The organism is Clostridium homopropionicum DSM 5847 (assembly GCF_001263795.1).
GTDB lineage: Bacteria > Bacillota > Clostridia > Clostridiales > Clostridiaceae > Clostridium_H > Clostridium_H homopropionicum.
The window spans coordinates 1-57,671 of record NZ_LHUR01000031.1 but is presented as its reverse complement, the minus strand read 5'-3'; the positions used below and the strand labels follow the sequence as shown (position 1 = coordinate 57,671).

Below are 57,671 nucleotides of genomic sequence, written 5' to 3'. Positions count from 1 at the left end.
ATGCAAAAAAGATAACTGAAATGGTAGCGGGTAAATTAGGTTTGAAGCCAGAAGAGGTTTTAGAGGCATCTACTGGGGTAATAGGAGTTTCTATTCCAATGGATGTTATGGAGAACGGAATAAACGAAATTACAGGATTAATTTCTGAAGATGGTGGAAAAGATGCTGCACAAGCAATAATGACTACAGATACTGTTTCTAAGGAAGTTACAGTGGAAATTAACCTTGGAGGAAAGAAGGTTACATTAAGTGGAGCTGCAAAAGGTTCAGGTATGATAAAGCCTAACATGGCAACTATGCTAAGCTTTGTAGTTACAGATGCTAACATAAGCAAGGAAATGCTTGATAAAGCATTAAAAAGCAGTATAAAGGATTCATATAATATGATTTCTGTAGATGGAGATGTAAGTACAAACGATATGGTTTTAGCTCTTGCAAATGGAACAGCAGAAAACCCATTAATTTCTGAGGAAAATGAAGACTATAAAATATTTAAGGAAGCTTTAGATTATGTTAACGTAGAACTTTCTAAGAAGATTTCAAGAGATGGAGAGGGAGCTACAAAATTAGTAGAGGTACAGGTAGTAAATGCAGTAACTGAAGAAAGTGCAAGACTATGTGCAATGTCTGTAGTATCTTCAAATCTTGTTAAGGCAGCTCTATTTGGAAGTGATCCTAACTGGGGAAGGGTTATATGTGCCATAGGTTATTCTGGAGGAGATTTTGATCCTAATAAGGTAGATCTAAGCTTTAAGAGTTCTAAGGGAGAAATGCTAGTATTTAAAGACGGAATGAATATAGAATTTGATGAAGTAAAGGCAAGCGATATTTTAAAAGAAGAATATATTATAATATATATTAATTTAAAAGATGGAGAATACAGTGCAAAAGCTTGGGGTTGTGATCTTACTTATAAATATGTAGAAATCAATGGAGAATATAGAACCTGATAATATAAAATCTAATGGTCTTGTGATCTTATTACAAAACCATTAGATTTTTTTACTGAGAATGATATTTTAGCAGCTCCTCCATTTCATTAGAATACATAGGCTTATTAAAGTAATAGCCTTGACCTTCATCGCAATTATTTATTTTTAAATACTGCAGCTGTTCTTTGGTTTCTATACCTTCTGCAATAATCTTAAAATCTAAATCGTGAGCTAGGGCTATTAGGGATTTTGTAATATGGCTTTCCTTTGAGTTTTCAGTTACCTTATCTATAAAAGATTTATCAATTTTAATTTTGTTAACAGGAAACATTTTTAAATAATTTAACGAAGAATAACCAGTACCAAAATCATCTAATGCAACAGAAATTCCAAGCTTTCTCATGCTAGCTAAAAGTTGACTTGTACGATGAGGGTTTTTCATGGACATGCTTTCTGTTACCTCCAGTTCTAGATATTTTGGAGATAGATTAGTTTTTTTTAGAATTTTAATGATTTTTCTTACTAGATTTTTACTTTCAAACTGTTTCGCTGAAAGATTAACAGCAATCTTTATAGGTCTATAGCCCTTATCTTGCCATAATTTATTCTGAATACAGGCTTTTTCGAAAACATATTCACTTATTGGAATAATTAGGCCTGTTTCTTCAGCAATAGGAATGAAATCCGCAGGAGAAATGACCCTATTATCAGGAGTCACCCATCTAACTAAGGCTTCCATTCCGTTAATGCTTTCAGTTTTTATATCATACTGTGGTTGATAAGCAATTTTAAAATGCTTATTTTTTACAGCATCCTGTAAATCTTGTTCTAATGTAAGCTTGCTTAAGTTTTGAATATATATCTGCTTATTATAAATTTTATAATTATTTTTTCTTATACTCTTTGCGTAGTGCATTGCTATGTCAGCATTTTGAATTAATTCCTCTGGAGTTTTTGAATCATCTGGGAAAATACTTGCACCAATGCTAACAGTAATATATAATTCATTTCCCCTAATGAAAATACTGGTGTTTAGTAATTTTCTTATGTTTATTATAAATTCCTGAATATCCTTTAATGAATTTATATTTGTTATAAGAAAGATAAATTCATCTCCACTCCATCTATAAAGCTTGTGAGAATTATTTAAAAATACCTTAAACCTTTCAGTAACCTTTTTTAATAATTCGTCTCCGAAAGAATGACCATGGGCTTCATTTATAGACTTAAAGTTATCTATATCAATAAATACTAGGGAAAATTTATCTTCCTCTAGCATAAGTTTTTTTAATTCTATATTTAGAGAGCTTCTATTTGGGAGGTCTGTAATAGTGTCGTAGAATGCTAACTTGTTTATATGTTCTTCCCACATTTTTCTCTTTGTTATGTCTGTATGTGATCCAGCCATTCGAATAGGAATTCCATTTTCATCCCAAATAGCCACTCCTGTATCTAATATCCATATGAAAGAACCATCTTTTTTCTTAATTCGATACTCACATTTGTATTTAGGAGTTTGTTGTTTTAGATATAAATCTAAAGCCCATTGAACTTTTTCTAAATCCTTATAATATATTAAATTTTGCCAAGAGTTATTGAGAAAAATAGTATCCTCTGTTGGATAATCTAAAAGTGTCATAAATTTTTTTGAATTATGATATTCTCCTTTTTTAATATCCCAATCCCAAATACCGTCGTTAGCACCTAATAAAGCTAACCTATACCTCTCCTCACTATTTTTTAGAAGCTCATCTTTAACTTCAATTTCTTTATTAAAACTATAATCCATGGAATCACCCCAAAAACATATATTGTAATATAATAAAATATAAATCTTAAATAAAAATGTGTATAAGAATTAATATAAGATTGTATTTAATCCTGTATTAAAACTTATTACTATGCTAAAATTAAGATTAGAAATAAAACTACTTATATAATATATGGTTGAAACGAGAAAGGATGAGTAATTTGGGAAATTTATTGAAAAATTTATCTCCAAATTTCGTGTTTAAGTATTTTGAAGAAATAAGTAATATACCCAGGGGATCAGGAAATGAAAAGGCTATAAGTGATTACCTATTAAACTTTGCAAAAGAAAACAACCTAGAGGTTATACAAGATGAAGCATTAAATATAATAATTAAAAAACCAGCTACTGTTGGTTATGAAAATGCTCCTACAGTAATTTTGCAAGGTCACATGGATATGGTATGCGAAAAAAATAATGATACAATTCATGACTTTGAAAAGGATCCTTTAAAGCTAGAAATAGATGGAGATTTTATTAAAGCAGCAGGAACAACTCTAGGGGCAGATAATGGAATAGCAGTAGCCTATTGCATGGCTATATTAGTTAACAATAATATAGAACATCCTGCATTAGAAGTTTTAATTACTACAGAAGAAGAAACTGGAATGGGTGGAGCTACTGGCGTAAAAGCAGAGAACTTATCAGGAAAAATCTTAATTAATATAGATTCTGAGGAAGAAGGAGAACTGCTATCTTCTTGTGCGGGTGGAATAAGAAATAAAGTAAGCCTTACAGTGGAACTTGAAAATAGAAAAGAAGGATTTATATCTTTTAAAATTATAATTAAAGGTCTTAAGGGCGGACATTCTGGAATGGATATCGATAAAGAAAGAGGGAACTCAAATAAATTAATGGGCCGCTTATTATACGAAATTAACCAAAAGATGGAGATGTTTATTTCTGAAATTAATGGAGGAGCTAAAAGTAACGCTATTCCAAGAGAAGCCGAGGCAATTATTTTAATTAAAGAGGAAAATAAAAATCAATTAAGTATGATTGTAGAAGAATTTGATAGAATCTTTAGAAATGAACTTAGAGCTTCAGACCCAGGAGTAAAAGCTGTATTGGAGGATGCAAATAAAAAGGGTTGCAGAACCTTCTCAAGAGCCCTAACAGATAAGATTATCCACTTACTGGTTTTGATGCCTCAAGGAATTAAAACTATGAGCATGGATATTCCTGGGCTGGTTCAAAGCTCTACTAATCTAGGGGTAGTAACTACTAAAGAAGATGAAATTACCTTTGATAGTGCTATAAGAAGTTCAATTACCAGCCTAAAAGAAAGCATAGTAAAAGAAATTCAGGACTTATCAAAACTTGTTGAAGCAGTAATGACCGTAGATTCTGATTATCCTGCTTGGGAGTACAAAGCTAACTCTCCTATAAGAGATATATTTTCTAGGGTTTATAAGGATATGTATTGTGTAGAACCAAAAATTACTGCAATTCATGCAGGACTTGAATGTGGTATATTAAAAGATATACTTGGAGATTTAGATATGATTTCCTTTGGACCAAACATGTTTGATGTGCATACACCAGATGAAAGACTTAGCATTTCATCAACTGAAAGGATGTATAACTATTTACTTGAAGTTTTAAGAAATATTAAATAGAGAAGGTGCCAGGCACCGGAGAAAGGAGAAATTAAAAGAGTTTTCTCCTTTCTCCGGTGCCTGGCACCATTATATACTATTTCAAAACTATATTATTAGAGTATAACTTTACTTCATTTAAGAATTTTACTTCAAAAGTATATTTGAATTTAGGATTAGCTACTTCTATAAAGCTAGAAATCCATGCTCTGCGAAGTTCATAGAAAACTTGTGCATCGCCATTTACAGCATCCCAATAGTCTTTATGAAGATCTTTTACAGTTCTCCATTCTAATATATCTTCTTCATTTATGCAAATGCTATTTGCACTGTCGCAAGGCATTCCTTCTAATATATAGTTATTTAAAGCGTTGAATAATTCAAAAGGAGTAGCTACATTGTATTTTTCAGATGCTTCTTTTCCACAAGCTTTTCCTTGAGATATATAACTTTCTTTTATTTTTTCTAATGCATTATCACCGAGTTCATTTAAGATATTTGTAATTAAAAATGCATGTCTAATTTCTGCAATCTTTATTCTGTTTTGAAGCCATCCATGTATGTTGCTTACATCAATAATTTCTTCTAGGGGAGCATCTCCTAAAGGTTTTTCAAAGCTAGAATCTAATACGTATAATATGTTACTAATATTCATGTTAGGATCAGCCTTAAAATCATTTATTAGGTCCTTTTCAAGATTTTCATATAGTTTTATTTTATTAAATAACCAGGAATGTATTGGAGCTAAAAATTTACTCATATTAAACACCTCTTTTATAAATTTATAATAGCAGTTTATAGTAGTATTATCTTATAAACCTTCATTAATACAAGGATTGGTACCTTATGTATAGTAGTTTATAAGAAAAACTCTAAAAAAACGGTAACTTAAGTTACGAGTCTAGCATATTTTATAAAAAAGTTGCGTTGTAAGCTTTATAAAATATATAAACTATTTTATACTAATATAAATAAAACATTTAAGGAGAAGTACAATGGTAAGTAAACAATCAATGATTTTCATGATAGTGACTGTTATCATCTGTTTTGTATTTCCAGTTGCATTAGCTGTTTATTTTCGAAAAAAAGAGAAAATATCTATTTTAGCTTTGGCAATGGGTGCATCAGTTTTTGTCATTTCACAAATGTCTTTAAGGCTTCCTTTAATAAACTATTTAAATGGTAGTGAAATATTTGTAAGCTTAATAAAATCAAATAAAATAATCTACATTGCTTTTCTAGCTATAACAGCTGGAATTTTTGAAGAGGGTGGAAGATACTTAGGATACAAATATTTCATGAAAAATAAGCTAAATTGGAAGAATGGAATTGCCTTTGGTATAGGACATGCTGGTATTGAAGCCATGGTATTAGTAGGGGCACCCATGATAAACAATATATTGTTTAGCTCAATAATTAATTTAGGAAGTTTCAATTTAGTTATGGATAAAATGCCTCAGGCACAAGCTATTGCTCTAAAGGATAGCTTAATAAATACCTCATCTTATATGTTCTTACTGGGAGGTCTCGAAAGAATATTTGTAATAGTATTTCAAATAGCACTTGCAATTATAGTTCTTGAAGGGATACTAAAGAACAATAAAAAATATTTAATAGATGCTATATTAATACATACTTTAGTTGATTATTTAGCAGGATTTAATCCAAACGTATTTATAACAGAAGGAATTATGCTTGCAGTTGCTGTAGTTAGCTTTAGATTTTTACGTAAGTCCAAGGGAAGATTTAAGGAAATGGAAGTGTACCAGGATAATAAAAATCTTATCAATGAATAGCATAATAAAGAAACCTCCTTAGATTAAGTTCTAAAGAGGTTTTTTATAATTATTTAAGCTTTACTAATAATTCTCCAGATTTAACTTGTTGTCCTTCTTTAACTATTATAGATTCAACTGTTCCGCTAGCAGAAGCAGTGATGTTTGTTTCCATTTTCATAGCTTCAATTACTATTAAGCTGTCGTTTTCCTTAACTTCATCGCCTTCCTTAACTAGTACTTTTAGAACTGTTCCAGGAATGCTTGCTCCAACTTCCAAAGCATTGTCAGGGTCAGCCATTTGTGTAGCAGTTCCTTGATTTACTGAAGCAGCAGCAGTTTTATCTTTTATTTTTATTTCACGTCTATTTCCGTTTACTTCAAAATTAAGAGTTCTGCAGCCTTCATTATCTAATTTGCTAATTTCAAGAAGTTTAACAATCATTGTTTTTCCTTCTGAGATTTCAATTTCAGCAGTTTCTCCTTCTGCAAGACCATGGAAGAAAACATCGCTTCCCATTCTGCTTAGGTCGCCATTTTCCTTAACGTATTTCAAGTAAGCTTGGTATACATCTGGATAAAGAGCGTAGCTTAAAATTTCTTTTCTAGTTGGTTCAATATCGAAGTATTTTCTTAAGCCATTTGCAATAAAGTCAAAGTCTTCTGGAGGAAGAAGTTCTCCAGGTCTACAAGTGATAGGTTCTTCTCCTTTTAATACAATCTTTTGAAGTTCTTCAGGGAAGCCGCCTTCAGGTTGACCCATCATACCTTTGAAATAAGATACTACTGAATCAGGGAAGGCCATATCTCTTGCTTTTTCCACTATATTTTCTTGAGTTAAGTTGTTTTGAACCATGAATATTGCAAGGTCTCCAACCATCTTAGAAGAAGGAGTAACTTTAACTATATCTCCAACCATAGTATTAACTTCTTTATAAGTTTCCTTAACTTCGTCAAATCTGTGACCTAAGCCAAAGCTTTCAACTTGTGGTTTAAGGTTAGAATATTGACCTCCAGGAATCTCATATTTATAGATTTCAGCAGAACCAGATTTTAATCCTGATTCGAATTTTTCGTAAACAGGTCTTACTGCAGCCCAGTAATCAGAAAGCATTTGAATTCCGTCTAAATCTATTCCAGTAGCCCTCTTAGTATTTTCAAGAGCAGCAACTACTGAGTTTAATGCAGGTTGGCTTGTAAGTCCTGACATACTGTTAAGAGCTGTATCAACAATATCAACTCCAGCCTCAGCTGCCATTATAACAGTTGCAACACCATTTCCAGTAGTGTCGTGAGTATGAAGGTGAATTGGAATAGATATTTCTTGTTTTAATGCTTTAATTAATTTATAAGCAGCATAAGGTTTTAGAAGAGCAGACATATCTTTAATTCCTAGTATATGAGCTCCCATTTTTTCTATTTCTTTTGCTTTCTTTACATAGTATTCTAATGAATATTTATCTCTAGTAGAGTCTAATATATCTCCTGTATAACATACGCAGGCTTCTGCAACTTTATCATTTTTAAGAACTTGATCTAATGCAACCTCAATACCCTTTAGCCAGTTTAAAGAGTCGAATATTCTAAATACATCAATTCCTGATTGAGCAGATTCATCTATAAACTCTCTGATTACATTATCAGGGTAATTTTTATATCCAACTGCATTTGCTCCTCTTATAAGCATTTGGAATAGTACATTAGGTATTTTCTTTCTTAGCTCTGTAAGACGGGTCCAAGGGGATTCCTTTAAGAATCTGTAAGCAACGTCAAAGGTTGCGCCTCCCCACATTTCAAGAGAAAATAAATCCTTCTCAAGAGCAGAAGTAGCTTCAGCAATCTTAAGCATATCAATAGTTCTTACTCGTGTAGCCATTAGAGATTGATGAGCATCTCTCATTGTAGTATCAGTAAGAAGTAGTTTTTGTTGTTCTTTAATCCAAGCTACAAGTCCTTCAGGGCCATTTTGATCAAGGATAGTTTTTGTTCCAGTTAAGTTTTCAGGTACAACTACCTTTGGAATTACAGGAACATCAAAGTCCTTTTTAACTCCGTGAGTTTCATTTACTACTTTATCAGCTATAAACTTAAGAATGTTAGATTCTCTATCAGGTTTAATTGCAATCTCTAATAATTCCCCATGTTCTTCGATAAATCCTGTTGTACAATTACCTTCAGCAAAAACTGGGTGATTTAAAACATTTATTAAGAAGCCAACATTGGTTTTAACACCAGATATTTTTAATTCCTTCATTGAACGTAGAGCTTTTCTAATAGCATCGTCGAAGGTTCTTGCCCAAGTAATAGTTTTAACAAGCAAGCTATCGTAATATGGGCTGATCACAGCACCAGTAAATCCATTTCCACCGTCAAGTCTTACACCAAAACCAGAACCTGTTCTATAAACATCTATTTTACCAGTGTCAGGAGCAAAATTATTTGCAGGATCTTCTGTTGTTATTCTACATTGGATAGCAAAACCTCTTGGCTTAACATCATCTTGAGAATTTATTCCTATTTCTGGACAAGATAGAGGGTAACCCATAGCAACTAGTATTTGGCTTTGAACTATATCAATACCAGTAGTCATTTCAGTTACAGTGTGCTCAACTTGGATTCTTGGATTCATTTCTATAAAATAGTGATTTCCGTGCATATCTACAAGGAACTCTAATGTACCAGCACTTCTGTAATTTACAGATTTAGCTATTTTTAATGCATCTGCACATATTGCTTCTCTTTTCTCTTCAGATAGAGAAAATGCAGGAGCATATTCAATTACCTTTTGATGACGTCTTTGAATTGAGCAATCTCTTTCATATAAATGTACAATATTTCCGTTTTTATCTCCAAGAACTTGAACTTCTATATGTTTTGGTTTTTCTAAGTATTTTTCTATAAATATATCATCTATACCAAAAGCTTTTTTAGCTTCGTTTTTTGCGCTTCTAAATGAAGAAATTAATTCATTTTCACTTCTAACAATTCTCATACCACGTCCACCGCCACCAGCAGCAGCTTTTAACATGATAGGATATCCACAACTTCTTGCAAATTCAAAAGCTTCTTCTTCAGAAGAAACAGGCTTTTCAACTCCAGGAATAGTAGGAACACCAACGCTTTGAGCAACAATTTTAGATTTGATTTTGTCCCCAAGCTTTTCCATCATGTCTCCAGTTGGTCCTATAAACTCAATACCAGCTTCTTCGCATTTTCTTGCGAATTCTGGATTTTCTGAAAGGAAACCATATCCAGGGTGAATAGCATCCACACCTTTTTTAAGAGCAAGATGAATTATTTCATCAATATTTAGGTATGCTTCTATAGGTCCAAGATTTTTACCTATTAAATAAGCTTCATCAGCCTTTGTTCTAAAAAGAGCATACTTATCCTCTTCAGAATATATAGCTACTGTTCTGATGCCTAGCTCATTACAAGCTCTAAATATTCTTATAGCAATTTCACCCCTGTTTGCTACAAGCACTCTTTTGAATTTTCTTAACATAACGTTCCATCCCCCTTAAAACACATAAATACAAAATGTAATCGTTGCAATATTTATACTTGATAGTATGCAAAAATTAAGAACAAAACTATTATACATTAGATAAAATAATATTGCAATTGCATATTGAAAAAAATTCACTTGCAAATTTCTAAAATATTCACATAGAAATTTTATGAAATTTAATACAAAATTTAAAAAATAAATAGAATTACTAGTGATTAATTTTTAAATACTGATATAATATAATCTATATGATAATGAAGCATTTATTTTAAATATTTTTATAGTATATTGATTAAAGATAATTGGTGTAAAGAAAGGTGTTATAATTGTGGACAACAAAGTAATATTGTTAATAATTCAAGCTTTAAGCTATGAAATTGCCACCTCTAAAATGAATTATATGAATGAACTAGTGGACAAGGGTGAAGCTAGATTCTACGAATTGGACATAGAAAAAGCATCCTTATTAAAGCCTTTATATGAGGATGTATTTGAAGGCACTGACCTTTTTGTCAATGCAATGATAAACAATCAAGTCATTAGAAGGCAGAGTGCTAAAAATATTTTTCAGATAACTAGAGATAATGGTTTAAAAACAGGGGCAGCTGCCTATTACTGGTTCGGTGAAGCTTATAATGAGGAAAAATTAAAGTGGCAAGAGCATAAAGAAAAAATTGATGAAGCATCAAATATACAATATGCTACTTACTATGGAAACTATTCTTATAGAGATTCTGATGTTTTCACAGATTCTGAATATATAAGGAAGAAATATAATCCTAATCTTTTGTTGGTTCATTCTATGGGAATAGAGCATGTGTCTTTAAAATACGGAGAAGATACTCAAGAATTTCGAGAAAAAGTATTTGAGCTAGATAATATTTTAGAGCTTATGATTCCTATTTGGATAGAAGGGGGCTATCAAGTAATAGTCACCACTGAAAAGAGAATAAGTTCTTCTAATAGTATAAAGGATAATGATAAAGTAGTGCCGGTTTGGACAGTAGGAAAAAAAATTAACAAGGACAACTATGAAAGTAGTATAAAAAATACAGGCATATCAGCTACTATTTATGAGGTTCTTGGTATAAAGAAACCTGAGAGGTTTATAAATTCAAATATTTTTTAGAATAAATTAGAATAAATAACTATAATAAAGGTTTTTAATAGTGCAATACTACTAAAAACCTTTTTAGATTACTTTTGAAATCTATTCTTGCGTGTTATTTTTAGCTTCAGCAGTTCCTATATCTTCAGAAGAAACCTCTTCAAATTCTACAGAGTCTATTTTTGAATTAGTTTTTATATCTTCAATCTTATCCTTTAGTTCTTTAAGTTTGCTATTTAGAGCAGTTATTTCATTACAGTTTTCTACTAATTCTGGATCAATATAATGACCGCTTGCATGTTTTTCAAATATTTTTTTACCAATATCTGAATATAATTCTTTGATTTTTGCTTCTTCAGAGTTGATTGAAAGGGTAAGTTTGGATATTTCAATTAGTTCACTAGATTTTTTTGCTAAAGCTGCAGAACCTTCTTTAGCAGAGTGTGCTACCGTGGAAGCGGTATCAATGGCAGTCTTTCTTATTTTAGAGAATGTATCTTTGAAATCCATAATAAAATCCCCCTATGATAAAAATTGTTAATAATGCTAACTTAATAATAGTTTATTTAGTAATTGCAGTCAATATGAGAAAAATCAATATGCTGAAATTTCCGATTATTTACGAAAAGTTAAATTTAATACTTTTGACTAATTTAGTATACGCCTCTATAATTATTATTAGAGACACTTCTTAGTGAAGGTATGATGTATAGAAAGGGTAGATACACTATGAACATAGCATTTTTTCTAACACCAAAAAAAGACGTTATATATGAAACTGTAAGAGCTACTATGAAGCAAGTAATGGATAAGATGGAGAAACATAAATATATGGCTATTCCAATTATAGATGAGAAGGGGAGATATGTAGGCACAATAACCCAGGGAGATTTACTTTGGAAGTTAAAAAGCACACCTAGCTTAAATTTTGATAATTTGGACAAGGTAACATTAAAAGAGATCCCAAGACAAATATACAATAAACCTGTCAATATACAAGCTGATATTGAAGATTTAATTTCATTAGCCGCAAAACAGAACTTTGTGCCTGTAATTGATGATGATCATGTTTTTATAGGTATGATTAAAAGAAGTGAGATAATTAATTATTACTATAAAATTGCATTTAAAATTGAAAACGTATAAACTTCGTAATGAATAATATTAAAATAGCTTTAAAAAGCACCAAAGCAAAGAGTAAGGATTTATCCTTACTCTTTGCTTAATAATAATTAATTAGGCTTCCATTTTATTTAGAATAAAATGGATCATGTTTATAAAATGAAATGGGGTTTAACGTTGTTATATATCTAACAAATTTCTAGTGTAGTCTAAATAAAGTTCTCTTAACACTTTAGCTTTATAGATTAAATAGCAATTCACCATAAGATGGCAATGGCCAGAATTCTGCATCAACTATAGTTTCAAGCTTATCAGCAACTTCTCTTAATTCACCCATTTTTTCAAATACATCGAATTTGTAAGAGTGAGCGATATCATAAGTCTCGCCTGTTAAGCCTTGAACTTTTTCTAATGAAACTTCTAATGCAGTTATTTTGCTCTTTAATGAAGCTGTTAATTCAGCTACTTCAGCAAGTAATTCTGTTTGAACTTTAGCATCTACTCCAGCAGCTTTAACAGCAGCTACAGATCCAGCTAAGCTAGTTTGGTACTTAATAACAGCAGGTAAAATTTGACGTTTTGCCATTATAAGTGCTGTTTCAGCTTCTATATTTATAATTGTAGAATAGTTTTCAAGATAAACTTCATAACGTGAATGCATTTCTGTTGGACTTAATACATTATGTTTTGCCATTAAAGCTATATTCTTTTCAGAAATTAAAGCCTTTATAGATTCAACTGTAGTTTTTATATTTGGAAGTCCTCTCTTTTCTGCTTCAACTACCCATTCATCTGAATAACCATTTCCGTTAAATATGATTTTCTTATGATTTTTAGCAATTTCAGTAAGAATAGCTTGAACTTCAGCATCTACATCTGATGCTTTTTCTAATCTATCTGCAACTTGAGAAAGTATTTCTGCAACAGCTGTGTTTAGAACAGAGTTAGCACCAGCAATATTACCTGAAGATGGTACCATTCTAAATTCAAATTTATTTCCTGTAAAAGCAAATGGTGATGTTCTGTTTCTGTCAGTAGCATCTTTTATAAGTACAGGAAGTGATAAAGCACCAAGAGATAGATTTCCACCTGATTTTGAAGAAGTAGCAGTTCCGTTTTCAAGTTGTTCTATTATATCTCCTAATTGTTCACCTAAGAATATAGATATAATTGCTGGAGGAGCTTCATTAGCACCTAAACGATGGTCGTTACCAGCATTAGAAGCAGAAAATCTTAGTAAATCTGAATATTCATCAACGGCTTTTATAACTGAAGTTAAGAATAATAAAAATTGAGTATTTTCATGTGGTGTTTCGCCCGGATCAAGAAGGTTGTGACCATCATCAGTGCTCATTGACCAGTTATTATGTTTACCAGATCCGTTTATGCCTGCAAAAGGTTTTTCGTGAAGTAGGCAAACTAAACCATGTCTTGCTGCAACTTTTTTCATAATATCCATTGTAAGTTGATTGTTATCTGTTGCAACATTTGTTGTACCAAATATTGGAGCTAATTCGAATTGTCCTGGAGCAACTTCATTATGTTTAGTTTTAGCTGGAACTCCAAGTTTCCAAAGTTCTTCGTCAAGTTCTTTCATGTAAGCGGAAACTCTTTCTTTTATTGTTCCAAAATAATGATCCTCAAGTTCTTGACCCTTTGGAGGTTTTGCACCAAATAAAGTTCTGCCAGTGAATATTAAATCTGGACGTTTATTAAATAATTCTTTATCAACTAAGAAGTATTCTTGTTCAGGTCCTACAGTTGTTACAACTTTTTTAACGGTAGTATTTCCAAGTGCTTTTAAAACACGAACAGCCTGTTTTGATAAAGCTTCCATAGAACGAAGAAGAGGAGTCTTTTTATCAAGTGCTTCACCTGTATATGAAGTAAAAGCTGTTGGTATATATAAAGAATCATCTTTTACAAAGGCAGGAGAAGTTATGTCCCATGCAGTATAACCTCTAGCTTCAAAAGTAGCTCTAATTCCACCGGAAGGGAAAGAAGATGCATCAGGTTCACCTTTTATTAATTCTTTTCCAGAAAACTCTAATATTGCTTTTCCATCTCCAGTTGGAGAGATAAAAGAATCATGTTTTTCTGCTGTAGTCTCAGTTAATGGCTGAAACCAGTGAGTAAAGTGAGTAGCTCCTTTTTCTAGTGCCCAATCCTTCATTACAGAAGCTATTACATCTGCTGAATCTAAATCAAGAGCAAGCCCGTTTTCTATTGCCTTTTTATAAGCTTTATAAGTAGCTTTAGGAAGACGTTCCTTCATAACTGCATCGCTGAATAAATTTGAACCAAAATTTTCGATTAACATGCTCATTACAAAATCCCCTTTCGATATAAAAATAATATGTTAATAGTCAGAAATTATAATTTTTTTGTATTTTGTTATTTTACAAGTGATATATTAAAAATTATATAAAAATTCTATTATATAATTGATAAATTGTCAATAAGATTATAAAGATTTTGTAGAAGATGAAAAGGTTTATACGTATATTAACTAATATTTTAATACTTTTATACAGGAAATACCACAAATTTTTAAAAAATATCATTGCATTGTTCGTGTGTATTTTCTGTAGTAATATAAGTGTGTGTAAAATATATTAATATTATTATAATGTAATTATTAATTTATATGTTATAATGTTTTTGCAAAATTCTTTTAAGCAAGTGGAGGTGAAGGCTATTTTGCATAAAGAATATTTAAATGCTAATGATTCTATGGAAGATAAGCCAATTGGTTTTTTTGATTCGGGTGTAGGTGGCTTAAGTGTATTAAAAGAAGCAATTAAAATACTTCCAAATGAGGATTATATATATTTTGGAGACTCTAAAAATGCACCCTATGGAGTAAAATCTGTAGCAGAAGTTAAAGCCTTAAGTTTTCAAGCGGTGGAATTTTTAATAAAACATAAAGTAAAAGCAATTGTTGTTGCTTGTAATACAGCAACCAGTGTTGCTATTGAAGATTTAAGAAGGCATTATAGCAATATACCTATAATAGGAATTGAGCCTGCTTTAAAGCCTGCTGTTGAGATAAATGATGGAGGGAAAATTGTAATAATGGCAACTCCAATGACTTTATCTGAAAAAAAATTTGCGTGTCTTATGGAGAAGTATAAATACAAGGCGGAAATTGTACCGTTGCCTTGTGCCGGACTTGTAGAGTACATAGAAAAAGGTATAGTTCAAGGAGAAGAATTAAATAATTTTCTAAAAGATAAGTTTTCACATTTAATATATAATGAAATATCTTCTGTAGTACTTGGGTGTACTCATTATCCGTTTATTAAAGAAGAACTTAATAAGGTATTAGGAGAAAAGGTTAAAGTAATAGATGGAAGTTTAGGGACTGCAGCACAATTAAAAAGATTGATTACTGAGAAGAATACTAGAAACAAAAAAAAATCTATGGGAGAGGTTCAAATTTTTAACTCACTAGAAGATGAATATATTATTAAGATATCAAAAAAACTATTAGAAGGTTAAGAGTATAATAATTTTTTTAAAAAGTATTTGCGGGAAGAACTGTAGATACTTTTTCTATTTTTAGTTTTAAAATATCACCTATAACCAGTGAAGGAATAAATTATAATAGGGGGGAAGCCCTAAAACCATAGGAGTAAGGTGATAAAATGAAGGTTTTTACTGTTAAAAAGGAAAAAGAAGAAACCTTAGATGAAAAAACTTTTGGAGTAGTTTCAAGTTTGAATTTTAAAGGAAGGGATAATTTTAACTACATTATTATAGAAAATCCTTCTGATAGTAGAAAGATTTACATTATAAAAAATTTAGACGTAATGATTAGGGAGTGTAATAATGAACTTTCCTTGATGCAAGGGGAAACTGATAAAATGAATAAAATATCTAAAATGAATGGCTATAAAAAGCTTGCAGATTTAAATTTATTTGATGGAATTGAAAAAAATAATAATAATGAAGAAATTGAACTTGTAAAAAATATCATAAACCAAAATAAAAGATACAATATTTTAAATGATTCAGCATTAATTATGCTGCCTGGAGGATGTTTATCTATAAAATTAAAAAAAGAAGTCTCTGATTTAGATATTAATATAAATTGGACAAGTGATGATATTTATAATTCGTGATAGAAGAATTTTACGACGTAAAATTCTTAGTAACCAGTAACAAATTCCCAGTAACCAGTTTTATTAATCCTATTGGCAACTGGTCACTGGTCACTGGTTACTAAAGGAAAGCGCCTCGCATTTTTCTTATATCCCCCATGTCAAACATCTTCTCTACTACAACTATGTATATTATGGTATAATTTAGTTTATCATAGTAAATAGTTTGTAGAATAAATAAGCACATGAGAGGAGATTAAACTAATGAATCCAATTGTAACAATCAAAATGAAAAATGGAGATATGATTAAAGCTGAATTATATCCTGAAATAGCTCCAAATACAGTGAATAATTTTGTAAGTCTAGTAAAAAAAGGATTTTATAATGGCGTTATTTTTCATAGAGTAATTCCAGGATTTATGATTCAAGGAGGAGATCCACAAGGTTCAGGTATGGGAGGACCAGGCTACTCAATAAAAGGCGAGTTTACAGCTAATGGGTTTAAAAATGATTTGAAGCATACTAGAGGAGTACTTTCTATGGCAAGAACAATGGCTCCTAATTCTGCAGGAAGTCAATTCTTTATAATGGTAGAAGATTCTCCACATCTAGATAGACAATACGCATCCTTCGGTAAGGTTACAGAAGGAATGGAGGCTGTAGACAAAATAGTAAATTCAAAAAGAGATTACAATGATAGACCTTATGAAGATCAAGTTATGGAAAGTGTAACTATTGAAAACTTTGGAGTAGAGTACCCAGAACCAGAAAAAACAAAATAGTTAATTTCAATAATTAGGGGCAATGCGGAGGCAATCGATATGAGCAGAGTAGGAATTAAAATTAAAGAAGCTAGATTAGGCTCAAACATGACAGAGAAGCAACTGGCAAAGAAAATAGGAGTGTCAGAGAGCTTTATAAAAGATGTAGAGCTTGGTCGAAAAGTAATAAATGAAGATATTATGAATAAAATATCTAAGGTATTAGATAAGGACATAAATGACATTACTATGTCCTTTGAGGCTGAAGTATATAAGGAAGAATTAAAGGTTGAGCCTAAGAAAAATTTAGAAAAAGTAAATGAAGTATGGAATGATGCTTTTAGTTCAGTACTAAAGACTGTACCGGTTTATGGGTATGATTTGAATAAAGCCTTAGAATTAAGGCAAATGCCTGTTATCAATAACAAAATAGAAGGTTATGGGAAAGATAAGGTAGTATTTATTGAAATTCAGGATGATGATATGGCTGGTTTTAGAATTGCTAAGGGCGATATTGCTTTTGGTCATTTAAGCCATGAAATAGAGAATAATTCTATATGTCTTGTGGAATACAATGGACAGAGGGTTATAAGGCAAATTAAAAGGCTAGATAACACAAAGCTATTGCTAGTAAGCAATAAAAGCAGTGTGAGAACAGAAACTGTTGGAGTAAAAGATATTAAAGTTCTAGTGATTTTTATAAAATTAGAGATAAAATTATAACTAATTTTAATGGCAATTTGAGTTATTTAAAAGTATGCAGCTATATTGTTGCATACTTTTTAAATTTGTGGCAAATTATACTATTCAATATAATCATGTCAAATTGAAACTAGGTATAAAAAATGAAACAACTCGAAGAGAAATAGACTAAACAGGGAATATTAATTTATTATGGCAAAATGATTAATTGATAACCAAAAAATAGTGGAGTATAATTAGCAAAGTACAATATAAAAGTACAATATATTGTGGTCAGGGGTGTATAGTATGCTATATGTAGTAAAAAGAGACGGCAGAAGAGTATCTTTTAATGCTATTAAAATAACTAACGCTATCAAAGGATCTGCTGATGAGATAGCCTTTAATTTAAAAGATAGTGAAGCTGTTGAACTTACTGAAAAGGTTATACAAGAAATAGAAAGGATGAATTGCGAGGAAATTACAGTTGAAGATATACAGAACATCGTAGAAAGAGTATTGCCTCAAAATGGCCATGAATTAATAGGGAAAACCTACTCTAATTATAGACAAGAAAGAACAAGAATTAGAGATAAGAAATCAGATCTAATGAAGGTTATTGAAAGAATAGGTGTTGAAACAGATAGAGATAATGCTAATGTAGGAAATAATTTTAGTTCAAAGCTTTTAAGAATAGCTAGTGAATCAAATAAATGGCATAACCTTGGAAAGATGCCAAAATATCTTGCTAAGCTTCATGAAAATGGAGATATTTATTATCATGATTTAGATTCTTATAATTTAACTACTAACTGCTTGAACATTGAAACGGGTAAGGTGCTAGCAAGAGGTTTTAATACTGGATATGGCACAATACTTCCAGCAAAAAGAATAGAATCTGCTGCAGAATTATCATGTATATTACTTCAAAGTACTCAAAATGACATGTTTGGGGGACAGTCCCACGTTAATTTTGATAACGATATGGCGCCTTTTGTGGATATGTCAAGAAAAGAAATTAAAAGAGAATATGAAGAAATATTTGGAAAAATAGAAAATCTAGATGAAATAGTTGAAAGAAAATTAGAAAAGCTAGTTCGCCAATCTATGCAAGGGATAGTATATAATCTAAATACTATGCATTCAAGAGCAGGTAGTCAAGTTCCTTTCAGTTCTATTAATTTAGGGTTACCTCAAAATAAGGATGCTGCAATGATTGATAAAACTTTCCTAGAAGAATATGAAAAGGGACTAGGTAAGGGTGAGCAGCCTATTTTCCCTAATGTAATATTTAGAGTAAAAGAAGGGGTAAACAGAGAACCTAGTGATCCATACTATTATCTTTATGAACTTGCTTGTAGAGTAGCAAGTAAGAGAATGAACCCTATGTTTATGAATTTAGATGCTGATTTCAATAAGGAATATTACGATAAGGGAGTAATAGCCGCTACAATGGGCTGCAGAACATACATAATGTCAAATATCAATGGAGAGCCTGGACCTGGTGGAAGAGGAAACATAGCTCCAGCCACTATTAACCTTCCAAGACTGGGTATATTAGCAAAGGGAGATTTAACTAAATTCTTCTCACTGCTTGAAAATAGAATGGAAATGACGAGAGAATCTCTTTTACATAGATATGACACACTAAAAAATTTAAAAGTCAAGGACTTACCTTTTGTAGCTGGTGAAAAATTAATGAGGGGTTCAGAAGAGTTAGCTCCTAATGATTCCATTGAGCCGATACTAAGGCAAGGAACCTGGGGGATTGGATTTATTGGTCTTGCTGAAACTCTAACAGCTTTAATAGGAAAGCATCATGGTGAAAGTCAAGAAGCTTATGAACTTGGACTTAAGATAGTAACATATATTAGAAAATTCTGTGATAAATATAAAGAAATAGATAGACTTAACTGGTCTTGTTATGCTACTCCGGCAGAAGGGCTTTCTGGAAGATTTATTCTCCAGGATCAGAAGGTTTTTGGGAAAATAGAGGATGTTACAGATAAAGATTATTATACTAACAGTTACCATATTCCTGTATATTATAATATATCTATAAAAGATAAGATTGATTTAGAAGCACCATTCCACAAACTATGCAATGGTGGACATATAACTTATATTGAAATGGATGGATATCCTGAAGCAGAAACCGTAAAAGCATTAATAGATTATGCTTATAAAAACACAAATATAAATTATATAGGAATTAATTTCCACATGAAGTATTGCAGAGAATGTGGAACTAAGTTAGAGCCGGCTGAAAAAACTTGCCCAAAATGCGGAAGTACAAATATTCAAGGAATATCTAGAGTTACAGGATATTTATCCTTAGACGAAAGATTTGGAGCAGGTAAAGTTGCTGAAAGAGCTGATAGAAAATCTCATAATGATGATAAACATGTAAATACTTATGTAATTTAATGGAGAATAAAGTTATGAAGTTAAGGGTAGCAGGTTTTTTAGATAATACAATGGTAAATGGGAAAGGCTTAAGAAGTACATTGTTCCTATCAGGCTGCAATCATAATTGTGAAGGATGCCAAAACAAAGAAATGCAATCTTTTCAATATGGGGATGATGTAGAATTAGAAAAAATAAATGAAAGAATAAAGAGAAATATCCCATTGATTAGTGGGGTTACTTTTTCAGGGGGGGAACCCTTTGAACAAGCCAAAGAGCTTACGGAACTTGCAAAAAAAATTAAAGAAGAAAATTTAGATATTTGGTGTTATACAGGATATACTATTGAAGAAATTTTAAAGAGTAATGATGAGTATAAGTTAAACCTCCTTAAACAATTAGATGTGCTTGTAGATGGTAAATTTAATAAGCATTTAGTTGAGGGAGCCTTAAAATATACCGGCTCAAGAAATCAAAGAATAATAAATCTTAAAGAAGTAAATATATTTTAAAAATTGTTGTTTCCATATAATGAATTCAACAATCTTTAAAATAGTCTTTATAGCTACTAAATGAAAGTTTTAAATGAATGAAAAAGCAACATTCATTTAAAACTTTATAATATAAAGATATACAATAATAATATTAAAACCATAAACTGAGAAATATTTCTTAGTTTATGGTTTTTCACTTATAGCTTACATTGGAGGATCAAGTATCTTAATCACATTTAATCCTTCTAAAGGACCTTCTATTTTTAAGGTATTGCTTTTTACCCGTTCTGCATTTTTCATATTTGTTATAAAGTTTTCTACTCCATCAATATCAAAGCCTACGTAAGGAGTTTTATAGTGCATAGGAATTATTAATTTGCTATTTATTGCCTTTGCAACAATAGCTGCTTCCTTACCATCTAAGGTGTAATTACCGCCTACTGGAATTAATAGAATATCTACTTCACCTAACTTTCTTAAATCTTCTTCTGATAAGAGGTGACCTAAATCTCCTAAGTGACAAATTTTGTAATTATCAACTATCAATGTATAAATTATGTTTTCACCTCTTTTAGCTCCTTTAGCTGAATCATGATAAGAAGGAATTCCTTGCACTGCAATATCAGCTTTATAAAATAATCCAATTTCTTTAATAATCTCTGGATTACCTTTAAGTAAATTAGTATAGTTGTGGTCAAAATGGTTATGACTTATAGTAACTAGGTCTACTTCATCGTTAAACACTTTATAACCTACTGTTTCATCAAAAGGGTCAGTTAAAATTTTTCTTCCCTTTGAATCTACAATTAGGAAAGAAGAATGACCAAGCCAAGTTATTTCCATTATTTTCACATCCTTTCATATTTATGATAACACAAAGGTTGATTAGTAACCAGTAACCAATTCCCAGTAACCAGTTTTATTAATTCTACTGGCAACTGGTCACTGGTTACTAAAGAAAAATGCATCGCATTTTTCTTCTATTTATAAAATATCCTTCCCTATTATAATGATATTTTATAACAAAATTATAAAAAATGTTATTATTAAGTAAAATACCGTACTATTAGATTTTTTATTCGTATTAATTAATGTATAATAAAATATGGTTTAATTATAATTTTAATAGTAATTAAAAAACATTATAGAATTCTTGAATTATTTATCCATATAAAATACAATATAGTTAACGAGGGTTTTGGGAGGGAAGTAATTTGAATATAATAAGGAAGAAAAAAAGTACATTAATGATTGTTATTCTTTTGTTATTATCAGTAATGTTGCCTTCACAGGTCTTTGCTGCTTCATATAAGGATTTACCTAAAAAAGTAGGAATTGCCTCAGATAAGGTTTGGAACATAAAATTTAACGAGGATATTAATAAAGATACAGTTAATTCTAGCAGTATAGCTGTGTTGGATTCAAATAATAAGGAGATACCCGTTAAGGTAACATACATAGATAGCAGAACTGTAGCAGTAGCACCTGTTACTAAGTATGAAGAAGGACAAACTTATTCTTTAGTAGTTAAGGACACTTTAAAAGGTAAAAGTGGTAACAAAATAAAAGCTCCAGCAAGAATGGAATTTACTATAGAAAATAAGGTTGTTAAGCCAACTTCTCCAAAAGGATATATAATAGCATTAGATGCTGGTCGTGCTGGAAATGACATAGGTTCTGAAATCGGACAAGCAGGTGTCAAAGGAAAAGATGTAAATCTTCAAGTAGCATTAAAGGCAGGTAAGATTCTTGAACAAAATGGAGTTAGTGTAGTTTATACAAGAACAGGAGATAACGTATCTTGGAGCAAGGAAGACAGTGTTGCAGCCAGAAGTAAAATTGTTAATGATGCAAAAGCAAACTTACTAATAAGTATACACTGTAATTCTTATTCTTCTTCTACAGCAGCTGGAACAGAAACTTATTATTTAAGTGGTAACCAAGAGTCAAAAAAACTTGCTTCTTATATACAAAATCAGCTTCCAGCGAAAACAGGACTTTATAATAGAGGAATAGTAGAAAGCAGCTTGAAGACTTTGAGCAGTGTAAATGCTACAGGAGTTTATGTAGCTCTAGGATTTTTAACAAATCCAAAGGAAGAGCAAATATTAGACAGTGAAGAATACAAAAATAACAGTGCAGAAGCTATAGCAAATGCTGTGCTAAATTATCTAGATATTAAAATGCAAACATATATAAAGGATATACAAGATATATCAGTAATTCTTTACAAAGGTGAAAAGTATACACTTCCTACTACTGTAACGGCTGTTATGAGTGATAATACAGATTCAAAGGTTAGTGTTAAATGGGATAAGACTTCTGTTGATACATCTAAAGAGGGAACTTTTAATTATAAAGGAACCGTAGCTAGTTATAGTGAAAGTGTAAATTTGAAGGTAAAAGTAATTTCTGACAGCAGTTTTAATGAGGGTAGCATTGGTAAAGTATTTATAGATTCAGCTGGTGCTTCAAATACAATAGACCTAACAGATCCAGCAGCAGTAAAGTCCAAGGATATTAATTTAGCCATTGGATTAAAGGTTGGTAAAATACTTGAAGACAAAGGAATAAATGTTGCCTACTCAAGAAAAACAGACAGTGTATCTTGGAGTAAGGATAAAGACATAGACGAGAGAGTTAAACTGGCAAATGCATCAGGGGCTGAGCTTTTGGTGAGAATTCAAATGAATTCCTATACTAGTCAAGCAACTAAAGGAATAGAAACTTATTATAAAACTGGTGATGATATTGGAAAGGCCTTTGCAGAAAATGTTCAAAGTAATTTAATCACTTATACTAGTGGAGTAAATAGAGGGGTTAAAACCAAAGTGTTTAACATTTTAGACGCCTTTAATGGAACTGGAATAGTGGTTTATCCAGGTTTTATTACAAATCCAGATGAAGAAGCACTATTAAAAACCTCTGAATATCAAGATAAAATTGCAAAAGCAATAGCCTCAAGTATTTTAGAAGGATATAATAGCTCAAATGAAACTATAAAAGATGTTAAAGATGTTTCTGTAAAAGTAAATCAAGGAGAGAAGTACTCTTTGCCTACTAAGGTAGCAGCTTTAACTAACGAAGGTAAGACAGTTCAAAAGGATGTTATTTGGGAAACAGATTCTGTTGATACAAGTAAAGCTGGAACAATAACTATAAAGGGAAGGGTAAAAAACTATGATAAACTAATAACTCTTTCATTGATAGTTTCTTCAAAGAATGCTACAAATTATAAGGTGGCTATAGACGCAGGACATGGCGGCTACGATTCAGGAGCAGTTGGACCAAATGGAACAAAAGAAAAAGATGTTACTTTAGCAGTTGCATTAAAGCTAGGAGATATTTTAGTTAAAAATGGAGTAAATGTAGTTTTCACAAGAACCAGTGACAATGTTCCTTGGCCAAACAATAAAAATGAAGAGCTTCAAATGAGATGCGATATAGCAAATGAAGCTAATGTAGATTTTTTTGTATCAATACACACAAATAGTATTGATGGAAGTCCAACAACTTCAGGGACTGAAACTTACTATGATAGAGACAGTACCAAAGGAATTCCTTTAGCAACTAATATTCAAGAAGAATTGGTCAGTGAACTTAATTCTAAAGATAGGGGAATTAAAGGAAGTGGACTATATGTGGTGAAATATACTGATGCTCCTGCTGTACTAGTAGAATTAGATTTTATAAGCAATCCAGATAAAGAGAAGCTTATGAACAATTCAGATTATCAGCAAAAGTATGCAGAAGCTATAGCAAGAGGAATACTTAAAACCTTAGAATAGTAAGAGTATATAGAAAATATAAATTAAAAAGTAATGGAAGAGATGCAATTATGACAAAAGTTAGTTGTAATATTTAGTCTCTTCCTTTATTATATTTATATTACGATATTTTTAAAAATAATTACTTAAGTGGGAGCTTAATTCATGAAAGATAGAAATATTTATCAAAGCAATCTATTTGCATTTATTCTATTATTTTTATATGCATTTTCGCCAATATTACTTAAACCAATATTTCAGGCTCTAAAAATGCCAATTTCATTGTATTTGGTTTTGCCTCAACTGCTACTTCTTATAGTTCCAACTATAATATATTTTATTATAACAAAAAAATCCATAAAAGAAACTTTAAGGTTGAATAGATTGAATTTTAAATCTATACTTATTATTGTAGGCATAGGTATTTTAGCACAACCTGTAGCGATGTTTTTATCATTTTTAACACAATTCATATTTCCTAATAGAATAAGTCAAGTAGTATCAGCTATGAATGATATACCTTTGCTAATAAGAATAGCAGTAATTGCATTAACACCTGCAATTTGTGAAGAGATAACCATGAGGGGAGTAGTATTATCTGGGTATAATCAAATAAGTATTAGCAAGGCTGCAATAATTACCGGAATGTTTTTCGGAATGCTTCATCTTGATGGAAATCAATTGCTATATGCTTTTGCTATAGGTATTATTTTTGCATATCTTGTGAGAATAACAAACTCCATTTATGCATCTATGATATGTCATTTCACAATAAATGGAACTCAAGTTTTGATTTCTGCATTAGGAATAAAGTTGGCAGAAGCTAGTGGACAGAATCTTGAGTTAGTTCAAAAGGCTGGTTTATCATCTTTAACTACTGTACAATTGGTTAATAGCCTTTTTATATTGTTAGCTATAGCGATTGTATGTATTGGAGTCATTATCATGCTTATGCAAAAGCTAGCTAGAATGAATAACTACTCTTGTAAAAAAGAAGCTTTAAGTGTAGAAAAAATTAAAATACTGAATTGGCCTGTGGTAGCCTCAATATTAATATATATTTCTGTTATTGCAAGTGATGTTAAAGAGATCTTAAATAAGTAATACGGGGGTTCGCAATTTTAATGTAGTAGCGAGGGGGAATACTTTATGAAGCAAAACATAAATGACATGAATAAGGAAGAGCTAAAAGAATTTATAAATGAGAGTATTGAAGACATTATAAATTTAGTGGATGAATATAATAATATTATAAAGGATAAATTAAATGAAAACAAAGAAACACAACCTATAAAAAGAAAAGCACTTAATATAAAGAGAATTCATAATTATGTTTCTTGGGTAAAAGAGCAAATAAAAATGAATGATATGATTTCAAAGGATATTAGGGTAATTCCGAGGCGTGGAGAAATATGGACTTGTGAGCTAGGGCAAAACATTGGCTCAGAAGAAAATAAAATAAGACCTGTGATAATTATTCAGAATGATACAGGTAACAAAAATGCTCCAACAACTATAATTGCCCCTATATCAAATAGACCTAAAAAAATAGCTGTACATATCGAACTTAGAGAAAGTGACTACAAGCTTGAAGATGGAGAAAAAAATCATATAACTGGAACAGTACTGGCAGAACAAATAAAGGTAGTTTCAAAAGCAAGACTCGGAAGACACATTGCTACTTTGAATAAAGAATTTATGGATTTATTAGATTCTAAACTCAGAATTTCACTTAAATTGTAATTCATTTGTAAAAATATAATACAATATGAAGATATAATGCTATAATTTTAACAAAGAATAAAAAAAGTATTAAAAAACTATTGCCATACTTAGACAATAGTGATAAAATTAAATCGTTAGTGAGTAAGTACATACCTAATTGAGATTAGGAGACTATATTCCATATTATCCTTTTTTATCAAGTTAACATACCTGGCATGGGCTAGGAGATTATATAACATATTATTTCACATATTAAAATGGAAAAAGATTGGTTAAACCAATCTTTTTCTCTATATAATAAATGAAAATTGACAACAAAAAGCTATTGTAATATAATATAGCTTAAATTGAGATTATACTATGAATATGATATTTATTAAACAAAAAACTACTGTGAACAGGAAGAGTATTTAAATAGATTGCTTTAAGAGAGCGGGGGATGATGGGAAACCTGTAGCTAATATTTAAAGAAAATCACCTGGGAGTTGAAAACTGAAGTGCCGGTGGCATATTAAGTGTATCCGTTATTTCGCGTTAAGAAATAGAGTATGAATGTACTTGAAGAATTATACACATAGGTGGTTAATGTAGCTGCGTCCTTATGGGCGGAGCTTTTTTGTATATTTAAATTATAAAAGGAGATAGACGCATGTACAAGAAGGTTGAGACATCTACTAATTTTGTAGATATGGAAAGAAAAATAGCAGACTTTTGGCAAGATAATGACGTTATACAAAAAAGTTTTAATAGAAATGAAGATGGCGAATATTTTACTTTCTATGATGGACCTCCAACAGCTAATGGTAAACCTCACGTAGGCCATGTGCTTACAAGAGTAATGAAGGACTTGATACCAAGATACAAGGTTATGAAAGGCTATAAGGTTTTAAGAAAAGCTGGTTGGGATACCCATGGACTTCCAGTTGAGCTTGAGATAGAAAAGAAACTTGGAATTTCAGGTAAGCCTCAAATAGAAGAGTACGGTGTAGAAAAGTTTGTTAAAGAATGTAAGGAAAGTGTATTTAAGTATACTAGCCTTTGGAAGGATATGTCTGAGAAGTTAGGATTCTGGGTTGACATGGAAAATCCATATGTAACTTATCACAATGACTATATAGAATCCGTTTGGTGGGCATTAAAGCAAATGTGGGATAAGGGACTCCTATATAAAGGACATAGAGTTTCTCCATATTGCCCAAGATGTGGAACAGGGCTATCGTCTCATGAAGTTGCTCAAGGCTATAAGGATGTAAAGGAAGCTACTGCTTTTGTAAAATTTAAAATTAAAGACTCAGGCAATAGATATATACTTGCGTGGACAACAACTCCTTGGACATTACCTAGTAACGTAGCTTTGACTATAAATAAGGCTTATGATTATGTTGAAGTTTCAATAAACGGAGAAAATCTTATACTTGCAAAAGAACTTGCACCAAAGGTTTTAGACGGAGAATACGAAATAGTAAAAGAATTTAAGGGAGAAGAATTACTTGGAACTGAATACGAGCAATTGTTCAAATTCCATGTTCCTGAAAAGAAGGCTTTCTATGTAGTTCATGGAGACTATGTAACTTTAACTGATGGTACTGGAATAGTTCATACTGCTCCAGCTTATGGTGAAGATGACAGTCAAACAGGAAAGAAATATGGTTTACCTCTAATAAATTTAGTTGATTTAGAAGGTAAGTTTGTTGAGGAAGTTGAACCTTGGAAGGGTCTATTTGTTAAAAAGGCTGACCCTAAGATTCTAGATTATCTAAAAGAATCAGGAAACCTATATAAATCAGAGAAGTTCACCCACTCATATCCTCACTGCTGGAGATGTGACACACCACTTCTATACTATCCAAAGGATAGTTGGTTTGTAAGAATGACTTCTCTTAGGGATAAACTATTAGAAAATAATAATAAAATAAATTGGTATCCAGACAACGTAAGAACCGGAAGAATGGGTAAATTTCTAGAAAATGTAGTAGATTGGGGTATCTCAAGAGATAGATACTGGGGAACACCTCTACCAATTTGGGAATGTGAATGTGGTCATAGAGAGTGTATAGGAAGCATTGAAGAACTTAAGAAAAAAGGAATTAATGTTCCAGAAGGAATTGAGCTTCACAAGCCATATATAGATGCAGTTAAGCTTACTTGCCCTCACTGCGGAAAGGAAATGACTAGAACTCTCGAAGTTATTGACTGTTGGTTTGACTCTGGTTCAATGCCATTTGCTCAACACCATTATCCATTTGAAAATAAAGAAGTATTTAATAAGACTTATCCAGCACAATTTATATCTGAAGCTGTTGACCAAACAAGAGGATGGTTCTATTCATTACTTGCAATATCTACTGCTTTATTTGACAAAAGTTCTTATGAAAATTGTATAGTTTTAGGTCACGTATTAGATAAACATGGACTTAAAATGTCAAAGTCAAAGGGAAATGTAGTAGATCCATTTGATGTTTTAAACAATGAAGGAGCAGATGCTACTAGATGGCATTTCTATACTGCTAGTGCACCATGGCTTCCAACAAGATTCTCAGAAGAGGATGTAAAGGAAACACAGAGAAAGTTCCTAAGCACTTTATGGAATGTTTACTCTTTCTATGTGCTTTATGCTGAAATAGATCAATTTAATCCACTTGAATACAAAAACTTTGTTTCTGAAAATGTAATGGATAAATGGATAATATCTAAATTAAATAGTTTAGTTAAAAAGGTAGAAGAAAATATAGATAACTACAAAATAACAGAAGCTGCATTAGAACTTGAAGACTTTGTAGATGAGCTTTCTAATTGGTATGTAAGACGTAACAGATCAAGATTCTGGACTACAGAATTAACTGAAGAGAAGATAGGAGCATATACAACTCTTTATAAAGTTTTAACAACTGTAATCCAAGTTGCGGCACCATTTGTTCCATTTATTGCAGAAGAAATTTATCAAAATCTAGTATTCAATTTAGATAAAAATGCAGTAGAAAGTATTCATCTAGGAACTTGGCCAAAATACGATTTAACTCTTGTAGACAATGAACTTGAAAGACAAATGGATTTAGCTTATAAGATAGTTAAGCTTGGACGTAGTGCTAGAAATGGTGCAAATATAAAGAACAGACAACCGTTAGCAGAAATGCTTGTAAGCACAAAATCTCTTCCTGAATATTATGGTGATATAGTTAAGGATGAGCTCAATATAAAGAAAATTGAGTTTGGAGCAGATTTATCAAAGTATGTTAATTTTGAAATAAAACCAAACCTACCAGTGCTTGGAAAAGCATATGGTAAATTTATTCCAGCAATAAGAAAAGCTATATCTGCTAAGAATCAAATGGAACTTGCTCAAACTATAAATAATGGCAAATCTGTATTTATAGATGTGGAAGGCCTAGAGGATCAAATTGAGCTTACTTCAGAAAACTTACTTGTAACAATGCAAGGACTTGAAGGTTTTGCCTTTGCTGGAGAAGGGGAAGTTGGAGTAATACTTGAAACTACTATTACAGAGGAGCTTAAAGAAGAAGGTTTTGTTCGTGAAATATTGAGTAAGGTTCAAAACCTAAGAAAAGAAAGTGGCTTTGAGGTTGCAGACAAAATAATACTTTATGTTGCTGGGAATGAAATGCTAGAAGCTGTAATTAGAAAATATGAAGACCATATTAAGAACGAAACCTTAGCAGTTTCAGTAGATTATAATGAAGATAAGCCATATAATGAGTTGAAGATTAACGGGGAAGACTTAAAAGTTGCAGTAGAAAAACAAACTATGTAATTAAAAACATCTGATAATTATGTTTATAGCATAATTGTCAGATGTTTTTTCATTTGGTAAGCTCATCCCAGTTTTCCATAAACTCATTCAATTCCATTAGAATACTTGATTTATCTTTAGTCATATTAGCACCTTTTAGTCTTGCAATGTTAATTCCTATATTGTATATTTCATCTCTTTCAACACTAAATTGTATTCTTGGGACTATCTTTTTCCATGCTCTTTCTATGTTATTTATGTCTATGCTTACATTATCCCATTTTTCATTTACGGTATCTTCCATAGCTGTTTTGACAAACCCCATAACATCTTCTGAGGACTTTAGAGGCTCTTTCAAGTACTTACCGCTGAACATTACTACTATAAATAGGCATAAGCCTAATATTGGTAAAAGGTATGGAAAGTATTTTTTCATAATTACACATCCTTTATAAGAGTTAAATAACAACTATTGCATGTGATCCTTATACAAGTCAAAATAAATGGTATTAGGTGGAGTAAAGCTAGCAACAAATACCTCAGAAGGAGAACTTATATTGTTTGCTTTTAGTTGGGATAGCAGCCAATTCATATCTTTTTTTATATTTTTTAAGTTTTCCTCAATTACTAGTCCATCATAAATTATTTCTGAACTAAGGGCTACTTTTGACACAGACAACTTCATGTCTTTAGGTGTAACAGGTTGATATTCTGCTTTCTTAAGTATAGACAATTGACCATCTTTTTCTAAAACTGCAAAAGCTACTTGAGTTAAGTCGAAAACGCCCTTATCTCTGAGCTGCTCTAGAAGTTCGCCTAGTCTGTATTTTGACTTTCTCATAGCATCCTCTAATATCTTTCCATCCATAATTACTACTGCAGGTACATCATCTAAATAATCAGAGGCTTTTTTTGATTTTAAAGTAATGTATTGAAGTAGCAAAGATAAAGAGGCCCATGTAATTAGTCCAACCCAATGAGGCCAAGCTCTACTTGTTAAGTCGGTAGTTAAGGTAGAGGCAGTAGAGCCTATTGTTATACCTAAAATATAGTCAAAAAAAGTAAGCTGGCTTATTTGCTGTTTACCTAGAATTCGAGCAAATATTAATAAACTAAAAAAAGAAATAATTCCTCTGACCAATACTATAAGTCCTTCATTCATAATTTTCTCCTCAAGCTCAATAATTTTGTTTATATTATATGGAGTTTTAATAATTTAATTCAAATTGTAAATATTTACATTGGCTTAAACTCTTCTTGTAATCTAATACATATATATTGTATAATAAGGAAAATGAAAAAAATAACCGTAATAGGAGTTGGTAATATGGCAACTTCCATAAAAGATGTGGCTAGGGAAGCAAATGTATCTATTGCAACAGTTTCAAGAGTTTTGAATAATGTGGATGTAGTAAATGAAGAAACAAAAAAGAAGGTTTTAGAAGCAATTGAAAAGCTTGATTATAGGCCAAATATAATTGCTAGAAGTTTGAAAACTCAAAAGACAAAAACAATAGGCATAATTATACCTGATATTTCAAATCCAATTTATCCAGAAATAGTTAGAGGAGCTGAGGATGTCGCAAATATCTATCAGTACAATATCATGCTATGTAATACAGACCTTGATACTGAAAAAGAAATTGAATATCTAAGGGTCCTTGGAGAAAAGATGGTGGATGGAGTTATTTATATGAGTAACTCTTTAGAAAAAAGTGTTATGAAAACTATTAGTTCTAGTAATATGCCAATAGTCTTAATTGAAACTAATGGTAGAGAGACTGAGTTCCCTAGTGTGGTAATTGATAATAAGCAGGCAGCTACAGACGCAGTAGAATATTTAATAAACAAAGGGGACAAAAGAATAGCTTATATTAGTACGGATAAAAAAGCTATAAATGCCAGTGCAATTAGATATAAAGCTTATAAAGCTACTCTTGAGAAAAATGGAATACCTTATGATGAAGACTTAGTGTTCTTTTGCAAATATGCATTAAAGTCAGAAGACGGTTATGAAGCTATGAATACAATTTTATCAAAAGCTAAAGATATTGACGCGTTATTTTGTGTAAATGATGAAATTGCAATGGGAGCTATAAATGCCATAAGAGATAATGGACTTAGAGTTCCAGAAGATATTGACGTAGTAGGCTTTAATGATACTCATGGTGCTGAATTTTTCTATCCTAGACTTACAACTGTGGCACAACCATTATATGATATGGGTTCAGTTGCTACTAGAATGCTTATTAAAAAGATAAATAACGAAGAAGTAGAGAAAAAAGTATTTGTTTTACCTTATGAGCTTGTTGAAAGAGATTCTACTAAGTAATTAAATGAGGAAAAATGTATGTCGAAAAGGCATACATTTTTTTTATACCACTATTTGGAATATTATGGTATAATAATATGCATAATAAGGTAAAATATGTAAAATATATCATAGGAGGGTATCCCTATGGAGGATAGATACAAATTATTTAAAGAAGTTGTGAAAATTGAAAAAGGATGCATAGATTATTTTGGCAAAATGTATAAATTGTCGACTATTGAGCAATGGCTGAAGGAGAATGAAGCTCAGTATTCTTGGATAAAAGATGAAATAGGTACACTAAAAAAGCCTCCAATAACAGATGCAAAGTTTTCAAGGCTTATCTATCTTATGAGTAACACAAATAGGGATGAAATAGATACATTTTACAAAGTTGGGGCACTTCTTTACAATATGCCCACATATAAAGAATTTTTGTATATAGTTAGAAGATATAATCAACTGAGAATAAATTACGAAAGCTATGAAATTTTTTTAAAGGATTGGTGTATTTCTTATAATTCTGAATATGACTATGAAAACATCATAGAGCTATTAGATAATGCTAATAAATTATTAGAAGAAATTGAAGGTACTTGGCTCGAAAAGATTTTACTTATTATTTCTAAAGGTGGACAAACTGCTAGGGTAGTACTTCAGCAGACAATTTTAAAGTGTAATTATTATATAAAAAAGATTACTAGTATTAGAAAAGAAATAAGTGGTTTTAAGGTAGAAATCCCAAAAGAAATAGAAATTTCGGTTTTAAATCATAAACTTGAGTCTGTTTATAGGGAATTTGAAAAAAAGGGTAAGCTAAATAAACTTTTTAAAGTAATTCATAAAGAATGTTTAAGTGTATTGAACGGATGCTTAATAGACAACAAACCTGTTGAAACTAGAGAACAAATTCGAATAGTAAAGCTTTATGTTGAACAATGCTCTATTGAAGAAAGTCTAAAAAACATGTGGAACAATACAATGATGGAATATAAGGGGATAGAGATAAATGAGTTAAGCTTTGAGACTTTGTCTAATGTAGAAGAAGTAATTAATAAATTAGATATTATAGTAAATTGGGAGAAAAAGGTTGTAGATAAAATAAAAAATCATATAAGTAAAATTACTTTTTTAAAAGACATAGATTGGTATAATAAAGAATCCTATTCAACTTTAAGAAAAGGTATATTAAATATTAAATATTTAAATGAATATGAAGAGCTTAAGAATTATATATTTAATATTAAGAAATCAATCTCAAAGGCAAATGAATTTGATGGTTTAATAAGAGCCATAGATACATGCAATACATTTATATTAGAAAAATATTATAAAAAGCTAGAAAGATTAAAAGAAATAAGTCCATTAATAAAAGAATTAGAAGGCATTATGGAAAGTCTTTATGAGGATTGCCCTATGTTAGTAGAAAAGCTACTTAGTGATGAGGATAAACTTAATCTCTTAGGGAAATATAAAAATTTTAGTGTTGCATGGAAATGGAGGCAATTTAAAAATATTTTAATTGAGGTGGAAAAATATAAAGAGGAGGCTTCGGAAAAAAAACTTAAGGAAATCTTATCTCATAAGCAAGGAATTGCGTAAATAATTTTGACAGATGGAGGCTTAAATAATGATTTGTTATACAATTGGACATTCAACAAGAAAGCTGGAGGAGTTTATTAATACTATAACCACATACGGCATTGATTGTGTGATGGATATAAGAAGTGTACCTTATTCATCAAATAAATTTTATAATTCATACAATAAGGAATTTGTAGAAAGAGAAATAAAACAGTCTGGAATTAATTATATTTACATGGGGGATGTATTAGGGTACCAGGGAAAAGGAAAAGATCTTTCTTCTAAAGAGTGGAAAGAAGAATTTGATAATATCATTGGATGCAGTCTTTTTAAGAAAGGTATAAATAGAATAATAGAAGGAATAAGAAGGGGCCATAAAATAGCACTTATGTGTTCAGAAAAGAACCCTTTTAATTGCCACAGGAGTATTTTATTAGGTTATGCTTTAGAGCAAGAAGGAATTGAAGTGAAGCACATAATCGATGAAGAAAAATATAAAACTCAAAAGAGAATAGAAGAAGAGTTATTTGTAACTTATGAACCAATTTTGAAGGACAAATTTTTACAATTAAGTATTCAAGATATTCTAGATAAAGATAATTATGATGAAATAAATGAAAAAGCTATAAAAGCTAAAATAATTGATGAAGGATATCGAATAAAATTTCAACAAATATAAGTGAAGGGGGCAGACCCCTGGGTGTAATTCCCAGGGGTCTGCCCCCTTAGATTTTAATAATTTATAGTAACTGTGAATAAAAGTATGGAGATTGCTCAATAATATGTAAATGTAGAAACATAAAGGAGGTTGTCATGAAAGTAGGAATTCCAAAAGGACTTTTGTACTATAAGTATTATCCATTTATTGAAACTTTTTTAAAGGAACTGGGTGCTTATGTTGTAGTATCTGATGATACTAATAAAGCTATATTAAATGAGGGAGTTAAATATGCAGTAGATGAGGCTTGTCTTCCTATTAAGGTGTTTCACGGTCATGTTGCCAGCCTAAGGGGAAGATGTGAACTGATTATAGTTCCTAGAATAATGTGCATCAGGGATAGAGAATATATTTGCCCTAAATTTTGTGGGCTTCCTGAAATGGTCAAGAACTCTATTACTGAAATGCCTATGATAACGGAATTACCTCTATATATTAATTCTGAAAAAAGTCTTTATAATTGGTTTAGAAAACTAGGCTTTATGATTACAGACAATATATTTTCTATTGATACTGCATATATAAGTGCTCTAAATGCACAGAAAAAATTTAAGAGTGGTATAAAGGATGAAGGCTATAAAACTAATATTGTATTATTAGGTCATCCCTATAATTTATACGACAATTTTATAAATATGAATTTGGTAGAGAAGCTTCATAAATTTGGTGTTGGGGTTATAACTGAAGAGTTTGTGGAAGAAAATTATATAGATGAAGAAGTTAATAGACTTTTTAAAAGACCTTTTTGGAGCTTTGCAAGAAATTCATATGGTGCTGCGGCTTATCTACATTCTCAGGATAAAATTGACGGAATTATATATGTTTCATCTTTTTCCTGCGGCATTGATTCCGTAGTAGTAGAGTTAATTAAAGATAGAATTAAGGACTTCCCTATGCTTGTATTAAAAATTGATGAACAGACAGGTGAGGCTGGAATTAATACTAGATTGGAAGCATTTATAGATATGATAGATAGGAGGAATATAGTTGAAGATAACCTTCCCGCACATGGGTAATGTATACATTGCAGCTAAAATTTTTTTTGATGGTATGGGCATAGACTATGTTATTCCACCAATGAATAATAAAGCTGCTCTAGAAATAGGAGTTGAACATTCACCAGAGGAGATGTGCCTTCCCTTTAAAATAATGATTGGGAATTTCGTGCAGAGTATAGAACAGGGGGCAGACACTATTCTTTTAGTTGGAAGTTGTGGACCTTGCAGATTTGGTGAGTACTCAGAGCTTCAAATGAAAATTTTAAAAAAGCTAGGGCATGATCTTCAATTTATCGTAATGGATTATGTTAAGGATATCGGTAAAAGTGAATTTATGAATAGGCTAGGTATTCTTACTTCTGGAAGCAAAAAAAGTGGTAGAGAAAAAGTAATGGCTTCATTAAGGGCCATTAAAGCTATAAATCTCATCGATAAAATAGAGGAAAGAGCTCATTACTTAGCTGGATACGAGGTAAACAGAGGAGAGTGTAAAAAACTCTTAAACAAATGCAAAAGAGATGTTTTCGAAACAGATAATCCTGTAGAGGCTATAAGAATTTTAGAGGCTTATAGAAAAAATATTGAGAAAGTTAAAATTGATAAAAATAAAAAACCAGTTAAAGTAGCAGTTATTGGTGAAATATACACTGTAATTGATCCTTTTTCAAATTTAAACATAGAAGATAAATTAATGGATTATGGAGTATGTAGTAAAAGAAAATTAACTCCAAGCTGGTGGGTTAAGGATGCTGCCATGAAAGTATTAAATTTAAATTCAATAGATATTAGAAGGGCTTCAAAGGAATATTTACCTTATTACATAGGCGGTCATGCTAGAGAATGTATAGGAGAGGCAATGATTGCCCATAAACAGAATTTAGATGGAGCCATTCAAATATTTCCGATGGGGTGTATGCCAGAAATAATAACAAAAGCAATACTTCCTTCAATATCGAGAGATAAGGATTTTCCTATTATGAGTTTAGTAGTAGATGAAATGACTGGCGAAGGTGGATATGTAACAAGGATAGAAGCATTTTTAGATTTACTTGAGAGGAGACAAGAAAATGTATCACATGGGTGTTGATGTTGGTTCCGTAAGCACTGACGTAGTGCTAATTGATAAGGATTTTAATGTTGTGGAAAAAATATATTTACGAACAAAAGGAAGACCGATAAAAGCTGTACAACAAGGTATTAGTATATTAAAAAATAAATATGAAAGCTCAGATATAGTTTCTGTAGGTACTACAGGAAGTGGAAGACATATAGCATCTGTACTTTTGGGAGGAGATGCAATTAAAAATGAGATTACAACTCATGCAATTGCTGCTCTTCAAATGGATAAGGATGTAAGGACTATAATAGAAATTGGCGGACAGGATTCAAAAATAATAACCTTAAGAAACGGAATTGTAACTGATTTTGCTATGAACACAGTTTGTGCTGCAGGTACAGGTTCTTTTCTAGATAGGCAGGCAGAAAGATTAGAGATACCTATAGAAAAGTTTGGAGAGTATGCTTTACTATCTAATGTACCTGTAAGAATTGCAGGAAGATGTGCAGTCTTTGCAGAATCAGATATGATTCATAAACAACAATTAGGATATAATGAGGCAGATATAATAAGAGGCTTATGTGAGGCCTTAGTTAGAAACTACTTAAATAACGTAGGTAAGGGGAAGGAAATCCAGCAAAAGGTATTTTTTCAAGGCGGTGTAGCAGCTAATGTTGGAATAAAGAAGGCTTTTGAGGAGGCACTTGGTTTAAAGGTAATTGTTCCAGAACATCATGGTGTTATGGGAGCTATTGGAGCAGCTATTATTGGAGCTGAGGCAGTTAAAAAGAAAGGAAAGACAGCCTTTAGAGGCTTTAAAGTAGCAGAAGCTAAATTTGTGTCAAGCAGCTTTGAGTGCAAGAGCTGTCCTAATAGATGTGAGGTAGTAGATATAAAAGATAATGGGGCTATTGTAGGATGTTTTGGAGATAGGTGTGGAAAGTGGAGCGAAAGAATGATTGTATAATAAGAAAAAGCCTGAAAATCATTGATTTTCAGGCTTTTATATTTAATTTAATAGTTATTAGCAGCAGAACCAATCAAAGAAAGAGCATTGATTTTGTTGAGGGCACTGATTACATCTATTACAGCAGCATTGTTTTACTGGATAGCATGTGCAGCAGTACTCTTCACACTTGTGATGTTTGTGGTGTTTATGATGCTTGTGATGTTTTTTACAACAGCAAGAATCACAAGGGTCGCAGCACTTTCTATGGCAAGGGTCGCAACATTCATTACAACAAGGAGTACAGCGTGGTCTACAGCAGCTGTTAAAATTTCCACAGCCTTGCTTGCAGCCAAATCCTCCTCTATTAAGACCACCTAGAAATAATAAAGGAAATAAAAATGAGCCTATCATTAAAGTCACCTCCGTATCTTAAGTCATGTAGCTTGTCTAAGATGTAGATATCATGGAGTTAATATATTATATTCATGGAGAATAAAATGTGTTAATAAAATAAATTTTAAAAGATATAGAACTTTTTGTTGACATGAAATTTCAGCGTGGTATAATATAACACAATAACAAAGTAGCATTAGATGATTATTTTAATTATAAAATTCTAAATATAAAGTAATTTGTTTTGAGAATAAAGCAAATTACTCGGAGGAAAAGTTATGAAAAATCTTATTAGAAAGGGAATAACAAGAGAATATTATTTTTATTTTAGCAACTGGGGCTTTTATTTTAGCGCTGGTTATTCTTCTTGTGAAAATTTAAAAATTCCAAATTCTAATGAGTTAAATAGAAATACAAATTAACACTATTATACAGTTAACTAAGCGAAATTAATTGTAAACTTTTGTGAATAATAAAGAGGACTCATTATAGGGTTCTCTTTTTTTATAATAAATTTTAAACTGGGGGTTATTCTTATGATAATTATTATGAAGCCAAATGCATCAAAAGAAAGCATCGAAAGAATCAAGGAAGACATTGTAGAAAAGGGGCTTACTATCCATGAATCTTATGGAGAACAGTACTGTATTATCGGTTTAGTTGGAGATACAAGTAAGATTGATGCTAGCCAAATCGAAGCCAATGAAGAAGTAGAAAAGATAATTAAAGTTCAAGAGCCATATAAGAAGGCTAACAGACTTTTTCATCCATTAAATTCAATTATTCAGGTTGGGAATGAAACTATTGGTGGAGATAAAATTGCGGTTATGGCAGGGCCTTGTTCAGTAGAAAGCGAAGAGCAAATAATTCAGTTAGCTAAGGATGTAAAAAAATCAGGGGCAGGATTTTTAAGAGGAGGGGCTTTTAAGCCAAGAACTTCACCTTACAGCTTCCAAGGCATGGGACTTGATGGTTTAGGACTATTGAAGAAAGCAAGAGAAGCTACAGGACTTCCGATAGTAACTGAAATAATGTCACCTTACCTAGTAGAGAAATTCGTAGAAGATGTTGATGTTATACAAGTTGGTGCAAGAAATATGCAAAACTTTGATCTTCTAAAGGAACTTGGTAAAACAAAAACTCCTATTTTATTAAAAAGAGGATTATCAGCTACCTTTGAAGAATTTTTAATGTCAGCTGAATATATAATGTCTGAAGGAAATGAAAATGTAATTTTATGCGAAAGAGGTATAAGAACCTTTGAAACATACACAAGAAATACTTTAGACTTAAGTGCTGTTCCAGTATTAAAGAAGCTTAGCCACTTACCAGTAGTTATAGATCCAAGTCATGCTGGAGGATTATGGTGGTTAGTAGAATCTCTTGCTAAGGCAGCTGTAGCTGTAGGAGCAGATGGACTTATGATAGAAGTTCACAATAATCCAGCAAAAGCATTAAGTGATGGAGCACAATCATTAAAGCCTGAAAAATTTGATTCATTAATGAAGAATTTATCAGTAATTGCAGGGGCAGTAGGAAGAAGCATCTAAAAATTTCTAGGGGGTTAACTATGGAGGATACAGATTTTAAAATCACTATTATTGGGCTAGGGCTTATTGGAGGTTCATATGCCCTAGCGTTAAAAGAACTAAAGCCTTCAAAAATATATGGGGTAGACATAAGTGAAGAATCTTTAAGACTTGGAGAAGCTATGGAAGTCATAGATAAAGGGTATACTGATCCAAAGGAACCATTAATGGAATCAGATCTAGTTATTATGTGCGTTTACCCAAAGCTAGTAAAAGAATTTATAAAGGATAATATGGACTATTTTAAGATGAACGCAGTAATAACTGATGTAACAGGGATTAAAAGTCAGTTTGTAGAAGAAGTTAATGGACTTTTGAGAGAGGATATAGACTTTGTTTTTGCTCATCCAATGGCAGGCAGAGAATTCAGCGGTCTTAAATATGCATCAAAAGAAATATTTAAAGGAGCAAATTTTATTATAACTCCAACCGATAGAAATAAAGAACAGAATATTAAGCTTATCGAGAATATGGCAATAAAAATGGGCTTTAAAAATATAGAAAAGGTAAAGCCAGAAATTCATGATAAAATCATTGGATTTACAAGTCAGTTACCTCATGTAATAGCAGTATCTTTAGTTAATAGTGATAATTCAGGCTTGGACACTGGTAAGTTTACTGGAGATAGCTATAGAGATTTAACAAGAATAGCTAGGATAAATACAAAGTTATGGTCAGAGCTATTTTTAGGAAATAAAGAAAACTTAATTAATGAAATTAATGAATTCCAGCAAAATATTGCAGAATTAAAGAATGCAATAGAAAATGAGGATATTGAAACTCTAAATAAGATTTTAAGTAGAGCAAGTAAAAAGAGAGAGGAGATGTCCTAGTTGAGAGAAATTAGGGTTAACCTTACAGAAAAATCTTATCCTATTTACATAGAAGAGGGTTTAATTTCTAACATAGGGGCAGAGATTAAAAACATATACAAAAATAAAAAAGTTGCAATAATAACTGATAAAAATGTTGACAATTTTTATGGGGAAAAAGTAAAGGCAAGCTTGGAAAATAACGGCTTCTTAGTGTTAAAAGTTGTATTAGAACCAGGTGAAAAGAGTAAATCAATTGAAACTTTGCTTAGGGTTTATGATGAACTGTTAGATTTTGAAATTACTAGGGGAGACTTAATAATTGCTCTTGGAGGAGGAGTAATTGGAGATTTAACAGGTTTTGCGGCAGCAACCTTATTAAGGGGAGTTCCTTTTATTCAAATACCTACATCACTTCTAGCACAAATAGACAGCAGTATAGGTGGCAAAGTAGCAGTGGATTTACCTAAGGGTAAAAATTTAGTTGGTAGCTTTTATCATCCTGAGGCAGTTTTTATAGATCCAAAAATGTTAAATACTTTAGATGAAAGATTTTTTTATGATGGAATGGCAGAGGTAATAAAATACGGATGTATAAAGGATAAGGAATTATTTAATAACCTTTTAGCATATGAAAATAAAGAAGAACTTATGCAAAACATGGATTATATAATTTATACCTGCTGCAGTATAAAAAAAGAAATTGTTGAAATAGATGAAAAAGACACCGGAGACAGGATGCTTTTAAATTTTGGTCACACCATAGGGCATGCTATAGAAAAATATTTTAACTATGAAGCCTATACTCATGGGGAAGCCGTAGCATTAGGAATGTATGCAATTACAAAGAAAAGCGAAGAAATGAGCATAACCAAGAAAGGCTCAAGTGAACTTATTAAAGAGATTTTGAAAAAGTATAACTTACAATATGAAATACAGCTTAAGGATAAAGAAAAAATACTAAAGACTATAGCTTTAGACAAAAAGAGCAAGGGAAATCATATAAGCTTAGTACTAATTAAGGATATTGGAGAAAGCTATTTGCACAAATTGCCAAAGGAAATGGTTACAGATTTTATATAAAACAAAAGGAGATGAGAGTGCTTGGATAATGTAAAAATCACCCCATCACCCTTAAAGGGAGAGATAAATATTCCTCCTTCAAAGAGTTTAGCCCATAGAGCAGTAATATGTGCAGGATTATCAGAAGGAATAAGTAATATTGATAATATCATTTATTCTGAGGATATTAAGGCAACTATTAAAGGAATGGAAAGCTTTGGGGTTAAAGTGGAAGAAAAAGTGGGGAATAAAGATGAAATAACTAAAGCTCTTAAAGTTGAGGGCACTAGAAACCTTAGAGTTGTAGATGATACTATAGATTGCAGAGAATCTGGTTCTACCATAAGATTTTTAATCCCACTAGCATTGCTTACTGGGGAAGAAGTAACCTTTAAGGGAAGAGGAAAACTAGTTTCAAGACCTATGAACATTTATTATGAATTATTTGAAAGTCAGGGTATAAGCTATGAGAATAATTCAGGAAATTTACCTCTAAAGGTGAAAGGGAAGCTAAAGCCAGACACATACAAGGTAAAAGGAAATGTAAGTTCTCAGTTTATAACAGGACTTATGTTTGCATTACCACTTTTAGATGGTGATTCAAGAATAATAGTTACTACTGAATTAGAATCCAAAGGCTACGTAGATTTAACTATGGATTCCATGAAAAAGTTTGAAGTAGAAATAGAAAATAAAGATTACAAAGAGTTTTATATAAAAGGAAATCAAAGATATCTAAATAGAGATTACAGGGTAGAAGGAGATTTTTCACAAGCGGCTTTTTGGATAGTGGCAGGAATATTAGGAGCTAATATAAAGTGTAAAGACTTAAACATAAATTCCCTTCAAGGGGACATGGCAATATTGGAGATAGTTAAGAAAATGGGAGCAAACTTAGATATTAAAGAAGATTATATTGAAGTTAAAGCTTCAGAAACTAAAGGAATAGTGATTGACGCATCTGAATGTCCAGATTTAGTACCTGTACTATCAGTGCTTGCTGCACTAAGTGAGGGAACAACTAGAATAATCAATGCGGAAAGAGTAAGGATAAAAGAATGCGATAGATTAAAGGCTATGGCAACAGAGCTTAATAAAGTTGGGGCTGAAGTAGAAGAAACTTCTGATGGACTTATTATAAAAGGAAAGAAAAGCTTAAAGGGTGGAATTGTAGACAGCTGGAATGACCATAGAATAGCTATGGCAATGGCAGTTGCATCAATTAAGTGCGAAGAACCTTTAATTATTACAGACAGTAAGGCAGTTAAAAAATCATATCCTCATTTTTGGGAGGATTTTGTAAAGTTGGGTGGTGTAATAAATGAGTGGAGTATGGGGCAATAAAATAAAATATTCCATATTTGGAGAGTCTCACGGGAACGCAATTGGAATTACTATTGATGGACTGCCTTCGGGAGTTGAACTTGATATAGAAGAGATAAATAGGGAAATGAGAAGAAGAGCTCCTGGAAAAAATAAATTTTCAACAGCAAGACAGGAAAAGGACGAATTTGAGATTCTAAGCGGGTATTTCAATGGTAAAACTACTGGCACACCTCTTTGTGCCATAATAAGAAACAGTGATCAACATTCAAAGGACTATGAAAAGACAAAAAACTTAATGAGACCAGGGCATGCAGATTACACTGGCTTTGTAAAATACAGCGGCTTTAATGACTATAGAGGAGGAGGACATTTTTCAGGAAGAATTACTGCTCCAATAGTTATTGCAGGTGCCATAGCAAAGCAGATATTAAAGAAAAAGGGAATTATAATTGGAAGTCATATTAAGAGTATAAGAACTATAGAGGATAATTTTTTTGATGAAATAGAATTAAACAACGAGTTCTTAGAAAATCTCTCACATATAGAATTCCCAACAATTAATAAGGATAAAGCTTTAGAAATGCAGGAAGAAATACTATTGGCTAGGGAAGATAGGGATTCAGTAGGAGGAGTTGTGGAGTGCGCTATTTTAAATCTTCCCACTGGAATTGGCTCTCCCTTCTTTGGATCTGTGGAAAGCATTTTAAGCTCTCTTTTATTTTCAATTCCTGCAGTAAAGGGAGTTGAATTTGGAGCTGGATTTAGTATAAGTAAAATGAAAGGTTCTGAAGCTAACGACCAGTTTTATATAGAAGAAGATAGGATTAAAACTTTTACAAACAATAATGGAGGAATTTTAGGAGGAATAACCAGCGGAATGCCAGTAATATTTCGTGCTGCTTTTAAACCAACTCCATCCATAGTAAAAGAACAAAAGACCGTGGATATTCAAGAAAAGAAAGATACTACAATAGAAATTCACGGAAGACATGACCCTTGCATTGTTCAAAGAGCAGTTCCCGTAGTTGAGGCAGTAGCTGCCATGGGAATACTGGAAATGCTTTAATTAAATAGGAGGAGTTAGCTTAATGGATGCTTTAGAAAATGTAAGAAAAGAGATTGATTCCATAGACAGGCAGTTAGTAGAGTTATTTGAAAAGAGAATGGAGGCTGTCTTAAAGGTAGCCCAATATAAGAAAGAAAACAATATTCCAATTTTAAATAAAAATAGAGAAGAAGAAGTAATTAGCAAAAATCTTCAAAGAGTTAAAAACAGGGCTTTTGAAAAGCCAGAGGAAGAGTTTTTAAAAAGCATAATGAGCATAAGCAGAAAGCTTCAGGCAAGGGAAATTTTTGAGTATAACACATATTCTCAAGAAAGCCATGGAAGTAAATTGGGATATACTGTAGCTAACGAAGCAACATGTATTCCTAAAAGAGAAGATATTACAGCAGGCTTTCAAGGAGTAGCTGGTGCCTTTGGTGAAGAAGCACTAATTGGACATTTTGGGGATAAAGTCACTATTAAAAATTTCAGTGAATTTGAAGATGTATTTATAGCTTTAAAAAACAATGAAATTGATTATGGAGTTCTTCCTATTGAAAATTCATCAACAGGGGGAATATCTGAGGTTTATGATCTTATAAGAAAATATGGTTTCTTCATTGTTGGAGAGAGAATATTAAAGGTAAATCATAATCTTATTGGACTTAAAGGAACAAAACTTGAAGATATAAAGGAAGTATATTCTCATCCTCAGGGCTTACAGCAATGTAGAGAATTTTTAAGAAGCCATCCAAATTGGGAATGTATTCCTTATAGAAATACTGCAGCCAGTGCTGAAATGATAAAAAATGAAAATAATAAAGAAAAGGCAGCCATAGGAAGTAAGAGAGCAGCAGAGGCGCATGGTTTAGAGGTTATAGAAACTAATATTAATTATAACAAAAGTAATTACACTAAATTTATAATAATTGGTAAAAATCTTGAACTTGAAAAAGATTATGATAAAATTACTATTATTCTTTCACTTCCACATAAAGCTGGTGCCCTTTATAATATTTTAAGTATCTTTACTGAAAATAATTTAAGTATGGTTAAGATTGAATCAAGGCCAATTTTAGATAAACCCTTTGAATATTTCTTCTATATTGATTTTGAAGGAAATCTTGAAGATAAAAACGTAAAAGAAGCAATAAGAGCTATTAGGGATAATAGTTATGATTTTAAGCTTTTAGGAAATTACAAGGCTCATAATACAAATGACTAATTATAGTAAAGTGAGGTGTAAATAATGAAAGGCTTATATGGACTTTTGGGAGAAAAATTAACCCACAGCTTTTCACCGCAAATTCATTCTTTGATATTCAAGGAACTGCAGCTAGAAGGCTATTACCACCTGTTTGAAGTAGACAAAACAAAGCTTTTTGAAGCAGTGGAAGGCTTTAAAGCTCTAAAGGTTAATGGCATAAATGTGACTATTCCCTATAAGATTGATGTAATGAAACATTTAGACGAGATTTCAGAGGAAGCTATGGCTATAGGAGCTGTTAATACTATTTGTTTTAAGGATGGAAAAACAAAAGGATACAATACAGATTACTATGGCTTTGGTATGATGCTGAATAAATTTGGCATCAAAGTAGAAGGCAATGAAGCTATAGTACTTGGAACCGGTGGAGCTGCAAAGGCTGTAATTCAGTATCTTTTAGATAATAAGGCTTCGAATATAATCTTAGCCACAAGAAACAAAGCAGAAGGAAAAAGCAAATTTAACGATTTTAAGGTAATCTCTTATGAGGAAATTAAAGATATAAAAAATGGTGGAATACTTATAAATTCTACTCCAGTAGGAATGTATCCAAAAGTTGATAATTCACCACTATCAAAGGAACAAGTGGGAAGCTTTGACGCTGTAGTAGATTTGATATATAACCCAAGAGAGACTCTGCTTATAAAATATGCAAAAGAGCAGAACATAAAAGCAATAAATGGCTTGTATATGTTAGTAGGGCAAGCTGTTAAGGCAGAGGAACTGTGGAATTGTGTAAAAATCAAAGAAGAAATTGTTGATAAAATATACAAAGAGATAGATAGTTTGTTTTAAGGGTGGAAATGCCAATGAATAATCAAAATATAGTTTTAATAGGTATGCCTGGCTGTGGAAAAACAACAGTTGGGAAAGAACTGTCCGAAAGATTAAAAATACCTTTTTGCGATATAGATGAATACATAGTGACAAGTGAAGGAAAAAGTATTCCTGAGATTTTTGAAAAGGGTGAGGAATACTTTAGAGAATTAGAAACTAAAGCAGTATCTAAAGTATCAGACATATTTCCTCAGGTTATATCCACAGGTGGGGGAGTTATTAAGAAACCGTCTAATATAGAAACTCTGAAGAAAACAGGAGTGATTTTCTTTATAAATAGACCTATTGAGGATATAGCAAATGATGTTGATATCAAAACTAGACCGTTGCTAAAGGCTGGTACTGCAAAGCTTTATGAACTGTATAAAGAGAGATATAGTTTATATAAAAAGTATTGTGATTATCAGATTGAAAATCAAAGCTTAGAAGAGTGCGTTAATAAAATTATTTCTATATTCAAATAAATAAGAAAAATGCGAAGCAGTTTTCTTATTTAACTAGAGACTAGGGACTAGAGATTAGCGACTAAGAATAAAAAGAAAGGAGCTGAGTTTCTTGAAAATACTAGTAATAAATGGACCCAATATAAATATGCTGGGCATAAGAGAAAAACACATTTACGGAACAATGAATTATGAAAATATGTGTAAGTATATAAAAGAAAAAGCCTCAGAATTATCAGTGGAGGTTGAAATAGTTCAAAGTAATATTGAAGGAGAAATAATTAACTTCATACAAGGAGCATATGAAAAATACGATGGTATTGTAATAAATCCAGGTGCTTATACCCATTATAGCATAGCAATTTTCGATGCACTTATGTCCATAGAAATACCAAAAGTAGAAGTGCATATTAGCAATATTCATAAAAGAGAAGAATTTAGACATAAATCAGTTACAGCGGCAGCTTGTGTAGGTCAAATATGCGGCTTTGGAATATATGGGTATGTAATGGCTATAAATGCTCTGCTAGAGGAATTTTATAAGAATAATAAGTAAAAAATAAAGTGAAACTTAAAAAGCTTTAAATAATCTTGAAAGATTATTTAAAGCTTTTTTTACATTATCTGTATTGACATAAATATAATTTAGCTGTATAATTTGCTATATTATAAAATACTATTATATCATAAATATATAATTATGTCAATATATATATTTAAAAAATATTTTTTGGGGGTAATATTATGGAAAATAACAAATCAAGTGTTACAGCATTGATAACAGCTTATGGCAGGGCATATCATTCTATAAATGAGAGTCCTAAAATTTTTGATGATTTTCTTGCAAAAGAACTTATTGAAGAAGAATACGAAAGTATCAGTTATAATTTGGCGGCGGGTGTAAACTTTTTTGCTCCAGAGAAAGCAGAGCTGTGTAAGGATAGTGAATCAGCTTTAAGAGCGGTTATTCAAAATCAGATAGCACCTATTTCGCTATCACGCAGCAGTTATGCGGAAAATATGCTAAAGCTGGCTATAAAGTATGGAGTTAAGCAGTATGTTATATTAGGAGCAGGTTTTGACACCTTTGCTTTTCGTAATGAGGAATTATTAAATAAAATTAATGTTTTTGAGTTAGATCATCCTGTTACACAAGAGTTAAAGTTAAAACGAATCCAAAAGGCTGGATGGGAAATACCTAAAAATCTACATTTCATACCAGTTGATTTTTCAAAGGATAATTTTATAGAAAAAATAAAAAAATCCTCTTTTGATACTAATAAGTTAAGCTTTTATAGTTGGCTTGGAGTTACTTATTATTTGAGTCGTGAAGAAATATTAAATACATTAAGGAGTATAGGAAGTATTTCTCAAAAGGGCAGTTCAATTATTTTTGATTATGCAGATGAAGAAATATTTGATGATAAAAAAACAACTAGACGAGTAAAAAATATGATATTTGCAGCTATGCAAAATAATGAGCCTATGAAAAGCTGTTTTTCCTGTAAGGAACTAGTTTCGGATTTAGAGAAGGCAGGTTTTCTTTTATATGAACACCTTAGTCCAATGGAAATTGAAGAGAAATATTTTAAAGGAAGAAAGGATGATTATCATGCTTTTGAAAATATAAATTTTGCATTGGCGGTAAAGGAGTAAATTATTATACAATAGCATAATGAATTTATATGTAACTATGTTAATGATTTGAAATGACTGAATATATTTTATATAATTGAATAAGGGAATATAATCTTAATAATCATTGGAGGGTAAAAAGGAGATAATCTGATTTTTAAGAATTAAATCCTTTTAAGGGGGATTATATTATGAAAAATTATAAAAAAAGAACTCTCAATATGAATAGAAAGTATGAAATTTTTATAATTTCAATGTGCTTGATTTTATCTGTAGCTGTAGTTCAGACTTTACCTGTTTTTATACTTAAACCCTTTGGAGCAAAAGAGTTAAAGGGAGAAAATGTCATTGTCTATTACAGAGCAGGAGATGAAAAAGGAGCAGAAAAAATTTTTGAATCCTTAGAAAAGGTTTCAGGTGAAATACGTGAAAAGCTTCAATTTAAAAGCTCAAATCCAACTGAAGTTTATATGTATTCAAGTCAAAAATTCCTTTGGATTAGAAAATATGGGCTTATTACTATTTTAGGTGCACCCAAATGGTATATTGGAGATAATAGAGAGGATAAAATTTTAATTATATCACCTTTTGAAAATATAGAAGGACACGACTATGAGAGTATCATTGGAGCTGCAACCCATGAACTAGTGCATACAATTAATTATCAAATAAATCCAAAGCTTTCATATTGGAATGATAACGGTGTTGCAACATTTTTATCTAATCAATCCCCAAGAAGAGATTTTGCAAAATATGGCTCATTACCTACACTTGAGGACATGAAAAGTGAAAATGAAAAAAGATTTGGTAATATAGGAGGCTATGAGTATTCCTATAGCTATATTGATTTTCTAAATAATAAGTATGGATGGGATAAAGTTTTGGATTTGATTAGAGGTAGTAAAACTTACGAAGAGATTTTTTCTAAATCTGAAAAGGATGTTTATGATGAATGGATTAAATATATATATTCTTTCATTCAGAAATAGATATTGTTTCAGTTCTTAAAGATAAAAAATTAATATTAAGATATTTGCATTAAGTAAAGAGGCTTGCCTTGAGGCAAGCACTTTATTTACTTACCATACTTCTTAAATAAATCATCAAGAGCTTCTCTTAGCAGAAATGCTTCAGTTCTATCAGTTGCTTTAGAAAGTCTAGAGAGTCTGTCAAGCTGAGTTTTTGTGAAGTAGCTGGATTTTAGAACCATGCTTTCTACCTCTGAAAGACATATTCTATTTTTACCTAATTCTTTTGCTCTAAATAAAGCACTATCAGCTACTCTGAAAAGCTCAATTACATTCTTAGCATCTCTTGGATAACTTGCTACTCCAAAGCTTAAAGTAAAATAAATATTTTCTTCTTTAGCATCACTTAAAGTAAATGTATTATCGGATAAATATCTCCTTATTTCTTCTAATTCCATAAAACTTCTTTCGGCACCTTTTTTTACAAGTAGAATATTAAATTCATCGCCAGTTCTACAAATAATATCTGTAGAAGATAGATTGTTATTTAAAATTGAAATAAGTTTTTTTATTACTTCATCACCAATACGATTACCATATAAATTATTTATATTTGTAAAGTCGTCGATATCAGTTACTACCAAGCTAAAGGGTCCCTCATTTTTGGATATCAATTCTTCTATTTTAGATACTAAATATTCTTTTGAAGCAAGTGTTCTTTTCATAAGTAATCTCCATATATAATCATTAATCGTATAATCCTATAATTTATTATACTAGCATTAACATATATATGCGTCAATATATAATACGCAAACTTATACTTGCTCACTTTTTCAACTTTGCTTGATTAAAGGATGTTTAAGCACAACATAGAAATATGTATAATTACATATATATGTTGACATATATATATTAACATGATATGCTTATTACAAATGGTAACTATATGGGAAAAATAATAAATATTAATTACGCTGAATCAATTTGAGCGGGAGAACCAATTTTTAGGGGTGAATCTTATTGTTATGATAAGTAGGGTTAATTTCTTCGACCCGAATCCGTCAGCTAATCTCGTAAGCGTTGAAGGGAAGTTGTTTTTCAATACTTTACAGCATACTTTTTTTGGTATGCATGTTAATAATGGGATTTGATAAGCTGTAGAGACTTCTCTACAGCTTATTATTTTTTTGATAATAATTAATTAAGGGGGATTATCATGATAAGAGTATGTTTAATTGGCATTGGAAAGACAGGAAAAGAAATTGCAAAGTTAGTGTACAAGCGAAGTGATATGAAGATTGTATCAGCTATATGTAGTCCTGGCAGTAATAAAAAGCATAAGGATTTAGGCGAAGTAATTGGAATCAATGATACTGGTATTAAAATAGAGGAAGCTAACAAATTAGTTGAATCTATATTGAGATGTAAGCCAGATGTTGTAATTGATTTTTCTAGCCCAGAAGCTACATTAAAAAATGCAGAAATAATATCAAAGATGAAGGTTAACATGGTCATTGGGACAACTGGTTTTTCAGAATTAGCATTAAAAAGATTAGAGAATTTAACAGTTAATAATAATATAGGAATAGTGTATGCTCCAAATATAACTCTTGGAGTGAATGTGATGATGATTTTAACCAAATTGGCTTCTGTTCTATTAAATACCTATGATTTTCAAATTTCTGAAATTCATCATAGAAATAAAAAAGACATACCTTCTGGTACAGCATTAAAGATACGTAAGGAAATTGAGGATGGATTAGTATATCAAGGAAAAGATATTTCTCAAGAGAAAATTCCTATAAATTCTGTACGTGCTGGCGGTGTAGTTGGAAAACATGAGGTATTAATTGTTGGAGAAAATGATAATATTACAATTTCGCATGAATCCTATTCGCGAAAGGTTTTTGCAGCAGGTGCAATTCATGCAGTGAATTTTATACAAGATAAAATTGGATTTTATGAGATGAAAGATGTGCTATGTTTATCAAAAATTATTGAAGACTTATATAAAAGTGATAATAAACAAAGCTTCAATAATATTGAAGAAATAGCAGCAGTGGATATGGAAGGTGATTCTATGGTGGTAGATAAAATTTGTTAATTCTAATTTTAGAAAGAGGTTTTTATATTGAAAAGAAATTATGAAGAAATAGAGATGTGGAAAGATGTTACAGAAAGCCAGTGGAATAGTTGGGAATGGCAGATGGCTAATAGAATTAAGACACTAGAACAATTAGAACAAGTTGTAAATCTCACTAAAGAAGAAAAAGATGGATTAAATGCTAGCCATAATAAATTAAAAATGGCAATAACTCCTTACTATGCAACTTTAATTGATATAGATGACTATAATTGCCCAATTAGGAGGCAAGCGATAATGACCATTCACGAAACAAAAGTTTCCAAACATGATAGCTCTGATCCCCTGCACGAAACTTTTGATTCTCCTGTCCCCGGACTTACACACAGGTATCCAGATAGAGTGCTTTTTCTTATTACTGAACAATGTTCGATGTACTGCAGGCATTGTACAAGGAGACGTTTTGCAGGACATGAAGACAAGTCGTTATCTACCAGCAACTTGTTAAAAGCCATTAAATATATAAAGGATCATAAGGAAGTAAGGGATGTACTCATATCAGGCGGGGATGCATTGTGTGTTTCAGATGAAAAACTTGAATTTATTTTACAAAAATTAAGGAAAATAGATCATGTTCAGATTATAAGAATTGGAACTAGGACTCCAGTTGTCATGCCACAAAGAATAACTGATAATCTCTGTAATATAATAAAAAAATACCATCCGGTGTGGATTAATACGCATTTTAATCATCCAAAAGAGATAACTGAAGATTCAATGCGAGCTTGCAGAATGTTAGCAGATGCTGGTATTCCATTAGGAAATCAGTCTGTGCTGTTAAAAAATATAAATGACTGCCCTTATATTATGAAAAGTCTTGTTCAGAAGCTGGTGATGAATAGAGTAAGACCATATTATATATATCAATGTGATTTATCAGAAGGAATTGAACATTTTAGAACTCCAGTTTCAGTTGGAATAGAAATTATTGAACTTTTACGTGGACATACTTCAGGATTTGCAGTACCCACTTTTGTTGTTGATGCTCCCGGTGGTGGAGGTAAAATACCTATTAATCCTCAGTATCTAGTTTCACAATCAAATGAGAAGTTAATACTTAGAAATTATGAAGGTGTACTATGCACTTATACTGAACCAGCTGATAAAAGTCATGAATGCATAAATTGTGGAATATGTAATGAATTCGAAAAACATGAGTATAAAGGGTTGGAAAAACTCTTTAGAGATGAAAGAGTTTGCTTAACTCCTAAAAGTAATTTCAGAATGAAAAGGAGGAAAGAATTTCTTGAAGCTAAATAAATGTAATTTATATAACAACTATTATACAAAGATAAACTGCACAAAAATATATGTAGATTATCCAAATAGACGCGTAAAGATAATTGATATTGATAGTATTTCATCTGAAACTTTAAAAAAAATAATTGATTTTTCAGTAGATGAAAATTTAGACAAAGTTATCTGCAATTGTGGTATGAAGTCTATTGAAATTTTTAAAGAAGCAGGATTTAAAATGGAAGGTGAAATTAATGGGTATTTTAATGGGAAAGATGCATTTTGTATGTCATATTTTTTAAGTAATAAAAGAAAAATTTCTAGTAATCTTCATATAGAAGAGCTGTTAGTGCAGCAGTGTTTGGGACTAAAAGATACTTTCACATATGATAGTAATAAAAATGAATATTTTATAAGAGATGCAGAAGAAAAGGATATTAAGGAAATGGTAAAACTATTTTCTGCAGTATTTTCAACCTATCCTTCACCAGTTTATAATGAAGAATATTTAATGGAAACTATGAATGGAAATGTTTTATATAAAGTGGCTGATTATAATGGTAAAATAGTTGGAATAGCTTCAGCAGATATGGACAAAGATAACTTAAATGCGGAAATAACTGATTGTGCTACTTATTCAGATTATAGAGGCAAAGGTATATTATCTAATATAATTTATTCCTTAGAACTAGATCTAAAAAAGAAAGGATATATTACTTTATATAGTCTATGTAGAGCAGTAAATCCAGGAATTAATATTGTATTAAGTAAACATAATTATAAATTTACAGGTAGATTAATAAATAATTGTAATATATGTGGTACTTTTGAGGATATGAATATTTGGATAAAAAATATCAGTATATAGTCATAAAGGAATCCCTAAAAATATAATGTGGTATAATATTTATAATGTAAAAAAGGAATTATGCCAAAGGAGATAATATGGAAATTACTAATTGGGTAAAAATTATATTGGATTCTCTTTATGACGGAGTTTTAATAGCAGATAAAGAATTTATAGTAAAATATATAAATCCTTCATATACAAGAATAACTAAAGTAGAAGACAAAGATATAATAGGGGAATCTTTGTTAGCTATAAGACCAGGGGCAAGGCTACCTCATGTAATAAGAAATGGAGAAAAGCAATTAAGAATACAAAGAAAAGAGGGCAATATAGAATATGTAGTTAATATGGCTCCTATTATAGAGAATGGACAAATAATTGGAGGAATATCAATTTTAAACGAAATTACCGATGTGTATAAACTTACAGAAGAATTAAATAAATCAAATATAACAATTCAAAGGCTTAAAAGACAAGTAAAAAGCATTGAACAAGCAAAATACAATTTTGATAATATTATATCTAAGGATGAAATTTCTATTGAAATGAAATCCTTAGCTGAAAAGATAGCAATCACTGATTCAAATGTGCTTATTACTGGAGAAAGTGGTACAGGAAAAGAATTATATGCAAGTTCAATACACAATGGAAGTTATCGGAAGGAAGGACCTTTTATTGCGGTAAATTGTGCATCTTTTGAAGGGAATTTGCTAGAAAGTGAGATCTTTGGATACGAAGAGGGAGCTTTCACAGGTGCAAGAAAGGGTGGAAAAATAGGATTATTTGAATTAGCTGACGGAGGTACCTTATTTTTAGACGAAGTATCTGAGATAGGGTATGGACTTCAGGCAAAACTTTTGAGAGTACTGCAGGAGGGGACTATAAGGCCTATAGGAGGCTTAAGAGAAAAAACTTTAAATGTTAGAATTATTGCAGCTACAAATAAGAAGCTTGAAAATATGATAACGGAAGGGAAATTTAGAGAAGACTTATATTACAGGGTGGCAGTAATCCCTATAAACATTCCCCCTCTAAGAGAGAGAAAAGAGGATATAAAACCTCTTGTAAAGCATTTTATAAATGAACTATCTAATAAAACTAGGAGATATGTAGAAATAACTAATGATGCAATGAATATGCTATTAAGCTATCCTTGGCCTGGTAATATTAGAGAACTTAAGAATACAATAGAGTTTGCTTCAAATATGACAGATGATTGTATTATTACGCCAGATAATCTTCCTAAGATAATTCAAAGGGAAGGAATAAAGAAAAATCTTGTTAAATTAAAATCTCTTGAAGAAGTTATAAGAGAAGCAGAGGCAAACGAGATAAGAAAGGCTATTCTTATTTATGGAGACACTGTAGAGGGAAAGAAAAAAGCAGCTGAAGCATTAGATATATCATTAGCTACCTTATATAATAAATTAAAGTAAACTAAAAAATAATATCAAAGATATTTCTAAAATGTTAGAAATTATGATATGAAGATTCTAATATTTTAGAATTCATATTAGCATAGAGGGATTAAATAATCCCTCTTATTTTATTTCATAATAATAGTTAAAGATTTATAAAAATTTAGAAAGTAAATATACATTTCTACATAATTTATGACTAGAAAGCAGGAAATAAGCTATTTTAAAGATCTTTTTTAATGATTAAACTTGGCATAGAGATTGCTAGTAATATTGTTAAAATTATAACTTTAAATTTTAAGGAGGTATTATTTATGTTAGCATTACTTGGATTTATTACAATTATAGCCTTATTAGCAGTTATCATGACTAAAAAGGCTACGCCGGTATTAGCATTAATAGTTATTCCAGTAATAACAGCTTTAATTGGCGGTTCTGGATTTCAAATCGGTAAGTTTATTACAGATGGAGTTAAGTCTATAGCACCTACAGGAACAATGTTTATTTTTGCTATACTATTCTTTGGCATCCTAACTGATGCTGGAACCTTTGACCCTATTATCAATAAGGTCCTTAAAGTGGTAGGTAAAGACCCTGTTAAAATCACAATAGGTACTGGAATATTGGCTATGCTTGTGCATTTAGATGGTTCAGGTGCAGTTACATTTCTAGTTACTGTGCCAGCTATGCTTCCTTTATATGATGCTCTTGGAATGAGAAGGACAACTTTAGCAACTGTAGTAGCACTGTCTGCTGGAGTTATGAACATTCTTCCATGGGGAGGACCAACAATAAGAGCAGCTACATCACTAAAGGTATCTGTTACAGAATTATTTAATCCTCTTCTTATACCTATTATTGTAGGAATTATATTTGTACTATTTGTAGATTATAGACTAGGTAAAATGGAAAAATCAAGAATTAGCCATGAAAATACAACTGATGTAAACGTTGATAGAAAAGTAGATGAAGAAAAGGCAAAGCTAGCTAGGCCTAAATTATTTATTGTAAATATTATCACTATTGTAGTAGCTATTGCTGTACTCATAAGTGATAAGCTTCCACCAACTGTTGTATTTATGATAGCTTTCTCAATTTCTATGATGATTAACTATCCAAGTGTGAAAGACCAAAGAGAAAGAGTTGATGCCCATGCAAAAGAAGCTCTTATGATGGCAAGTATACTTTTTGCAGCAGGTGCATTCATAGGAATTATGCAAAATTCAGGAATGATAAAAGAAATGGCAAGTGTCATGGTATCAATTATACCTGAATCTTTAGGAAGATATATAGCAATTATTACTGGTGTCATATCAATGCCAGCAAGCTTATTATTTGATCCAGATTCATTCTACTTTGGTATACTTCCAGTACTTTCAGAAGCAGCTAATGCCTTTGGAGTTTCTGGTGTAAATGTAGGTAGAGCAGCAATTCTAGGACAAATGACAACAGGATTTCCTATAAGCCCATTAACTGGCGCTACATTTTTACTTATAGGACTTACAGGAGTTGACCTTGGATAGCATCAAAAGAAAACTATTCCATATGCATTCGCGACTACTCTTGTAATGCTAATAGTAGCACTAATAGTAGGAGCAATTAAATTATAAAAACAAGATATTATCTAAAGAAATAAAAATAAAATTATTTAGGGAGGTTTGCTAAATGAAAACAATTCGTATAGGATCAGGAGCTGGATATGCTGGTGATAGGATAGAGCCAGCAGTAGAGCTTATGGAGAAAGGAAATTTAGATTATATAGCTTTTGAATGTTTAGCAGAAAGAACTATAGCTATAGCTCAAGAAGAAAAACTTAAAAACCCAGAGAAAGGTTATAATAATCTTTTAGAAAACCGTATGGAGAACGTGCTTCCATTATGTTCAGAAAAGCATATAAAAATTATAACTAATATGGGGGCTGCTAATCCTTATGCAGCAGTTAGGGCCATAAAAAGAATAGCTGAAGAAAAAGGAATTACAGGTTTAAAAATAGCAGCAGTGCTAGGAGATGATATCTTTGATTCTATAGATAAATACATGAATTATAATATTTTAGAATTAGGAGAAAAGTTAAAAACTTTAGAAGGTAAAATAGTTTCAGCTAATGCTTATTTAGGTGTAGATGGAATTGTAGAAGCCTTAAGAAATGGTGCAGATATTATAGTAACAGGACGTGTAGCAGACCCTGCTTTATTCCTTGCTCCTATTATATATGAGTTTGGATGGGATATTAATGATTATAACTTAATTGGAAAGGGCATAATGACAGGGCACTTGTTAGAATGTGCTGCTCAAGTATGTGGTGGATATTTTGCAGATCCTGGATATAAAGATGTTCCAGATGCATGGAATGTAGGCTTCCCAATAGCAGAAGTTAGTGAAAATGGAGATGTTGTTATAACAAAAGTTGAAGGTACAGGAGGATTAGTTAGCACTGCTACTTGTAAAGAACAAATAATTTATGAAATTCATGATCCATCAGCATATATTACTCCAGATGCAATAGCAGATTTTACAAAGATTACTATGGAACAAGTGGGTAAAGATAGAGTTCTTATTAAAGGAGCGACTGGAAGAGAGAAGACTGAGACCTTAAAGGTTAGTGTGGGATATATGGACTGCTTTATTGGTGAAGGTGAGATCAGCTATGGAGGTTCAGGTGCTTATGAAAGAGCTAAGTTAGCTGGAGAAATAGTTAAAAAAAGACTTGATTATATTGATGCAGATATAGAGGAACTTAGGATAGATTATATTGGATTAAACTCTTTATATAAAGACTATATAAGTGATTCTATGATAAATGACAGAATTCAATTAAGTGAAGTTAGATTAAGAGTATCAGGAAGAACAAAGGATAGAAAAAATGCTGAATTAATAGCAAATGAGGTAGAAGCTCTTTATACTAATGGACCATCCGGTGGTGGTGGAGCTATGAAGTCTGTAAAACAAATAGGTTCTATTGCGTCAATATTTGTACCACGTAATGATATTAAAATAGAAGTTGTTTATGAGGAGGTATAGTGATATGAAACTAAAAGAAATAGCACATTCAAGAACTGGAGATAAAGGTAATATATCGAATATATCTTTGATAGCATATAAAGAAGAAGACTATCAATTACTTCTAGAAAAAGTAACTCCTGAACGTGTGAAAGAATGGTTTAAAGACATCGTCATGGGAGAGGTAAAAAGATATGAACTTCCTAACCTTGGAGCCTTAAATTTTGTTATGGATAAAGCATTAGGTGGAGGTGTAACTAGATCATTAGCTATTGACAAGCATGGCAAGAGTCTTAGTTCAGCACTACTTGAAATGGAGATATAGATATATGGAAAAAATAAAAAATATAGAAGAGGCCTTGGAATATGCTAAAGATAATATGAGCATAATGATAGGCGGATTTCTAGGGGTTGGTACACCAGAGACATTAATTAATGGTTTAATAAAAAAAGGAGTTAAAAACCTAACCATTATTTCCAATGAT

The 57,671-nt window shown here is 31.3% G+C and carries 51 protein-coding genes and 1 riboswitch (1 of these 52 running past the window's edge); of the genes, 41 read left to right on the top strand and 10 right to left on the bottom strand.

What is annotated here, in order from left to right; translation table 11 throughout:
* On the top strand, window positions 1-950 hold the 3' portion of the coding sequence (argJ, locus tag CLHOM_RS13075) for a bifunctional glutamate N-acetyltransferase/amino-acid acetyltransferase ArgJ (RefSeq protein WP_052222134.1). It extends 268 nt beyond the left edge of the window; only the last 950 of its 1,218 coding nucleotides appear in the window; its start codon lies beyond the left edge, outside the window; the stop codon is at window positions 948-950.
* Window positions 951-1,002: 52 nt separating this feature from the next.
* Here argJ and CLHOM_RS13070 read toward each other — a convergent pair whose 3' ends face one another.
* Window positions 1,003-2,721, bottom strand: coding sequence for a sensor domain-containing protein (locus CLHOM_RS13070; RefSeq protein WP_052222133.1), 1,719 nt, complete (start codon window positions 2,719-2,721; stop codon window positions 1,003-1,005).
* A 173-nt stretch (window positions 2,722-2,894) separates the two neighbouring features.
* Between CLHOM_RS13070 and CLHOM_RS13065 the strand changes: the two genes are divergently transcribed.
* A complete protein-coding gene (locus tag CLHOM_RS13065; RefSeq protein ID WP_052222132.1) occupies window positions 2,895-4,361 on the top strand; it encodes an aminoacyl-histidine dipeptidase in 1,467 nt (488 codons plus the stop codon).
* A gap of 76 nt (window positions 4,362-4,437) precedes the next feature.
* Here the strand turns inward: CLHOM_RS13065 and CLHOM_RS13060 are convergent, their stop codons facing one another.
* Window positions 4,438-5,100 carry a hypothetical protein gene (locus CLHOM_RS13060; protein WP_052222131.1) on the bottom strand — a complete coding sequence of 221 codons (663 nt, stop codon included), beginning with the start codon at window positions 5,098-5,100 and terminating at the stop codon, window positions 4,438-4,440.
* A 235-nt stretch (window positions 5,101-5,335) separates the two neighbouring features.
* Between CLHOM_RS13060 and CLHOM_RS13055 the strand changes: the two genes are divergently transcribed.
* Window positions 5,336-6,136, top strand: coding sequence for a YhfC family intramembrane metalloprotease (locus CLHOM_RS13055; protein ID WP_052222130.1), 801 nt, complete (start codon window positions 5,336-5,338; stop codon window positions 6,134-6,136).
* A 49-nt stretch (window positions 6,137-6,185) separates the two neighbouring features.
* Here CLHOM_RS13055 and CLHOM_RS13050 read toward each other — a convergent pair whose 3' ends face one another.
* On the bottom strand, window positions 6,186-9,620 hold the full coding sequence (locus tag CLHOM_RS13050; RefSeq protein ID WP_052222129.1) for a pyruvate carboxylase: 3,435 nt from the start codon (window positions 9,618-9,620) through the stop codon (window positions 6,186-6,188).
* A 334-nt stretch (window positions 9,621-9,954) separates the two neighbouring features.
* Here CLHOM_RS13050 and CLHOM_RS13045 point away from each other — a divergent pair, with 334 nt between their 5' ends.
* Window positions 9,955-10,755 (top strand): hypothetical protein, encoded by an 801-nt coding sequence (locus CLHOM_RS13045; RefSeq protein ID WP_052222128.1) that lies wholly within the window; start codon window positions 9,955-9,957, stop codon window positions 10,753-10,755.
* Window positions 10,756-10,836: 81 nt separating this feature from the next.
* Here the strand turns inward: CLHOM_RS13045 and CLHOM_RS13040 are convergent, their stop codons facing one another.
* The gene (locus tag CLHOM_RS13040; RefSeq protein ID WP_074782880.1) at window positions 10,837-11,244 is read right to left on the bottom strand and encodes a hypothetical protein; all 408 of its coding nucleotides are present in this window, start codon (window positions 11,242-11,244) and stop codon (window positions 10,837-10,839) included.
* A 219-nt stretch (window positions 11,245-11,463) separates the two neighbouring features.
* Here CLHOM_RS13040 and CLHOM_RS13035 point away from each other — a divergent pair, with 219 nt between their 5' ends.
* Window positions 11,464-11,880, top strand: coding sequence for a CBS domain-containing protein (locus CLHOM_RS13035; RefSeq protein ID WP_052222233.1), 417 nt, complete (start codon window positions 11,464-11,466; stop codon window positions 11,878-11,880).
* A 214-nt stretch (window positions 11,881-12,094) separates the two neighbouring features.
* Here the strand turns inward: CLHOM_RS13035 and CLHOM_RS13030 are convergent, their stop codons facing one another.
* Entirely contained in the window at window positions 12,095-14,182 is a 2,088-nt protein-coding gene (locus CLHOM_RS13030) for a glutamine synthetase III family protein (protein ID WP_052222127.1), read from the bottom strand.
* Between the two features lie 407 nt (window positions 14,183-14,589).
* Here CLHOM_RS13030 and murI point away from each other — a divergent pair, with 407 nt between their 5' ends.
* The 6 genes from murI (at window position 14,590) to nrdG (ending at window position 20,320) form a co-directional block, all read left to right on the top strand.
* Window positions 14,590-15,357, top strand: a complete 768-nt coding sequence (murI, locus tag CLHOM_RS13025; protein ID WP_052222232.1) for a glutamate racemase — start codon at window positions 14,590-14,592, stop codon at window positions 15,355-15,357.
* Between the two features lie 146 nt (window positions 15,358-15,503).
* Window positions 15,504-15,980 (top strand): hypothetical protein, encoded by a 477-nt coding sequence (locus CLHOM_RS13020; protein ID WP_052222126.1) that lies wholly within the window; start codon window positions 15,504-15,506, stop codon window positions 15,978-15,980.
* A gap of 243 nt (window positions 15,981-16,223) precedes the next feature.
* Window positions 16,224-16,742 carry a peptidylprolyl isomerase gene (locus tag CLHOM_RS13015; RefSeq protein WP_052222125.1) on the top strand — a complete coding sequence of 173 codons (519 nt, stop codon included), beginning with the start codon at window positions 16,224-16,226 and terminating at the stop codon, window positions 16,740-16,742.
* A 39-nt stretch (window positions 16,743-16,781) separates the two neighbouring features.
* Window positions 16,782-17,444, top strand: a complete 663-nt coding sequence (locus tag CLHOM_RS13010) for a helix-turn-helix domain-containing protein (RefSeq protein ID WP_052222124.1) — start codon at window positions 16,782-16,784, stop codon at window positions 17,442-17,444.
* Between the two features lie 267 nt (window positions 17,445-17,711).
* Window positions 17,712-19,829, top strand: coding sequence for an anaerobic ribonucleoside-triphosphate reductase (gene nrdD / locus CLHOM_RS13005; protein WP_052222123.1), 2,118 nt, complete (start codon window positions 17,712-17,714; stop codon window positions 19,827-19,829).
* 14 nt (window positions 19,830-19,843) lie between these two features.
* The gene (nrdG, locus tag CLHOM_RS13000; RefSeq protein ID WP_052222122.1) at window positions 19,844-20,320 is read left to right on the top strand and encodes an anaerobic ribonucleoside-triphosphate reductase activating protein; all 477 of its coding nucleotides are present in this window, start codon (window positions 19,844-19,846) and stop codon (window positions 20,318-20,320) included.
* A 186-nt stretch (window positions 20,321-20,506) separates the two neighbouring features.
* On the opposite strand, the gene CLHOM_RS12995 is transcribed toward nrdG, so the two are convergent.
* Entirely contained in the window at window positions 20,507-21,145 is a 639-nt protein-coding gene (locus CLHOM_RS12995) for an MBL fold metallo-hydrolase (RefSeq protein WP_052222121.1), read from the bottom strand.
* Window positions 21,146-21,516: 371 nt separating this feature from the next.
* Here CLHOM_RS12995 and CLHOM_RS17985 point away from each other — a divergent pair, with 371 nt between their 5' ends.
* The 4 genes from CLHOM_RS17985 to ileS all read left to right on the top strand — a co-directional run bounded on the left by CLHOM_RS17985 (window position 21,517) and on the right by ileS (window position 29,563).
* A complete protein-coding gene (locus CLHOM_RS17985) occupies window positions 21,517-24,090 on the top strand; it encodes an N-acetylmuramoyl-L-alanine amidase (RefSeq protein ID WP_082204432.1) in 2,574 nt (857 codons plus the stop codon).
* A 144-nt stretch (window positions 24,091-24,234) separates the two neighbouring features.
* Entirely contained in the window at window positions 24,235-25,173 is a 939-nt protein-coding gene (locus CLHOM_RS12985; RefSeq protein ID WP_052222120.1) for a CPBP family intramembrane glutamic endopeptidase, read from the top strand.
* Between the two features lie 45 nt (window positions 25,174-25,218).
* Complete coding sequence (locus CLHOM_RS12980; RefSeq protein ID WP_052222119.1) at window positions 25,219-25,812, top strand: type II toxin-antitoxin system PemK/MazF family toxin; 594 nt, start codon at window positions 25,219-25,221, stop codon at window positions 25,810-25,812.
* Window positions 25,813-26,443: 631 nt separating this feature from the next.
* The gene (ileS, locus tag CLHOM_RS12975) at window positions 26,444-29,563 is read left to right on the top strand and encodes an isoleucine--tRNA ligase (RefSeq protein WP_052222118.1); all 3,120 of its coding nucleotides are present in this window, start codon (window positions 26,444-26,446) and stop codon (window positions 29,561-29,563) included.
* A 49-nt stretch (window positions 29,564-29,612) separates the two neighbouring features.
* On the opposite strand, the gene CLHOM_RS12970 is transcribed toward ileS, so the two are convergent.
* Window positions 29,613-29,978, bottom strand: coding sequence for a DUF4363 family protein (locus CLHOM_RS12970; RefSeq protein WP_052222117.1), 366 nt, complete (start codon window positions 29,976-29,978; stop codon window positions 29,613-29,615).
* Window positions 29,979-30,011: 33 nt separating this feature from the next.
* Entirely contained in the window at window positions 30,012-30,704 is a 693-nt protein-coding gene (locus CLHOM_RS12965) for a YetF domain-containing protein (protein WP_052222116.1), read from the bottom strand.
* Window positions 30,705-30,869: 165 nt separating this feature from the next.
* On the opposite strand from CLHOM_RS12965, the gene CLHOM_RS12960 reads away from it, so the two are divergent.
* The 6 genes from CLHOM_RS12960 (at window position 30,870) to CLHOM_RS12935 (ending at window position 37,177) form a co-directional block, all read left to right on the top strand.
* Window positions 30,870-31,874, top strand: a complete 1,005-nt coding sequence (locus CLHOM_RS12960; RefSeq protein ID WP_052222115.1) for a LacI family DNA-binding transcriptional regulator — start codon at window positions 30,870-30,872, stop codon at window positions 31,872-31,874.
* A gap of 126 nt (window positions 31,875-32,000) precedes the next feature.
* Window positions 32,001-33,455 (top strand): hypothetical protein, encoded by a 1,455-nt coding sequence (locus CLHOM_RS12955; RefSeq protein WP_052222114.1) that lies wholly within the window; start codon window positions 32,001-32,003, stop codon window positions 33,453-33,455.
* A 28-nt stretch (window positions 33,456-33,483) separates the two neighbouring features.
* Complete coding sequence (locus CLHOM_RS12950; protein ID WP_052222113.1) at window positions 33,484-34,116, top strand: DUF488 domain-containing protein; 633 nt, start codon at window positions 33,484-33,486, stop codon at window positions 34,114-34,116.
* 134 nt (window positions 34,117-34,250) lie between these two features.
* Complete coding sequence (locus CLHOM_RS12945) at window positions 34,251-35,171, top strand: acyl-CoA dehydratase activase-related protein (protein WP_052222112.1); 921 nt, start codon at window positions 34,251-34,253, stop codon at window positions 35,169-35,171.
* Entirely contained in the window at window positions 35,143-36,240 is a 1,098-nt protein-coding gene (locus CLHOM_RS12940; protein ID WP_052222111.1) for an acyl-CoA dehydratase activase-related protein, read from the top strand. The genes CLHOM_RS12945 and CLHOM_RS12940 overlap by 29 nt, the downstream gene beginning before the upstream one ends.
* Complete coding sequence (locus tag CLHOM_RS12935; protein WP_052222110.1) at window positions 36,221-37,177, top strand: acyl-CoA dehydratase activase; 957 nt, start codon at window positions 36,221-36,223, stop codon at window positions 37,175-37,177. Before CLHOM_RS12940 ends, CLHOM_RS12935 begins: the two co-directional genes overlap by 20 nt.
* Before the next feature lie 57 nt (window positions 37,178-37,234).
* On the opposite strand, the gene CLHOM_RS12930 is transcribed toward CLHOM_RS12935, so the two are convergent.
* The gene (locus CLHOM_RS12930; protein ID WP_175478662.1) at window positions 37,235-37,570 is read right to left on the bottom strand and encodes a hypothetical protein; all 336 of its coding nucleotides are present in this window, start codon (window positions 37,568-37,570) and stop codon (window positions 37,235-37,237) included.
* Between the two features lie 260 nt (window positions 37,571-37,830).
* On the opposite strand from CLHOM_RS12930, the gene CLHOM_RS18555 reads away from it, so the two are divergent.
* The 12 genes from CLHOM_RS18555 (at window position 37,831) to CLHOM_RS12875 (ending at window position 48,557) form a co-directional block, all read left to right on the top strand.
* Window positions 37,831-37,974: a hypothetical protein gene (locus tag CLHOM_RS18555; protein ID WP_175478663.1), complete on the top strand. Its 144-nt coding sequence runs from the start codon at window positions 37,831-37,833 to the stop codon at window positions 37,972-37,974.
* Window positions 37,975-38,088: 114 nt separating this feature from the next.
* Window positions 38,089-39,102 carry a 3-deoxy-7-phosphoheptulonate synthase gene (gene aroF, locus CLHOM_RS12925; RefSeq protein WP_052222108.1) on the top strand — a complete coding sequence of 338 codons (1,014 nt, stop codon included), beginning with the start codon at window positions 38,089-38,091 and terminating at the stop codon, window positions 39,100-39,102.
* A 20-nt stretch (window positions 39,103-39,122) separates the two neighbouring features.
* Window positions 39,123-39,974 (top strand): prephenate dehydrogenase, encoded by an 852-nt coding sequence (locus CLHOM_RS18180; protein WP_052222107.1) that lies wholly within the window; start codon window positions 39,123-39,125, stop codon window positions 39,972-39,974.
* The gene (gene aroB, locus CLHOM_RS18175) at window positions 39,975-41,036 is read left to right on the top strand and encodes a 3-dehydroquinate synthase (RefSeq protein ID WP_052222106.1); all 1,062 of its coding nucleotides are present in this window, start codon (window positions 39,975-39,977) and stop codon (window positions 41,034-41,036) included. It begins immediately after the preceding gene.
* 21 nt (window positions 41,037-41,057) lie between these two features.
* Window positions 41,058-42,359, top strand: a complete 1,302-nt coding sequence (aroA, locus tag CLHOM_RS12910) for a 3-phosphoshikimate 1-carboxyvinyltransferase (protein ID WP_052222105.1) — start codon at window positions 41,058-41,060, stop codon at window positions 42,357-42,359.
* Complete coding sequence (aroC, locus tag CLHOM_RS12905) at window positions 42,337-43,407, top strand: chorismate synthase (protein ID WP_052222104.1); 1,071 nt, start codon at window positions 42,337-42,339, stop codon at window positions 43,405-43,407. Before aroA ends, aroC begins: the two co-directional genes overlap by 23 nt.
* A 22-nt stretch (window positions 43,408-43,429) precedes the next feature.
* Window positions 43,430-44,611, top strand: coding sequence for a prephenate dehydratase (pheA, locus tag CLHOM_RS12900; protein WP_052222103.1), 1,182 nt, complete (start codon window positions 43,430-43,432; stop codon window positions 44,609-44,611).
* Between the two features lie 24 nt (window positions 44,612-44,635).
* Window positions 44,636-45,448, top strand: a complete 813-nt coding sequence (gene aroE / locus CLHOM_RS12895) for a shikimate dehydrogenase (RefSeq protein ID WP_074782882.1) — start codon at window positions 44,636-44,638, stop codon at window positions 45,446-45,448.
* 8 nt (window positions 45,449-45,456) lie between these two features.
* Window positions 45,457-45,954, top strand: coding sequence for a shikimate kinase (locus tag CLHOM_RS12890; protein WP_052222101.1), 498 nt, complete (start codon window positions 45,457-45,459; stop codon window positions 45,952-45,954).
* A gap of 91 nt (window positions 45,955-46,045) precedes the next feature.
* Window positions 46,046-46,489 carry a type II 3-dehydroquinate dehydratase gene (gene aroQ / locus CLHOM_RS12885; protein ID WP_052222100.1) on the top strand — a complete coding sequence of 148 codons (444 nt, stop codon included), beginning with the start codon at window positions 46,046-46,048 and terminating at the stop codon, window positions 46,487-46,489.
* Between the two features lie 188 nt (window positions 46,490-46,677).
* Entirely contained in the window at window positions 46,678-47,589 is a 912-nt protein-coding gene (locus CLHOM_RS12880) for a class I SAM-dependent methyltransferase (RefSeq protein ID WP_052222099.1), read from the top strand.
* A 170-nt stretch (window positions 47,590-47,759) separates the two neighbouring features.
* Window positions 47,760-48,557: a hypothetical protein gene (locus tag CLHOM_RS12875; protein WP_052222098.1), complete on the top strand. Its 798-nt coding sequence runs from the start codon at window positions 47,760-47,762 to the stop codon at window positions 48,555-48,557.
* Between the two features lie 86 nt (window positions 48,558-48,643).
* Here CLHOM_RS12875 and CLHOM_RS12870 read toward each other — a convergent pair whose 3' ends face one another.
* Window positions 48,644-49,261 (bottom strand): GGDEF domain-containing protein, encoded by a 618-nt coding sequence (locus CLHOM_RS12870; RefSeq protein ID WP_052222097.1) that lies wholly within the window; start codon window positions 49,259-49,261, stop codon window positions 48,644-48,646.
* 240 nt (window positions 49,262-49,501) lie between these two features.
* A riboswitch (cyclic di-AMP (ydaO/yuaA leader) is annotated at window positions 49,502-49,634 on the top strand.
* Window positions 49,635-49,755: 121 nt separating this feature from the next.
* Between CLHOM_RS12870 and dapB the strand changes: the two genes are divergently transcribed.
* The 8 genes from dapB to CLHOM_RS17975 all read left to right on the top strand — a co-directional run.
* Window positions 49,756-50,643: a 4-hydroxy-tetrahydrodipicolinate reductase gene (dapB, locus tag CLHOM_RS12865; protein ID WP_052222096.1), complete on the top strand. Its 888-nt coding sequence runs from the start codon at window positions 49,756-49,758 to the stop codon at window positions 50,641-50,643.
* Between the two features lie 27 nt (window positions 50,644-50,670).
* Complete coding sequence (gene kamA, locus CLHOM_RS12860) at window positions 50,671-51,942, top strand: lysine 2,3-aminomutase (RefSeq protein ID WP_052222095.1); 1,272 nt, start codon at window positions 50,671-50,673, stop codon at window positions 51,940-51,942.
* The gene (gene ablB, locus CLHOM_RS12855) at window positions 51,929-52,786 is read left to right on the top strand and encodes a putative beta-lysine N-acetyltransferase (RefSeq protein WP_052222094.1); all 858 of its coding nucleotides are present in this window, start codon (window positions 51,929-51,931) and stop codon (window positions 52,784-52,786) included. The genes kamA and ablB overlap by 14 nt, the downstream gene beginning before the upstream one ends.
* 77 nt (window positions 52,787-52,863) lie before the next feature.
* Complete coding sequence (locus CLHOM_RS12850) at window positions 52,864-54,204, top strand: sigma-54 interaction domain-containing protein (protein WP_052222093.1); 1,341 nt, start codon at window positions 52,864-52,866, stop codon at window positions 54,202-54,204.
* Window positions 54,205-54,425: 221 nt separating this feature from the next.
* Complete coding sequence (locus CLHOM_RS12845) at window positions 54,426-55,709, top strand: CitMHS family transporter (RefSeq protein ID WP_278321739.1); 1,284 nt, start codon at window positions 54,426-54,428, stop codon at window positions 55,707-55,709.
* A gap of 142 nt (window positions 55,710-55,851) precedes the next feature.
* Window positions 55,852-57,207 carry an acyclic terpene utilization AtuA family protein gene (locus CLHOM_RS12840; protein WP_052222092.1) on the top strand — a complete coding sequence of 452 codons (1,356 nt, stop codon included), beginning with the start codon at window positions 55,852-55,854 and terminating at the stop codon, window positions 57,205-57,207.
* A 4-nt stretch (window positions 57,208-57,211) separates the two neighbouring features.
* Window positions 57,212-57,511, top strand: a complete 300-nt coding sequence (locus tag CLHOM_RS12835; RefSeq protein ID WP_052222091.1) for an AtuA-related protein — start codon at window positions 57,212-57,214, stop codon at window positions 57,509-57,511.
* On the top strand, window positions 57,468-57,671 hold a 204-nt coding region (locus CLHOM_RS17975; protein WP_341377001.1), incomplete at its 3' end, for a CoA-transferase. The genes CLHOM_RS12835 and CLHOM_RS17975, both read left to right, overlap by 44 nt.

Excerpts from the sequence above, each read along its gene's own strand:
- CLHOM_RS12870 (WP_052222097.1), bottom strand. The coding sequence starts at position 49,261 with ATGAAAAGAACACTTGCTTCAAAAGAATATTTAGTATCTAAAATAGAA.
- aroF (WP_052222108.1), top strand. The coding sequence starts at position 38,089 with ATGATAATTATTATGAAGCCAAATGCATCAAAAGAAAGCATCGAAAGA.
- CLHOM_RS12845 (WP_278321739.1), top strand. The coding sequence starts at position 54,426 with ATGATTAAACTTGGCATAGAGATTGCTAGTAATATTGTTAAAATTATA.
- CLHOM_RS12935 (WP_052222110.1), top strand. The coding sequence starts at position 36,221 with ATGTATCACATGGGTGTTGATGTTGGTTCCGTAAGCACTGACGTAGTG.
- CLHOM_RS12875 (WP_052222098.1), top strand. The coding sequence starts at position 47,760 with ATGAAAAATTATAAAAAAAGAACTCTCAATATGAATAGAAAGTATGAA.
- aroE (WP_074782882.1), top strand. The coding sequence starts at position 44,636 with ATGAAAGGCTTATATGGACTTTTGGGAGAAAAATTAACCCACAGCTTT.
- CLHOM_RS12840 (WP_052222092.1), top strand. The coding sequence starts at position 55,852 with ATGAAAACAATTCGTATAGGATCAGGAGCTGGATATGCTGGTGATAGG.
- dapB (WP_052222096.1), top strand. The coding sequence starts at position 49,756 with ATGATAAGAGTATGTTTAATTGGCATTGGAAAGACAGGAAAAGAAATT.
- CLHOM_RS18555 (WP_175478663.1), top strand. The coding sequence starts at position 37,831 with ATGAAAAATCTTATTAGAAAGGGAATAACAAGAGAATATTATTTTTAT.
- CLHOM_RS12995 (WP_052222121.1), bottom strand. The coding sequence starts at position 21,145 with ATGGAAATAACTTGGCTTGGTCATTCTTCTTTCCTAATTGTAGATTCA.
- CLHOM_RS13060 (WP_052222131.1), bottom strand. The coding sequence starts at position 5,100 with ATGAGTAAATTTTTAGCTCCAATACATTCCTGGTTATTTAATAAAATA.
- CLHOM_RS13015 (WP_052222125.1), top strand. The coding sequence starts at position 16,224 with ATGAATCCAATTGTAACAATCAAAATGAAAAATGGAGATATGATTAAA.
- murI (WP_052222232.1), top strand. The coding sequence starts at position 14,590 with ATGGAAGATAAGCCAATTGGTTTTTTTGATTCGGGTGTAGGTGGCTTA.
- CLHOM_RS18180 (WP_052222107.1), top strand. The coding sequence starts at position 39,123 with ATGGAGGATACAGATTTTAAAATCACTATTATTGGGCTAGGGCTTATT.
- CLHOM_RS12945 (WP_052222112.1), top strand. The coding sequence starts at position 34,251 with ATGAAAGTAGGAATTCCAAAAGGACTTTTGTACTATAAGTATTATCCA.
- CLHOM_RS13035 (WP_052222233.1), top strand. The coding sequence starts at position 11,464 with ATGAACATAGCATTTTTTCTAACACCAAAAAAAGACGTTATATATGAA.
- ileS (WP_052222118.1), top strand. The coding sequence starts at position 26,444 with ATGTACAAGAAGGTTGAGACATCTACTAATTTTGTAGATATGGAAAGA.
- CLHOM_RS12930 (WP_175478662.1), bottom strand. The coding sequence starts at position 37,570 with ATGATAGGCTCATTTTTATTTCCTTTATTATTTCTAGGTGGTCTTAAT.
- pheA (WP_052222103.1), top strand. The coding sequence starts at position 43,430 with ATGGATGCTTTAGAAAATGTAAGAAAAGAGATTGATTCCATAGACAGG.
- aroC (WP_052222104.1), top strand. The coding sequence starts at position 42,337 with ATGAGTGGAGTATGGGGCAATAAAATAAAATATTCCATATTTGGAGAG.
- CLHOM_RS12890 (WP_052222101.1), top strand. The coding sequence starts at position 45,457 with ATGCCAATGAATAATCAAAATATAGTTTTAATAGGTATGCCTGGCTGT.
- CLHOM_RS12850 (WP_052222093.1), top strand. The coding sequence starts at position 52,864 with ATGGAAATTACTAATTGGGTAAAAATTATATTGGATTCTCTTTATGAC.
- CLHOM_RS12970 (WP_052222117.1), bottom strand. The coding sequence starts at position 29,978 with ATGAAAAAATACTTTCCATACCTTTTACCAATATTAGGCTTATGCCTA.
- CLHOM_RS12960 (WP_052222115.1), top strand. The coding sequence starts at position 30,870 with ATGGCAACTTCCATAAAAGATGTGGCTAGGGAAGCAAATGTATCTATT.
- CLHOM_RS12950 (WP_052222113.1), top strand. The coding sequence starts at position 33,484 with ATGATTTGTTATACAATTGGACATTCAACAAGAAAGCTGGAGGAGTTT.
- nrdG (WP_052222122.1), top strand. The coding sequence starts at position 19,844 with ATGAAGTTAAGGGTAGCAGGTTTTTTAGATAATACAATGGTAAATGGG.
- CLHOM_RS13065 (WP_052222132.1), top strand. The coding sequence starts at position 2,895 with ATGAGTAATTTGGGAAATTTATTGAAAAATTTATCTCCAAATTTCGTG.
- CLHOM_RS13050 (WP_052222129.1), bottom strand. The coding sequence starts at position 9,620 with ATGTTAAGAAAATTCAAAAGAGTGCTTGTAGCAAACAGGGGTGAAATT.
- CLHOM_RS13055 (WP_052222130.1), top strand. The coding sequence starts at position 5,336 with ATGGTAAGTAAACAATCAATGATTTTCATGATAGTGACTGTTATCATC.
- CLHOM_RS12880 (WP_052222099.1), top strand. The coding sequence starts at position 46,678 with ATGGAAAATAACAAATCAAGTGTTACAGCATTGATAACAGCTTATGGC.
- CLHOM_RS13070 (WP_052222133.1), bottom strand. The coding sequence starts at position 2,721 with ATGGATTATAGTTTTAATAAAGAAATTGAAGTTAAAGATGAGCTTCTA.
- CLHOM_RS12985 (WP_052222120.1), top strand. The coding sequence starts at position 24,235 with ATGAAAGATAGAAATATTTATCAAAGCAATCTATTTGCATTTATTCTA.
- CLHOM_RS12835 (WP_052222091.1), top strand. The coding sequence starts at position 57,212 with ATGAAACTAAAAGAAATAGCACATTCAAGAACTGGAGATAAAGGTAAT.
- CLHOM_RS12955 (WP_052222114.1), top strand. The coding sequence starts at position 32,001 with ATGGAGGATAGATACAAATTATTTAAAGAAGTTGTGAAAATTGAAAAA.
- CLHOM_RS13020 (WP_052222126.1), top strand. The coding sequence starts at position 15,504 with ATGAAGGTTTTTACTGTTAAAAAGGAAAAAGAAGAAACCTTAGATGAA.
- CLHOM_RS13010 (WP_052222124.1), top strand. The coding sequence starts at position 16,782 with ATGAGCAGAGTAGGAATTAAAATTAAAGAAGCTAGATTAGGCTCAAAC.
- CLHOM_RS12965 (WP_052222116.1), bottom strand. The coding sequence starts at position 30,704 with ATGAATGAAGGACTTATAGTATTGGTCAGAGGAATTATTTCTTTTTTT.
- nrdD (WP_052222123.1), top strand. The coding sequence starts at position 17,712 with ATGCTATATGTAGTAAAAAGAGACGGCAGAAGAGTATCTTTTAATGCT.
- CLHOM_RS13040 (WP_074782880.1), bottom strand. The coding sequence starts at position 11,244 with ATGGATTTCAAAGATACATTCTCTAAAATAAGAAAGACTGCCATTGAT.
- CLHOM_RS13030 (WP_052222127.1), bottom strand. The coding sequence starts at position 14,182 with ATGAGCATGTTAATCGAAAATTTTGGTTCAAATTTATTCAGCGATGCA.
- CLHOM_RS12980 (WP_052222119.1), top strand. The coding sequence starts at position 25,219 with ATGAAGCAAAACATAAATGACATGAATAAGGAAGAGCTAAAAGAATTT.